The organism is Kribbella sp. NPDC003505 (genome assembly GCF_040610875.1).
In the GTDB taxonomy this organism is placed as follows: Bacteria; Actinomycetota; Actinomycetes; order Propionibacteriales; family Kribbellaceae; genus Kribbella.
The window spans coordinates 114,500-169,617 of sequence record NZ_JBEXNA010000011.1 but is presented as its reverse complement, the minus strand read 5'-3'; the positions used below and the strand labels follow the sequence as shown (position 1 = coordinate 169,617).

Genomic DNA, 55,118 nt, shown 5'->3' with positions numbered 1-55,118 from the left:
CGGACAGGCTCGCGAGCAGCTCCAAGGCGAACGACGACAGGAACGCGATCCGCAGGCTGCCCATCGACGCGGCACGATGCCGGTCGGTCACCCGTCGTACGGCCTGCTCCTGAGCCTTCGCGCGACCGAACAGCTTCAGCGTGGTCAGCCCGCCGACCACGTCCGCGAAGTGATGCGCCAGGACGGCCAGCGCGTGCTGACGCTGCCGGCTGCGCGCCTGGGTCACCCAGCCGATCAACGCCATGAAGATCGGGATCAACGGCAACGTGATCAGCACTGTCCCGGCGGCGATCAGGTCCCCGGTCGCCATCCACCCGATCACTCCGGCCGGCACCGTGGACGCGAGAACCAGCTGCGGCAGGTAGCGAGCGAAGTACGGGTCCAGATCGTCCAGGCCCTTTGTCAGCAGGGTCGTCAGCGCACTGCTGCGTTCACCGCTCAGCCACACCGGCCCGAGCTTCAGCGAGTGCTCCAGCACCTGCCGTCGCAGCGTCGACTTCACCGCAGCTGCAGCCCGCTGCGCGACCACTTCCTGCGCCCACACCAGCAACGCCCGCCCGGCCATGACAGCAGCAAGGCCCCAGGCGACTGCGACCACTCCACTGCCCCGCAGTACGACGCCTGCGATGCCGTGAGCCAGCAGCACCGCCTGAACGATGATCAGCACGCCGCTGAGAACACCGATCACGACTGACGCCGCCAGGAAGACCCGGGCGCCGCGAGCCCTCCTCAGCAGCCGCGGGTCGAGCGGCTTCACGCGACCACGACCCGCTGACGGAACACCCAGTAGGTCCAGCCCTGGTACAGCAGCACCAGCGGCATGAAGATCGCCGTGATGATCGTCATCACCTTCAACGTGTACGCCGACGACGCCGCCTCGACCGCGGTCAGCGTCGACCCCGGATCGAGCGTCGACGGCATCACGTCCGGGAACAGCGCGACGAACAGCGACACGACGGCCAGCCCGATCGCGAACGTCGTACCGGCGAACGCCCAGCCTTCGCGGCGCAGCACATTCGCGACCAGGCCGGCGGCGAAGGCGACCACGGCGGCGATCGCGACGCCCACCGAGACGGTGTCGCCGCGCAACGCCTGCGCCCAGGCGAGGAAGGCGATCGCGAGGACGGCGGCGAGCGCACCGGTCCGGGTGGCGAGCCGGTTGGCGCGGACCCGCAGCTCGTCGGTGGTGCGCAGCGCGAGGAAGATCGCGCCGTGGGTGACGAAGACCGCGACGAACGTCAGCCCGCCGAGCAGGGCGAACGGGTTGAGCAGCGTCCCGAAGCTCCCGACGTACTCGTGATCGGCGTCCAGCGGCACGCCGCGCACGATGTTGCCGAAGGCAACACCCCAGAGCAGGGCCGGCAGCAGCGAGCCGACAACGATCATCGCGTCCATCCGCGACCGCCAGACCGGCTCGTCGCGCTTGCCGCGGTACTCCAGCGCGACACCGCGCAGGATCAGCCCGACCAGGATCGCGAACAACGGCAGGTAGAACCCGCTGAACAGCGTCGCGTACCACTCCGGGAAGGCCGCGAAGGTGGCCGCGCCGGCCATGATCAGCCACACCTCGTTGCCGTCCCAGACCGGCCCGATGGTGCTGATCGCGGCCCGGCGCTCGGGCTCGTTCCGGCCGAGCACGCGATACAGCATCCCGACGCCGAAGTCGAAGCCCTCAAGGACGAAGTACCCGGTCCACAGTGTCGCGATCGCGACGAACCACACAGTCGTCAGTTCCATCTCGAACCCCTCAGTACGCGAACGACAGCGGCTTGTCGGGCTGTTCCGGCTCCGTGTCCGGCGGTGGCGCGTCCGTCCCGGCCAGGCCGCCCCGGATCGTCCGCAGCAGCAGCTTGGTCTCGACCACCGCGAGTACGCCGTACAGCGCGGTGAACCCGACCAGCGACGTGATCACCTCACCGCTGGTCGTCCCGGGTGAGACGCCCGAGGCGGTCGGCAACAGACCGAACACCAGCCAGGGCTGCCGTCCGGTCTCGGTGAAGATCCAGCCGAAGGTGTTCGCGACCAGGGGCAGCAGCGGCAGCGGGGCCGCGAGCCAGATCAGCCACGGAGCCGGAGCCCGGCCGCGCCGCGTGGTCCACAGCAGCCACAGCGCGACCGCGGCCGACGCCATCCCGACCCCGATCATCAGCCGGAAGGTCCAGTAGGTCAGCGGGATGTTCGGCTTGTACGACCCCGGCCCGTACAACTGCTCGTACGCGTCCTGCAGCGAGTTGATCCCCTTCACCTCGCCGTCGAAGTGCCCGGTGGCCAGGAACGACAGCAGGTACGGCACCTTGATCGAGAAGATCTCCTTCGACCCGTCCAGCGTCCCGATCGTGAACGCCGAGAACGACGCCGGCTTCTCGGTCTCGTACAGCGCCTCGGCCGCGGCCATCTTCATCGGCTGCACCTCGGTCATCACCTTGCCCTGCAGGTCACCGCTGATCGCCACACCCGCACTGGCGACCAGGACGATCGACGCGCCGATCTTCAACGCCGACCGGAACACGGCCCGGTCCGTGTCCGGCCGCCGGATCAGGTGCCACAACGCGACCCCGGCGACGAAGGCGCCGCCGACCATGAACGCGGCGAAGATCGTGTGCGGATAGGTGACCAGCACGACCTTGTTGGTCAGCACCGCCCACAGGTCGGTCAGCTCGGCCCTGCCGCGCTCGGGATTCACGCGGAAGCCGACCGGGTTCTGCATCCAGGAGTTCGCTGCGAGGATGAAGTACGCCGACAGCTGCGTGCCGAGCACCACCATCCAGATGCAGCCCAGGTGCACGAGCTTCGGCAGCCGGTCCCAGCCGAACATCCACAAGCCGATGAACGTCGACTCGAGGAAGAACGCGAGCAGCCCCTCCAGCGCCAGCGGGGCGCCGAACACGTCCCCGACGAACCGCGAGTAGTCGCTCCAGTTCATCCCGAACTGGAACTCCTGCACGAGCCCGGTGACGACTCCCATCGCGATGTTGATCAGGAACAGCTTCCCGTAGAACTTCGTCAGCCGGAGGTACTTCTCCTTCCCGGTCCGGTACCAGGCGGTCTGCAGTCCGGCGGTGATCGCGACCAGCGAGATCGTCACCGGTACGAAGAAGAAGTGGTACACGGTGGTGATCGCGAACTGCCAGCGGGCCAGATCCAGGGTGTCCACAAAGCCCTCCCCGGGGCATCTACGACGTTTCGTAGTAGATGCTAGCGCGGATCTACTACGACGCGTAGTTATACTGGTCACGTGGCGAGTGAGGAGAGAGCACCGCGGCCGCTGGGCGACCTGGAACGGCTGGTCATGGAACAGCTGTGGGCGGCGCCGGAGGCACTGACCGTGCGCGAGGTGCACGAGCACCTGGCGGGGACCCGTGAGCTCGCCTACACGACCGTGATGACTGTCCTGGACCGACTGGCGAAGAAGAAGCTGACCGAGCGCGAGCGCGACGGCAAGGCCTGGCGCTACCGCGCAGCCGCACCCCGCGAGGAGATGGCCGCCGGCCTGATGCGGGACGCGCTCGACCGCGCGGGCAACCGCCGGGAGGCGCTGGTCCGTTTCGTCGGTCAGGTGTCCGACGAGGAGGCAGCGCTGCTCCGCGAGGCCCTGGCCCAGCTGGACGGCAAGGAGCCGGCCGGGTGACCGCCGCGGTCCTGCTGGCCGTTCTGGCGCTGGTGCTCACCGGCCCGGCACCGGCCCTGCTGGCTCGTGCCGACTGGCCGTACCGGGTCCCGCGCGCCGCGGTGATCCTGTGGCAGGCGATTGCACTGGCCGCCGTACTGGCCGCGCTCGGTTCCGGTATCGCCCTGTCGTACTCGATCGCCGGCAGGCCTGGTGAGCCGCGGTTCGACCCGTCGTCGCCACGGGACCTGCTGGCCGCGGTGATCCTCGCCATGGTCGCCCTGGTCGTCGTGCGACTGCTGTGGGCGATCGGCCGCGTGGCCGTCGGTACTCGGGCTCGACGCAGGCGGCACCGCGATCTGGTCGACGTACTGGCAACGCCTGACGGCCTGATCCCCGGACTCCGGGTGCTGGCCGAGGAGACACCGCTGGCGTACTGCCTGCCGGCGCTGCGGGGCGCCCGGGTCGTCGTCTCGGTCGGTGCGCTGGATCGACTCGACGACGGTGAGCTGAAGGCCGTGCTCGCGCATGAGCAGGCTCACCTGCGGGCGCGTCATGACCTGGTGCTGGAGGAGTTCACCGCGCTGCACCATGCCTTCCCACGCTGGGTGCGTAGTGACATCGCGCTGGAGCAGGCGCGCACGCTGGTGGAGCTGCTCGCCGACGACGACGCACGCCGCCGCAACGGCCCTCGCCCGCTGGCGCGTGCCCTGGTCGCACTTGCCGGTGCACCCGCTCCGGAAGCAGCCCTGGCCGCAGCCAAGTCCGCCACTGTCCTCAGAGTGCAACGACTCGCCGGACCGCCGGCCAACGAGCCCACGCTCTCCGCCATCACGTACGCCGGGGCAGCCGCGCTGCTGGTGGTGCCGACGATCACCGTCGCCGCACCGATCGTGAAGGCGATCGTCGACGCGGTCAGCTAGCTGGGTCAGTCAGCGGGGCTGGTACCGCACGAGCACGCCGCCCACGCCCCACGGACGCGCCTCGACCAGCTCCAGCGCCACCGGCGAGCCGCCGCTCGGGAACGCGCTCTTGCCGGCGCCCAGCAGCACCGGACAGATCCGCAGCTGCACCTCGTCGACGAGCCCGGCCCGCAGCAACGACTGAAACAGCGTGATGCTGCCCCAGAGGATGATGTCCTTGCCGGTCTGCTCCGCCTTGAGCGCACGCACCGCGTCCAGGTCCCGGACCACCAGGCCGGGCTCGTAATCGCCCCACGGCGCACTCGTCAGGGTCGTCGAGACCACCACCAGCCGGAGCGCGTTGAGTTTCTCGGCGATCGGCTCGCCGGCCGACGCCTCGGTCGGCCAGAATCCCGCGAACAACCGGTACGTCTCCGCGCCGAGCAGCATCGTGTCGACACTGTCGAGCAGCTCGAGGTTGTCGGTGTCGGGAGCTGCACCGATCGCGTCGAAGAACTCCAGCCCGCCGTCCGGCCCGGCGGCGTACCCGTCGAGCGTCACGTACTCCTGGAAGATCAGCCGCCTCATGACCGGAGGCTACCCGAAATGTTTCCCCTCACCGCGTGCCACGGCGAGCAGCACGAGGCCCGACAGAACCAGCAGAACGACCATGGTGACGACGAATGTCAGCACTTCTCTCCCCGAATCCCCACTACCAACACCTTGCCTGACGCGCTCAGCGCACCAGAAGTTCCCGGAACGCCTTGGCGATCTCGCCGACCTGCCAGTCCAGCGTGGCCGGCGTCATCACCAGCTCGACCCACGACCACCCGGGGACGTCGGCCGGCTGCCAAGCACCGCACAACGCCTCGCGGGTGCGCTCCATCCGCTCGACGGCCGCCTGCTCGATCGACTCGGCCGGGCGCGGCGCGTAGACGCGGAACGAATTCGTGTGCGGCGGCTCGGGAAAGACGCGAAAACCCTCGCTCTGCAAGGCCATTGCGACCTCGACGGCACGCTGGTACAGGTCGTCCATCAGCGGCAGCACCGTCCGCAGTCCGTGGCGCGCGGAGACGGCGTACGGGAACAGCGAGTACAGATTGCCGCCCAGCCGGCGTTGCCACCGCCGTACCTCGGCGATCACGTCCTCGGGGCCGGCGAGCGCTGCCCCGCTGATACCGCCCAGCACCTTGTAGAACGACACGTACACCGTCGACGCCAGCGCGGCGATGTCTGCGAGGCTGTGCTCGAGGTACGGCGTGCTCTCCCACAACCGTGCCCCGTCCAGGTGCAGTGGGACGCCGCGCTCCGCACAGGACTCGGAGAACACGACCAGCTCGTCCCAGGTCGGCAGCACGAACCCGGCGTCCCGTAGCGGCAGCTCCAGCGTGACCGCAGCCAGCTCGCCGGGAATCGCAGCCAGCTCGTCCGGTCGCGGCTGGCGTGGCTCCGACGTCAGCCGCTCGATGCGCAGGTGGTGCACCTCTTCCAGCGCGTTCAGTTCATGCACGAGTAGGTGGGCGAGGCCGTGCACGGCGACCCGGCTGGTGCCCGCACGGTCGGCGTACACGCGCAGGACGCTCTGCTGCGCCATGATGCCGGTCGGCATGAACACGGCCGCCGGCTTGCCGAACAGCTCCGCGACCTCTCGCTCCAGCGTGGCGACCTCACCGCCGTTGCCGTAGCCATCAACCTCGTCGTCTGTGGCGACCTCAGCGAGCTGCCGTAACCGGTCCGGTGCCGGCACGCGCCGATGCGACAGCCAGCGCTCACAGCTGTCCGCTGCGTTCTTCCGGCGCTCTCGCAGGTCCTCGGAGGTAGTAGCCACAGCCCCATCCTCTCGTGTCCTGCAACCGGGTTAGATGTGGGTTAGATGTGGGTTAGATGGTGGCTGTGATGATGTGCCTTCCTTGCACCGTCCTGATCTCGACCGAGCGCACCTGATCCGGTGGAACCAGCACACCGCCGCCGAACGCGCTCCCGCTCTTCGCAGCCTTCTCCGAAACCAGCCAGCTGCCCGCGATCCAGGCCTCGCCGTCCTTGTCGGTGACGACCATCTCGCACTCGTCTCCGGCTTTCAGGCCAGTCACCTGCACCCGAATCCAGCTCCAGCCCACACGGGGCTCCACCGTGGCAGCCATGGTGGCGCCAGAGGTCGTGTCCGAGGTCGTGACCTGCCGGGCACCCGCAACAGGCTGATCGCCGTCCGGTGCGGTCGACCGGCCGAGGACGACGCCTCCGCCGAGCGCACCGGCCACCACGACCACGGCCGCCGCGATCAGCAGCCAGCGGGAACGGCGCTTCGGCGGCGCCTGCACCTGAGGCTCCCGGACCTCCCGTAGCGTGCGCTGCAGCAGCAGGTCGCCGCCTTCGGGCGGTCCATCCAGGAACGCCTCCGGCGGCACCTCGCCGAGGAAGTCCTTCACCTCGGTCAGCTCGGCCAGCTCCGCGCGGCACTCCGCACAGGTGGCCAGGTGCTCGTCGACGGCCTCGGCCTCGGCCGGGTCCAGCGCGCCGAGGGCGTAGGCGCCCAGCTGCGTACGGTCGTGCTCACTCATGGGACACCTCCGCTGCTTTCCCTGCCATCACCGCGCGCAGAGCTCGGAGGGCGTAGTACGAACGCGATTTCACCGTACCCGGCGGAATCCCCAGTTCCTTGGCGGCCTCGGCGACGGACCGGCCGCGGTAGTACAGCTGGACGAGTACGTCGCGGTGCTCGGGCGACAGCGTGTCCAGCGCGTCCATCACCACCATGGTGTTCACGACGGACTCGGAGTGGTCCCCTTCGACCGGTGGCCGGTCCATGACGTCCGCCACCTCGGCCGGCCGCACCGCACGCGCCCGAGCCCGGTCGGTGACCAGGTTGCGCGCGACAGTCAGCAGCCAGCCCCGCACCGACCCTCTGCCGCCGGTCAGGTCGTCCGCGTGCTTCCACGCCCGCAGCAGCGTCTCCTGTACGACGTCCTCGGCCGCGGCGCGGTCTCCGGTGAGACGGGTCGCATACGCGAGCAGGCTGCGGCCGTGCTCGGCGTACAGCGCCCGGATCAGCGTCTCGGCGTCGTGCGGCGCTGGGTTGTCACCCACCGACCGCACGATACCGGGATCGGTCGGCGCCCACACCACAACGGCACCAGTCGGATCAGTAACCGTAGCCATTGCCGGAAGCGCCCGGCTTGGTGCTGATCTTCTGGCCGTCCGCGCCGACCACCCACCAGACACCGCCGACAGCCTGCCCTTTGACCTCACCGGGCTGGCTGTCGCCGGCGAACAGGTAGAGCGGCATGCCCTTGATGGCCAGCTGCTTGGTGCCGTCGGAGCGGGTCACCGTGCTGACCAGCGACGCGTCGATGCCGTCGAGCTGCGGCGTCCCCGCACCGGCCGCGACCGCCGGCCACTTCGCGAGGCAGTCGCCCGAGCAGTTCGACGTACCTGAGGTGTCCTTGTCGAACACGTACACCGTCCGCCCCTTGCCATCGACAACGATCTTGCCGTAGTCGCCGACCTCCGCGACGGTCAGCTTCACCGCGGCCGGCGCCGAGGACGCGGCGGGCGCCGAGCCGGAACCCGAGCCGTATCCCGAGTCGCCACTTCCACAGGCCGCCAGCCCGGCCAGTCCGAGCACGGACGCTGCGATCACACTGCCCAGTCGCTTCATCGGAACCCTCCTCGGTCGCCCGATCCGTCACCCGCCATACGTGCGGATCCCGCAACCGGTTCAACCGCGAGGGTTATCGTCACCGGCATGAGCCCAGACAAGCCCGCAGAGACCCCCGCAGAGATCCCCGCAGCCGTCCGGCGCGCGCTCGACGCGATCGACGCCCTGGACAACGACGCGTTCGTCGCGGCGTTCGCCGAGGACGGCTACGTCGACGACTGGGGCCGCGAGTTCCGCGGCCACGAGCGCATCCGCTCCTGGAGCGACAACGAGCTGATCGGCAAACGCGCCACCTTCACCGACACCCAGGTCACCACCCCGGGCAACCCCCTCACCGTCCTGACGCAGGTCGGCGGCGACGGCTTCAACGGCCCGTCCCACTTCACCTTCGACGTCCAGAACGACGAACTCGCCTCGATGACGATCACGGCCTGAGATCCTTAGACCGCGTGGACCGTCAGCAGGTCGTCCAAACCCTTGAAGTCGGCGGGATTCCGCGTGTACAGCGGCAGATTCCGGCTGGACGCGATCGCCGCGATCATCAGGTCCCTGCGCCGCGGCCTGGGGTCACGCCCAGCCGCGACAGTCAGCGCGACCAAGGTTCCGTACCGCGTTGCCGCGGTCCCGTCGAAGGGCAGGGGGTCGACCGTCTTCACCGCCGAGCTCAGCACCTCCGCCCTCGCTGCGCGAGTGAACGGATCCTTGGCCATTCCGACCCCCTGCTGAAGCTCGGCCATCGAGATCGCCGTCAGCTCCCAACGGTCGGGGAGGCCGGTCGTGTCCAGGTCCAGCAAGTCGATATACGTGCAGGTGTCGAGGACACCTACGAGCGGTCGCTCACTCACGCGCGCGTCAACGGATCGTCGTCTTCGCCGATCCGGTCCTCGGAACCGAAGAACTCGTCAGCCTCTCGCCGCATCGCGGCCGCATCGATCCGAGGCAGCAGCCGAGCCTCTGCGAGCAGCTCCTCGGTGGTGGGCTGGCGCCGGGGGGTCAACGGCCGCAGCTCGGTGACCTCGGTGCCGTTCCGAGTGATGTGATAGGTCTCGCCCGCCTCGACACCGGCCAGGGCATTCGCCCGCGAGTCGCAGCTCGCAACCCGCCGGCGGCAGCCGGAAGCACATGCACCGCACCTAGCGGGGGCGGGTGGGGAGCGCGCGTGGGCTGACCTCGGGCTACACCGGTTCGGGTTCGCGGATTCGCTGGGAGATGACCGCGGAGACGCCGTCGCCGCGCATGGTGACGCCGTACAGGGCGTCGGCGACCTCCATGGTGCGCTTCTGGTGGGTGATGACCAGGAGCTGGCTGTTCTCGCGGAGTTCCTCGTAGATCTCCAAGAGGCGGCCGAGGTTGGTGTCGTCCAGGGCGGCCTCGACCTCGTCGAGGATGTAGAACGGCGACGGGCGGGCCTTGAACAGGGCGACCAGGAACGCGACCGCGACCAGCGACCGCTCGCCGCCGGACAGCAGCGACAGTCGCTTGACCTTCTTGCCCGGCGGGCGGGCCTCGACGTCGATGCCGGTGGCGAGCATGTCGTCGGGGTCGGTCAGCACGAGCCGGCCCTCACCGCCCGGGAACAGCCGGCTGAAGACGTGCTCGAACGCGGCCTCGACGTCCCGGTACGCCTCGGTGAAGACCTGCTCGACCCGCTCGTCGACCTCCTTGACGATGTCCATCAGGTCCCGCCGGGACTTCTTCAGGTCCTCGAGCTGCTCGGAGAGGAACCGGTGCCGCTCCTCCATCGCCTCGAACTCCTCGAGCGCGAGCGGGTTGATCTTGCCGAGCTGGTTCAGCGCCCGCTCGGCCTGCTTGAGCCGCTTCTCGACCTTGGTCCGGTCGAACGGCTCCCCCTCCAACTCGAGCGTCTCCTCTTCGCCGGCCTTGGGCAGCGGCGGAACCAACTGGTCCGGGCCGTACTCCGCGACCAGGGCGTCCACCTCGATGCCGAGCTCGCCGAGCGCCTTCTCGTACAGCGCCTCGAGCCGCATCTTCTGCTCGGCCCGCGCGAGCGCGTCGCGGTGCACGGTGTTGGTCAGCTGCTCCAGCTCGGAGCTCAGGTTCCGGGTCGCGGACCGCGCCTGTGCGAGGGCCTGCTCCCGGTCGGAGCGCTGCGCCTGGATCGTGGCCCGCTCGGAGGCGGCCAGCTGCAGGGACTGCTCAAGCCGCGCCAGCACGTGACCGGCCGCCAGGTGCACGGCCTGCGCCGCCTCCGCCTGCCGGGCCCGCCGCGCCGCGCGGGCGATCGCCCGGGCGCGTGCCTCGCGCTCCTGCCGGGCCGCGCGCTCCAGCGAGTCCGCACGCCCGGACAGCGCCCGGGCCCGCTCCTCGGTGGTCCGCAGCGCCAGCCGCGCCTCCATCTCGGCCGCGCGCCCGGCCTTGGCCTCCTCGGCCAGCCGGTCGCGCTGCGACGTGTCGGGCTCGTCGCCCTCCTCGTCGAACGCCTCGGCGTCCATCAGCCGCTCTTCGAGCTCGGCCAGGCCGGACAGGTTCTTGTCGCGCTCCTCCTCGGCCGCCGCGATCGCCTCGGCCATCCGCTGCGCCTCGCCGCGGGACGCCTTGGCCAGCGACCCGAAGTGCGCCAGCTGCTCGGCCACCGCGGCCATCGCCGCGTCCGACTCGTGCAGCCGCGCCAGCGTGATCTCGACGGACTCCTTCTGCCGGGCCCGCTCGTCCTCCAGGGCCTGCAGCTCGAACCGCAGCCGCTCGCTGCGCGCCGTCGCCTCGGTCAGCTTCTCTGCCGCCTCGTCGACCGCGGACTGCACCTCGATCAGGCTGGGCGCCGCATCCGACCCGCCGTACGCGAAATGCGCGCCGAGGACGTCGCCCGCACGCGTCGTACACGTGACGTCGGGGAGGTTCCGGACCAGGGACCGGGCCGCGTTCACGTCGTCGACGACCGCGACCTTGCGCAGCAGCCGCCGCAGCGCGGGCCGCAGCGGCTCCGGGCAGTCGACGACGTCCACCGCGTACGACGCGCCGTACGGGAGCGCCGGCCACAGCGTGTAGTCGTCGGCCGGGGCGTCGCCGAGGAGCAGCCCGGCGCGGCCGAGGTCGTGCTCCTTGAGGTGCCCGACAGCGTGCAGCGCCGCGTCGGTGTGGGTGACGGCGACCGCGTCCGCGGCCTCGCCGAGCGCCGCCGCGATCGCGGTCTCGTACCCGGACCGGACGCTCAGCAGCGCGGCGACCGATCCCATCAGGCCGTTCACCTGCTCGGAAGCGGCCAGCAGCGCGCCGGCCCCGTCCTTGCGATTCAGGCCGAGCTCGAGGGCTTCCTTGCGCGCCGCCAGACCGGTGCGCTCACGCTCGGCGTCGCGTTCCTCGGCCCGCAGCTTGGCCAGCCGCTCGTCCATCTCGTCGAGAACGGCCTGGGCGGCCTCGTACTGGTCGTCGAGGCCCTTCTCGCCCGCGTCCAGCCCGGCGACCTGGGTCTCCAGCGCGGTGAAGTCGTGCTGGGCCTTCGCGGCCCGGGCCTCGGCCTCACGCATGTTGGTGGCCAGCCGGCCGATCTCGGACTCGGCGGCCGCCGCGCGGCTCTTCAGGGCGTTCACCTGGCCGGTCAGCCGGGCCAGGCCCTCGCGGCGGTCGGCGGCGGCCCGGATCAGCGCCGAGATCCGGCGCTCCTCCTCGGCCTCCTGAGCCTCCAGCTGCTGGCGGCGCTCGACGGACTCGGCGAGCAACTCGGAGTGCGCCTCGACCTCGGCCTCGATCTGGGCCTCGGTCTCGCGGACCCTGGCGGCTTCCAGTTCGAGCTCCTCGGGGTCACGTCCCGAGCGCGGCCCGTCCTCGGCCTCGTCGTTCAGCGAGCGGATCCGGTCCGCCGCGATCCGCGCCGTGCCCTTGATCTTCTCGCTGAAGCCGGACAGCTGGTACCAGGTGTCCTGGGCGGCCTGCAGCGCCGGCGCGTCCTCGCGGAGCGCGTCCTCGAGCTCCGCCTCCAGCTCCCGGGCCTCGCGCAGCTTCGCCTCGGTCTCGGTACGGCGCTCCGTCAGGCGGGCCTCGTCCCGCAGCTCGGCCTCGAGCGCGGACTGGGCCTGGACGATGTCGTCGGCGAGCAGCCGGGCGCGGCCGTCGCGGACCTCGGCCTGGATCGTCACCGCGCGGCGCGCCACCTCCGCCTGGCGCCCGAGCGGCTTGAGCTGACGGCGGATCTCGGTGATCAGGTCCCCGAGCCGGTGCAGGTTGCCCTCGGTGGCCTCCAGCTTCCGGATCGCCTTTTCCTTGCGCTTGCGATGCTTCAGGACGCCGGCGGCCTCCTCGACGAACCCGCGGCGGCCTTCCGGCGTGGCGCGCAGGATCGAGTCCAGCTGACCCTGGCCGACGATGACGTGCATCTCGCGGCCGATACCGGAGTCGCTGAGCAGCTCCTGGACGTCGAGCAGGCGGCAGTTCTGGCCGTTGATCTGGTAGTCGGACCCGCCGTTGCGGAACATCGTCCGGCTGATCGTCACCTCGGCGTACTCGATCGGCAGCGCGCCGTCGGTGTTGTCGATGGTGAGCACCACCTCGGCGCGGCCGAGCGGGGCGCGGCCGGAGGTGCCGGCGAAGATGACGTCCTCCATCTTGCCGCCGCGCAGCGACTTGGCGCCCTGCTCCCCCATCACCCAGGCCAGTGCGTCGACGACGTTGGACTTTCCGGAACCGTTCGGTCCGACGATGCAGGTGATGCCTGGTTCGAAGTTCATCGTCGTCGCGGACGCGAACGACTTGAAGCCCCGGAGCGTCATGCTCTTCAGGTACAAGGCGAAGGTCTCCAACCCGTGAAAGGACAGACGGTACCGAAGGAACCGCCGTAGCTGTTCGTCACGCTGCCGCTACCCGGGGGAAGTTGTTCCGCTTCGCAGTCTACAAAGAGATCCGCGGAATCCGGCGGAGGCCAGGCCGTCGGGAGACGGCCGGCGGAAGATCTGGGAGCACAACATTCGGTGAACACACAACCGGCGGAGGCCCGGACGGGGGCCACCGCCGTACAGAGTGTAGTGACGGTGAAGAAAGTACCTCTGCCGCGTCAGACCGAGGCGGGAGTGCGCAGCGCCTCGTCGACGGTGAGCAGCCGACCCTCGTGGATCTGGGCCACCAAGTGGTCGTTCTCTGCCTGCAGACGCATCACGTGCGCCTCCAGATCTGCGACACGCCGGTTGAGCAGACGAACCTGCTCGAGCATGCGCGGGTCAGTGCCTCCAAGATGCCCTAGAAGAGCCTTGGCCATTGTGCTGTCCTCCGGAAGGGTTCTGGCCGATGCGCTCCAGGTCGAGGTCCAAGACGGAGCGCTGAAAAGTTGTGCCGTCTTTCAGGGTGACACCGCCGACGCCGACCGGTCAACCTGGGCCACGTTTATTAACGATACCTCGCTCACCAGCGAACATGGCGCGGGACGGGCTGACATTTCGGGCACCGGTACGACGAACGGTTCATGAACGGTTCGCGACGGATCGGCCGGCCGTCCCGCGGGCACGGCGATCCCTCCTGCCCGTAGACATTGAGGCCGCGCTCGAAGTATCCGGACTCCCCGTTCACGTTGACGTACAGCGCGTCGAAGCTGGTGCCACCAACGGTCAGCGCCTCGGCCATCACCGCATGCGCCTGGCCGAGAATCCCCTGTGCCTGCGAGGGTTTGAGCGTTTCGGTGGCCCGCGCGTAGTGCAGCTTGGCGCGCCACAACGCCTCGTCGGCGTAGATGTTGCCGATCCCGCTGACCGCGGTCTGGTCGAGCAGCGCTCGTTTCAGCCCGGTACGCCGCCGGCGAATCCTGGCGGCCGCCGCGTCCGGATCGAACAGAGGATCGAACGGGTCGCGGGCGATGTGGGCGATCTCGGCGGGCAACTCGGCGCCGCCCTCGGAGTAGGACAGACCACCGAACATCCGCTGGTCCACAAAACGGACCTCTCCGCCGTCGTCGGCGAACCGGAACCGGACCCGCAGATGGGGTTCGTCGGGCGCGCCGACCGGCTGGACCCGGAACTGGCCGCTCATTCCGAGATGGGTGAGTACCGCATCGCCGGACGTCAACGGCAGCCACAGGTACTTGCCGCGGCGGGCGGGTTCGGCGAACACCTGACCCTTGAGCCGGGACACGAAATCCTCCGGCCCTGCGGCGTGCCGCCGGACCGGGCGCGGGTGCAGCACCTCGACGGACTCGATGGTCCGGCCGGTGGTGAACTCGGCCAGACCCCGCCGTACGACTTCTACTTCCGGCAGCTCGGGCAACTCAGGACTGCGAGGGGTCGACGCTGTCGGGATGCGCGGCGCGCAAAGCCTTCCAGGCAGTCTCGGCGGCCTGCTGCTCGGCTTCCTTCTTGCTCCGGCCGATGCCGTGACCGTACGTGTCGGAGCCGATCCGGACCCGGGCCTCGAACGTCTTCGCGTGGTCCGGCCCGGACTCCGAGATCACGTACTCCGGCACGCCGACGCCGAGCTGGGCGACCAGCTCCTGCAGCGAGGTCTTCCAGTCCAGGCCGGCGCCGAGCCGGGCCGACGACTCCATCAGGTCGTCGAACAGCCGGTGCACCACCCCGCCCGCGACCTCGAAGCCGCGGTCCAGGTAGACGGCGCCGATCAGCGCCTCGACGCAGTCGGCGAGGATCGACGACTTGTCCCGGCCGCCGGTGGCCTCTTCCCCGCGGCCGAGCCGCAGGTACTTGCCCAGCTTGAGCTCGCGGGCGACACCCGCGAGCGCACGCATGTTGACCACGGCGGCCCGGAGCTTGGCCAGCCGGCCTTCGCTCAGGTCCGGGTGGTTCCGGAACAGCGACTCCGTGACGATGACGCCGAGCACGGAGTCCCCGAGGAACTCCAGCCGCTCGTTCGTCGGCAGCCCGCCGTTCTCGTACGCGTACGAGCGGTGGGTGAAGGCGTGCTCCAGTAGTTCGTCAGCCAGCGATACGCCGAGCCGCTGGTTCAGCTCGGCGTAGAGCCCCGTTTCGTTGGCAGAGTTCACTGGGTTGGTGCCGTTTAGCTCTCGACGACCTGGCGACGCTCGCCCTTGGCGCCGTACTGGCCGCAGTTCGGGCAGACGGTGTGCTGCAGGTGCTTCGCGCGGCAGGCGGGGTTCACGCAGGTGACCAGCGAGGGGGCAGTGGTCTTCCACTGGGCCCGGCGGCTGCGGGTGTTGCTGCGCGACATCTTCCGCTTCGGAACGGCCACGGTTATGACTCCTCGGTTCGGCCGGAGGCCTTGGTGGACCCGGCCGGCTCAGTCTGACGTTTTCGGTACTGCTGGTGGAGCTGTCTTCAGTTGTCCTGCTCTTTGTCGTCGAGCAGTCCGCCGAGGGCGGCCCAGCGCGGGTCGCTCCGCTCCTCGTGTTTGTGGCCGGGCTCGTCCGCCAGGCGAACCCCGCACTCGGGGCACAGACCCGGACAGTCGTCCGTACACAACGGCTGGAACGGCAGTGCGAGCACCACCTGGTCCCTCAGCACCGGCTCGAGGTCGATCAGATCGCCCTCCATCCGGCTGGCCTCGTCCGGCTCGGCGTCGCTCTCCGGATAGACGTACAGCTCCTGGACGTCAGCGAGGAACTCGTCCTCGATATCGACCAGGCACCGCGCGCACTCCCCGACCAGGCGGCCGCGGGCCGTTCCGGTGACGAGCACCCCTTCGACCACCGATTCCAGTCGTAGATCGAACTGGATCGGATCGCCTTCGGGGACGCCGATCACGTCGATTCCGAGATCTGCCGGCGCCGGCGCCGTGAAGGTGACTTCGCGTTGGGACCCGGCGCGGCGTGTCAGCTCGTGCGTGTCGATCACGAGAGGGGACCGCGGGTCCAAGACGCTCAGAGCAAACCTTTCAGGCGTGGGCAGGCATGAACTCGGTCTCGTCGAGACCGGTTGTCAAGACTACCAACTCCGCGGCTTCGCGCCCAATCCGGGGGATGCTAGAGCGTGTCCAGTAACCGAGCGTGAACAGCCGGCGTCACGAACGTGCTGACGTCGCCGCCGAGGCGGGCGATCTCCTTCACCCAGCTCGAGGAGATGAAAGCGTTCTCCGGCGCGGTCGGCAGGAAGAACGTGTCGACGCCGGTCATCCGCCGGTTCAGCTGCGCCATCTGCAACTCGTAGTCGTAGTCGGCGGCCGAGCGCAGGCCCTTCACGATCACGCCGGCGCCCTCGGCCCGGCAGTAGTCGACGAGGAGCCCCTCGAAGCCGCCGACCCGGACGTTCGGGAACGGGGCGACGAGTTCGGTGAGCATCTCGATCCGCTCCTGCGGGCCGAACATCCGGTTCTTCGACTGGTTCACGCCGGTCGCGACGATCAGCTCGTCGAAGGCGGCCGCCGCCCGGGTGACGATGTCCAGGTGCCCGACGGTCGGCGGATCGAAGGTCCCCGGGAAGACGGCTCTAGCCATGGCGGTGACCGTACCAAAGCCGGGCCTCGCCGTACTTGCGGTCGCGCAGCGCGGCGAACCCCTCGGGCCACTCCCACGGCTCCCGCTTCCCGCGCTCGACGACCGCGACCGCGTCGTCGGCGAGCCACCCGTTCGCGGCCAGGTCGGTGAGCACGTCCTGCAGCTCCACGGTCTCGAGCTTGTACGGCGGGTCCGCGAACACCAGGTCGAACGCCGCCGGCGGCTCACCGGCGGTCACCTTCTCCACGGGCCGGGTCAGCAGCACCGCACCGGGCAGGCCGACCACCTTGATGTTGGCGGCGATCACGTCGGCGGCTCGCCGGTCCGACTCGACCAGCACGGCCTTCGCGGCCCCTCGGGACAGCGCCTCCAGCCCGATCGCGCCCGATCCGGCGTACAGGTCGAGCACGGCGAGCCCGTGGAAGCTGCCGAACTCCGACTCCAGCGACGAGAACAGCGCCTCCCGGACCCGGTCCGCGGTCGGCCGCGTCCCGCTCCCGGCCGGTACGCCGATCCGCCGCCCACCAGCCGCTCCGCCGACAATGCGCGTCACGTTTTCTCCAGGTATTCGGTGGTCTCCGACTCCAGGGCGCTGCGGACGACGGATCGTAGCGCCGGGTACTCGGCCAGCTCGGCGTCGACCGAGACGATGGAGTTCGCGACGTGCCGGGCCGCGAGGATGATGTCCTCGTCGCGGAGCACGCTGAGCAGCTTCAGGCTCGAACGGCGGCCGGACTGCGCGACCCCGAGGACGTCGCCCTCGCGGCGGGTCTCCAGGTCGATCCTCGACAGCTCGAACCCGTCGGTCGTCGACGCCACCGCGTCGAGCCGCCCGTACGACTTGGAGCCTGCCCACAGATCGGTGACCAGCAGGCACAGCCCGGGCACCTTGCCGCGGCCGACCCGGCCGCGCAGCTGGTGCAGCTGCGAGATGCCGAACCGGTCGGCGTCCATGATCACCATCGTCGAGGCGTTCGGGACGTCGACCCCGACCTCGATCACCGTGGTCGCGATCAGGACGTCGATCTCACCGGCCGCGAACCGGGACATGACGGCGTCCTTCTCGTCGGCCGGCAGCCGCCCGTGCAGAATCTCGACGCGCAGGTCGTGCAGGATCTCGGCGAGCGCCTCGGACACCTGCAGCACCGAGATCGGCGGCCGGGCCTGCTTCTTGCCTTCTTCGTCGTCGGCGACCAGCTCGCCTTCCTCGTCGGTCGCGTTCTTCACGTCGTCCCCGATCCGCGGGCACACGACGTACGCCTGGTGGCCCTTGGCGACCTCCTCGCGGACGCGCGCCCAGGCCCGCTGGAGCCAGTCGGGCCGCTCCTTGGCCGGGACCACGGACGACTGGATCGGCGACCGGCCGGCCGGGAGCTGGGTCAGGGTGGAGACCGCGAGGTCGCCGAACACGGTCATCGCGACCGTCCGCGGGATCGGCGTCGCGGTCATCACCAGCACGTGCGGGGTGTTGTCGCCGGACTTCGCGCTCAGCGCGGCCCGCTGCTCGACGCCGAACCGGTGCTGCTCGTCGACCACGACGAGCCCGAGGTCGGCGAACTGGACCTTGTCCTCGAGCAGCGCGTGCGTCCCGACGACGATCCCGGCGGCGCCACTGGCCGCGTCGAGCATCGCCGTACGGCGGCCCGCGGCGTTCAGCGAGCCGGTCAGGAGGCCGACCTTGGTGGCGTTCTCCGCGCCGCCGAGCATGCCCTGCTCGGCCAGGTCGCCGAGCATCTTGGTGAGCGTCTTGTGATGCTGGACGGCGAGCACCTCGGTCGGCGCGAGCAGGACGGCCTGGCCGCCGTTGTCGACCACGGACAGCATCGCCCGCAGCGCGACGACGGTCTTGCCGGAGCCGACCTCACCCTGCAGCAGGCGGTGCATCGGGTGCGGCCGGGCGAGGTCCGCGAAGATCTCCTCCCCCACCTCGGCCTGGCCCTCGGTCAACGCGAACGGCAGCCGCTGGTCGAACTCGTCCAGCAGCCGGCCCCGGACACGCGGCCGCGGTACGGCGTTCAGCTTGTCCGTCACCGCGCGGCGCTGGGCGAGGATCGTCTGCATCACGAGCGCTTCCTCGAACCGGAACCGCCGCTGCGCGTCGTGGATGTCCTTCTCGGTGTCCGGCAGATGCACCTTCTGCAGGGCCTCGCGGAGCCCCATCAGCTTCTCGTTGCGCAGGATCAGGTCCGGCACCGGGTCGTCGACGCGGTCGTCGAGGCTGTCCAGGACGATCTTGACCGACCGCTCGATCGTTGCGGTCGGCAACTTCGCGGTCGCCGGGTAGAGCGGCCGGAACGGCCGGGCCCGGCGCTCGATCTCGGCTTCGGTGAGGTCGTCCTCGTCGAGGATCTCGGTGCCCGGGTTCTTCAGCTGCATGGTGGTGCGGAACATCGTCACCTCGCCCCAGAACAGGGCGGCGGTGCCCGGCTTCAGCTTCTCCAGCAGCCAGGGCTGGTTGAAGAACGCCAGCTCGATGTCGTTGCGGCCGTCGGTGACCACGACCTTGGTGATCGTCCGCTTCTTGCGAAACTTGTAGGCATCCTCGGCCTTGATCTCGAGCTTGGTGTCCAGCGTCCGGGCGGTGACCTTCTTGACCCGGCCGTTGACGGTGGCCTGGTCGCCGACCTCCAGCTCGTCGAACGGGGTCAGCTCGCCCTTCTTCAGGTACCGCCTCGGGTAATGCCGCAGCAGTTCGCCGACGGTCTCGATCTCGAGCACCTCCGCGAACGTCTTCGCCGTCTTCGCCCCGAGGAAGTCCCGGAGCTTGCGGTCCATGTCGCCACTCATTCCCACATCACTCATTCGACCCCGATCAGGAGCGGATACCTGTCCTGTCCTCCGTCGTACACCATGACGTCGACATCTTTGCGGTGCCGCCGGACGTGGCGCTCCACGGCGTCGGCCAGTGCCGGGTCGGCGTCCCGGCCGGTGACGACGGTGAGCAGTTCGCCGCCGCCGCCGAGCAGCCGGTCGACGACGCCGAGCGCGGCCGCCTCGAGGTCGTCGGTGATCAGCGCGAAGTCGCCGTCGACGACGCCGAGCGCGTCGCCGATCCGGCACCGGCCGGCCATCGTCCAGGCGTCCTTGACCGCGATCGTGACGGCGCCGTGCCGGGTCTGCCCGGCGGCGGCCGACAGGTGTACGACGTCGTCGTCGAAGCTGCGCTCGGGGTCGTGCACGGCGATCGCGGCGAGGCCCTGGACCTGCGCGCGGGTCGGGATCACGGCGACCCGGAGGCCATCCTGGCGGGCCGCGGTGGCGGCGGCCTCGGCGACCGCGATCGAGTCCTGGTCGTTGGGCAGGATCACGATCTCGGGCGCCTGCGACTGCTCGATCGCCTGCAGCAGTTCGCCGGTGGAGCAGCGCCGGCCGGGGCCGCCGCGGATGATCCGGGCGCCGGCCTCGGCGAACAGACCGGCCAGTCCGTCGCCGGCGACGACCGCGATCACCGCCCGGCCCGGAGCCGGCTCGTGGTGGTGGGTCTGGTCGTCGAAGTGGGTGACGCGGATCCGGTGCGGGCGGCCGATGTCGATGCCGTGCTCGATCGCGGCGCCGACGTCGTCGGTGTGCACGTGGACGTTCCAGAGCCCGTCGCCGCCGACCACGACGACCGAGTCGCCGAGCGCGGCCAGGCTCTGCCGGAAGTCGCCGACCTTGTCGTCGGCCGCGTCGAGCAGGTACATCACCTCGTAGGCCGGCCCGTCCTGGCTCTCGGCGCTGTCGCCCTGCGGCTCGACCCGGGCGGGGACGTCGACCCGGACGTGCCGGCCGGTGAGCACCGATTCCATCGCGCCCAGGATCACCACCAGACCTGCTCCCCCGGCGTCGACGACGCCCGCGCGCCGCAGTACGTCGAGTTGCTCGGTCGTCCTGCTCAGCGCCTGGCGGGCGGCGGCGACCGCGGCGAGGCAGACGTCGGCGAGGGTCTTGCCGGCGTTGGCGGCGGTCATCGCGCCGGTGGCGGCGGCGCGGGCCACGGTGAGCATGGTGCCTTCGACGGGCTGCGCGACGGCCCCGTAGGCGGCGTCGGCGGCGTACGTGAGCGCGTCGGCGAACGCGGCGGCCTCGCTCATCCGGGGGTCGGCCAGGACGCCGCTCTCGCGGTCGTGCGGGAGGTTCTCGTCGAGGCGGAGGCCGCAGGCGCGGATCAGCTGGGAGGTGATCACGCCGGAGTTCCCGCGAGCGCCGAGGAGTGCGCCGCGGCCGAAGGCCTGGATCGCCTCGGTGAAGCTGAGCTTGCCCTTGGGCAGCGCGTCGCAGGCGGCTTCCCAGGTCAGGTAGAGGTTGGTGCCGGTGTCGCCGTCCGGCACCGGGTACACGTTCAGCTCGTCGATCCCGGTCCGCGCCAGCGCCAGATCGGCCAGCGCGGTCCGGGCCCAGGCTCGCAGCACCTCAACGGTCAGTTCCTCCACGCCCGGAAGGCTAACGCGTAGGGTTCCCGGGTGAGCGGTGGCAGGAGTGTGTTGTTCTCGGCGGCGGCCGACAGTTACGAGTTGGCCGTGCGCGAGATCCGGGGCGAGTTCGGGCGTGACGTGCGGATTCAGCGGGTCGGCGCGGAGCTCGGGCGGGTGGACGGGCCGTCGGTGCGCGACCTGGCCGCGGCGTGCGACGCGGGGCGGATCATGTTCGTCCGGCATCTGACCGAGGAGATCGCGAGCTTCGCGGAGCTGCCGCCGTCGTACGAGCTCGCCGAGGTGATCCTGGGTGAGCTTCCGCAGTACCCCGAGGCGCTCGGCGTCCAGGCCTGGACCGACGACGCCGGGACCGGCGGGTCGTACTACCACCGCATCGAGGAGGCCCTGACCGGCCGCGGCGTGGCCGTCACGCGCTCCGGGCAGGAGTACGTCGTCTCGTGTTTCGTCGGCCGGAAGGCGATCCTGGTCGGGCTGAACCGGCGCGCGGACAGCCTGTCGGACTGGCCGGGTGGGCGGATGCGGCTGGCTCGGGGTGAGGAGCGGGTGTCGCGGTCGGAGTTCAAGCTGGAGGAGGCGATCGCGACCTTCGGACTGGAGCTGCCGAGCCACGGGAAGGCCGTCGATCTCGGCGCCTCGCCGGGCGGCTGGACGCGGATCCTGCGGCAGCACGGACAGGAGGTGTGGTCGGTCGACCCGGGCGCGCTCGATCCGCGGCTGCGCGGCGACCGCCGGATCCACCACGAGCCGACGACGGCGGGCCGGTTCTTCGCCGCGAACCGGGTGCGTTTCGACGTGGTCGTCAACGACATGCGGATGGACCAGGTGACCAGCGCCCGGATGATGCTGGACGCGGCCGATCACCTGCGCCGTGGCGGTCTGGCGATCGTCACGCTCAAGGGCGGCGGCCGGAACCCGCTGGACGGCGCCCGCCGCGGCCTCGACGTCCTCCGCGAGCGGTACGACGTACGGCACGCCCGCCAGCTCCACCACAACCGCAACGAGATCACCGTCATCGCCCACCACCGCTGACCTGCCCAAGCAGCCACCCACCAGCCCCCACCAGCCAGGCCCAGCCCAGCCATGCCCAGCCCAGCCCGGCGAGGGCGGCCCGGCAGGCGGCCATTTCAGGGGTGAACCACTCACCCGGCCCCTTCACTCCCTGCACACCGACGGCGAACGGCCTCCCGCAGGGGTTAACCACTGAAATGCACCTCCGCCGGAGACCCCGGCGGCGCGAATGCACGGGCGGCGCGGCGGGACGTCGGTCGGCGGGTCGTCGGCTCCCATGCGAGGGGACATCCGCTCCTGTTGTGGGTTCTCCGCTCGCATACCACCGGAGAACCCGCAACCCGAGGGGATAACCCTCCGCGTGTACTGCGCCGGGAGCGGGCAGGCTGAAGCGCCGGGAACACGAATAGGCGCCCGGGCTGTTGCCCGGGCGCCTGTTCGAAAGGCCCTACACGGAGTGAGAGCTGAGATCAGCCGACGACGCGCTGGACCTTGCCGGCCTTGATGCAGGACGTGCAAACCTTCATGCGGGTCGGGGTGCCCTTGATGAGCGCCTTGACCGGCTGGATGTTGGGGTTGAACCGCCGGGGCGTGCGTGCCTTGACCCGGCGGATCATCGCGCCCTTACCCAAGCGGGCAACGCTGTTGCCGAACGTCGGCTGCTTGCCGCAGACATCGCACTTCTTAGACATGATTCTCCGTGTTCAGGGTCGTGACTCCGACAGATCATGTTACATGGGTGTCAGCCGCCCACCAATTCGGCCGTCAGGCAGTGAGGTAGGCCACTTCGTCCTCGGTGAGCGTGACCAACAGCCCCGGCGTGGAGGTCCGGGTCTCGCTCACGTGCCGCGGCCCGATCAGCGGGAACACCGGGTACGGCTGGTGCAGCAACCAGGCCAGCGCGATCGCTGTCGGCTCGACGCCCTTGGCCGCCGCGAGCTCCCGCGCCCGGTCCAGCCTACGGAAGTTCTCGTCGGAGTAGAAACAGCGCACCAGTTCGGCGTCCGAGGTGTCCTCCGGCTTGGCCCGCCCGGTGAAGAACCCGCGCGCCTGGCTCGACCACGGGAACAGCGCCACCTGCCGCTCCCGCAGCCACTTCTGCGACGCGTCGTCGCTGACGTGCCGGCAGCCGGCCCACGGTACGTCGTACGCCCGCGCGAGGCTGAGGTGGTTGCTCAGCAGGGTGAACGGCTGCTTGCCGTTCGCCTCGGCGTACGCGTTCGCCTCGTCGAAGCGCTCGGTGGACCAGTTCGAGCCGCCGAAGGCCTTGATCCGGCCCGCCTTGAAGTGTTCGTCGAGAACGTCGACGAACTCCGAGACCGGGACCTCCTCGTTGTCGCGGTGCATGAAGTACAGGTCGACGTGGTCGGTCTGCAGCCGCTCGAGGCTCTCGTGCAACTGCCGGGTGATCGACTCGGGGTCGCAGTGCGGCGTGTGCGCGCCCTTGCCGATCACCACGACGTCGTCGCGGTTGCCGCGCGACGTCATCCACTGCCCGAGCAGCTTCTCGCCGCGCCCGCCGCCGTAGATGTACGCCGTGTCGAAGGTGGTCCCGCCGCGCTCGACGAAGTCGTCGAAGATCACCGCGGCGTGCGGCAGCGTCTGCTGGTTGTCGACGCCCATGACGAGCCGCGAGACCTGCTTGTCGACGCCCGGCACCGCGCCGTACGTCATCGGGGCGTCGGCGCGCCGGCCGAGCGGCCGGCCGGTCGCGGTCGGGATGATCGCGTCGTCCCGCTCGCTCGCGTACTGCTGCCCGATCGCGGCCCGCCACTGGTCCTGGACGGTGAGGTTGCCGAGCGTGTCCGCCCAGCTCATCTCCGGCGCCTCCTGCGCGCCGGAGGCGATCGCCGCCTGCACCGCCTCGGCCTCGGCCGCGTAGATCAGGGCCGGCTCCGCGGACAGCTCCCGCGGCTCCTCCCCCACCTTGTGCAGGACGACCTTGTTCGGCTTGCCGTCGCCGCCGAACCACGGGTCGTCGACCTGGAGGTAGCCCTTGCTGCCGTAGATCCGGACCTGGTTCCGGTCGGCGAGCCGGACGCCGGTGCTGACCTGGGCGGTGACGCCGCCGTCGAAGAACAGTGTCGCCACGGTCCATTCGTCGGCGCCGGTCTCGCCGACCTGGCCCACCGCGTTCACGGCGGCCGGTTCGGCGTACGGCCGGCCGATCGCGGCGCCGGCGATCAGCCGGGCCATCGACACCGGGTACCCGCCGACGTCGAGGATGCCGCCGCCGGCCAGGTCGTCGGCGAAGATCCGGCTCTCCGGCCGGTACCCGGCGGCGAACGCGAACGTGGCCTGGATCTGGTGGACGGCGCCGATCTCGCCGTCGCGGACCAACTGGGTGATCAGCTTGGTCTGCGGCAGGCACCGGTACATGTACGCCTCCATCAGGAAGACGTCGTTGCGTACGGCGGCCTCGATCATGGCCTCGGCCCACGCCCGGTTGACGGCGAGCGGCTTCTCGCACAGCACGTGCTTGCCGGCCTCGGCCGCCTTGATCGCCCACTCGACGTGCATCGGGTGCGGGGTGGCGATGTACACCGCCTCGACCGCCTCGTCGGCGAGCAGGTCGTCGTACGAGCCGTGCCGGTTGGCGATGTCCCACTTGTCGGCGAACGAGTTCGCCGACTCCAGCGACCGGCTGCCGACGGCGACGACCTCGTTGGTCGCCGACGTCGGCACCTGACTGGCGAACCGGGACGCGATGTTGCCGGTGCCGATGATGCCCCAGCGGAGCTTGTGGTCAGTCAAAGGAGATCCCGTTGTTGGTTGTGGATTCGGGTCAGAACTTCATGGCGCCTGCTGCGAGGTCCGCGATGAACGAGCGGGCACCGATCAGGAAGACGCCGATCAGGGGGATGACGCTCATCAGCGCACCGGCCATCACCATCGAGTAGTCGGTGCCGTAGATGCCGTTGAGCTGGTCGAGGGCGACCTGGAGGGTGAGGCGGTTCGGGTCCGTCATCACGATCAGCGGCCAGAGGTAATCGTTCCAGACGTTGATGAAGGTGAAGATCCCGAGGAAGGCCAGACCGGGCCGGAGCACCGGCAGGCCGACGGTGAGGTACTGCCGGAAGAACCCGGCGCCGTCGACCTTGGCGGCCGAGATGAGCTCGTCGGGGATGGCGCCCTTGGCGTACTGGCGCATCCAGAAGATCCCGAACGCGTTCGCCGCGCCCGGAACGATGAGGGCCTTCAGCGACCCGATCCAGCCGAACTCGGCGAGCGTCACGAACTGCGGCACCAGCGCCAGCTGGGACGGGATCATGAAGGTCGCGAGCAGGATCCCGAACAGCAGGTTCCGGCCGGGGAACTGGTACTTCGCGAACGCGAACGCGGCGAGTGAGTCGAAGAACAGCACGAGCACGGTCACGCCGAGCGACGCGACGAGCGTGAGCAGCATCGAGCCGAAGAAGTCGATGTTGTCGAGCACCTTGCCCATGTTCTCGAACAGGTGCGAGCCGATCACGAGTTTCGGCGGATAGCTGAAGATGTCCGGGGTGGTGTTGGAGGCCATCACCACCATCCAGTAGAACGGGAAGAGGGAGACGAGCACGCCGAGCATCAGCACGACGTGACCGACGGCGGTGCGCATGCGTTCAACGGACATCTGCGGCCTCCCTCTCTGCTGCCGTCTTCTTGGCATTCTGGGCTGCGATCCTGCGTTCCACCCGCCGAGCGGCGCGTCGGGTCAGGCGTTCGTCGTCGGTGCCGCCGATCAGCCGCCAGTTGATGATGCTGAACAGCACGATCAGGATGAACAGCGCCCAGCCGATCGCGGCGCCGTACCCGAACTGGTTGTTGATGAACGCGCTCTGGTACAGGTACGACACGATCGTCAGGCCGGCGTCGCCCGGGCCGCCGATGTTGTTGGTGTCGCCGAACAGCACCCGGGACTCGGTGAAGATCTGCAGGCCGCCGATCGTCGAGGTGACCGCGGTGAACAGGATGACCGGCCGCATCATCGGCACCGTGATCCGCCAGAACGTCTGCCGCGGGCTCGCGCCGTCCACCTTGGCGGCCTCGTACACGTCGGCGGAGATCGCCTGCAGACCGGCCAGGTAGATGATCGCGTTGTAGCCGACCCAGCGCCAGGTGACGATGGTGGCGATCGCGATCTTGATGCCCCACGGCTGGGTCAGCCACTCGACCTGGCCGACTCCGATCGACTGCAGGAACGCGTTCAGCAGGCCGAAGTTGTTGCTGAAGATCGAGCCGAACACCAGGGTGATCGCGACCACCGAGGTGACGTTGGGAATGAAGTACGCGATCCGGTAGAAGGTGCGCAGCCGGGTCGCGTTGTGCAGCGCGTTGGCGATCACCAGCGCGAGCAGCAGCATCGGCACGGTCGACAGCACCCAGATGATCAGCGTGTTGCCGATCGTCTTCCAGAACGTGGCGTCGCTGAGCAGGTAGTGGTACTGCTCCAGGCCGACCCACTTCATGTCGCCGATGCCGTCCCAGGAGTGGAACGAGATCCAGATCGAGAACAGCACCGGGAACGCGCCGAAGATCGCGAACAGGATGAAGAACGGCGCGACGGCGGCGTACTGCGGGAGGGCCTGGCGGTACTTGTTCGGCGGCTTCTCGGCAGCGGTCGCGGTGGCCAGGCTGACGTCGGCGGGGAGGGTTTTGCTCGTCACGGCCATCTCAGATCGCCCCCGCCCGGGTGAGTTCCCGCTCGACCTGGCGCTGGGCGTCCGCCCAGGCGACGTCCGGGTCCTTGCCGGAGGCCTCGACGTTGACCAACTCCTTGCCGATCGGCGTACCGACGATGCTGTCGTACGGCGAGAAGTACGCGCCCGGGTACTTCTTCGCGGACTCGGCGAACACATCGACGATCTTCTGGCCGCCGAAGAACGGGTCGGGCGCCGAGAGTTTGGGGTCGGTGTAGCTGGCCGGTGTCGACGGGAAGAGGACCGGGTCGAGGAATGCCTGGGCCTGGTTCTTCGCCGACTCCAGCCAGCTGATGAACGCGAACGCGGCCTCGGGGTTCTTGCAGTACTTCGTGATCGCCAGGAAGGAGCCGCCGCGGTTGCCGGCGCCACCAGGAGCCGCCGTCACCCGCCAGAGTCCCTTGGTCTTCGGCGCCGCGTTCTTCGGCCCGAGCTGCGCCCACCAGACGGCGCCGTTGTAGGCGACGAGCTTGCCGTTGGTGACGACGGCGTTCTTGTCGCTCGAGTTCTGCGCGTTCGCCGACAGCCCTTCCTTCACTACGCGTACGGCCAGGTCGAACGCCTCCCGGACGTGGTCCTGGTCGCCGATGTACTGCCCGTCGCGTGTCATGTACTTCTTGGGCAGCTGGCCCATCCGGGAGTCGTAGATGCCCTGGATGTTGTCGGTGATCGACGAGCCCGGCACGGCCTGCTTGAGCTTCTTGCCGAGCGCGATGAAGGCGTCCCAGTCCGGGGCGAATCCGGCGACCGCGGCCGGGTCGATGTCGATCCCGGCCTTGGTGAAGACGTCGCTGCGGTAGAAGAGCGCGGTCGGCCCCGTGTCCATCGGGTAGGCCATCATCTTGCCCTGCGGCGTGACGCCCCACTTCCATTTCCAGGGCAGGAAGTCCTTCTCCAGCTCCTTCGCGCCGAGGTCGTACAGGTCGTGGAACTGGTCCGCGTTCGGGAAGTAGGTCGCGACGTCGTCGTTGATCGCGACGATGTCCGGGACGAGGGACTTGCCGGCCAGCGCGGTCAGCACCTTGGTCTTGTAGTTGGAGCCGATCCGGGTCATCGCCAGCTTCATGGCGTCGAAGCCGGGGATCGCCTGCTCCGCCTGGCCGATCAGGTCGTCGTTGACGGAGCCGACCCACGTCCACATGCTGAGCTCGTGCGATCCGCCCAGTGAGCTGCGGGAGCCGCAGCCGGTGAGCCCGGCAGTTACTGCGGCAGTGCCGGCCGCCAGAAACTTCCTTCTACTCAAGGTCATAGCCTCACCTGGCGCTTTCTGTTGGTTTTCGCCGGAAGGTGTCCAGATATGTTTACGTAGCCATTAGGTAAGCGCATACCGACTGAACCGGTCAAGGTCCGGTGACAAGATGACAGCATGAGCTCACCCGCCGTCTCCGCCGTCCTTTTCGATGCCGATGGGGTCGTCCAGCGCCCGTCCCGGGACTGGTGGTCGCGCCTCACCGCGCTCGTGCCCACCGGCGGCGAGGCGTTCGTCGCGGACCTGATGCGGGCCGAGAAGCCGGCGCTCGTCGGCAAGGGCGATTTCCGCGACGCGGTGGCCGACGTCCTGCGGCGCTGGAACTCGCCGGCGTCCCTCGCCGACGCCCTCGAGCCGTGGAGCTGGTTCGACACCGAGCCCGCGGTGATCTCGCTGATCCAGTCGCTGCGCACGGCCGGCATCGGATGCCACCTCGCGACCAACCAGCAGGCGTACCGGCGGGCGATCATGCAGGACGAGCGCGGGTACGGCGCGTGGTTCGACCAGACGTTCTACTCGTGCGACCTCGGGCTGGCCAAGCCGGATCCGGCGTACTTCCGCGCGATCCTCGGCGCCCTGCGCGTGCCTGCGCCGGCCGTGCTGTTCATCGACGACAACGAAGACAACGTGGCCGGTGCGCTGAGCGTCGGGCTGCGTGCGGAGTACTACGACCTGTCCGCCGGCATACCGGCTCTGGCGGACCTTCTTCGTCGGCATGGCCTGCCGATTCCGGCCTGAGGTCTTGTGAGGGCGCGAGGGCTGTGGCATCGTCGCCCCCTGTTGACAACGTAGGACAGTCCACCAGCCGCTCCCTGGAGGCATCCCATGTCCGATCGCCGACTCTCCCGCCGCCACGCCCTCGGTCTCACCGCCGGCCTCGGGCTCGCCGCCGCCGTCTCGCCGTCCCTCGCCTTCGGTGCCGCACCCGCTCCGTCGGCGTACCCCAAGGGGCAACGGCCGCAGGTGCTGAACGTCTTCGACGAGTCCTCGCTGAGCCTGCCCGAGCGGACCCTGGCGACGACGCTGCAAGGCCTGCTGGCCCGGCGCGGCGGCGAATCGCTGTACCTCAACCTGCCCGGGCTCGGGTACCAGCACTGGCTCGACGACCTCGTGGCACGGTACGGCGTCCGGGCGCGCACCGGTGACCTGTGGAACACCGTCAACCGGTCCGGCGTCCGCGGATACGTTCTGTTTCGTGCCGGGACCCCGTCGGTCAACGTCGCGACCACGCTCGCCGGCGTGACGGGTGCCGTGGCGATCGAGGAAGGCCTGGAGGCACTCGCGATCCGTAACGGCTTGCGCAAGGTCCTGGACGTGCGGGACAAGGACGACCGCTGGGTGTTCGAGACCTACTGGCCACAGTTGCGGCACGACGTCGTGGTGGAGCAGCGCGCGGACATCCCGGAGCGGCTCCGGGACTACGTCACGATGGCGGGGGCGCTCGCCTTCTTCGACGGCAACTCGGAGTTCCGCGCCGGCGTGGTCGAGGCGCTGGACGACGACGGCACGGTCATCGGCTGGGGCGACGCCTCGGCGGGCGAGGACGCTTTCATCGGCGTCAACTCCGCCACCGGCGTGAAAGCCCTGCCCGCCGACCACGCCCGCAACCTGTCGGTCCTGTCGGGCATCCGCGAGGACCGCCTGACGCAGCACGTCTCCGCCAAGCTCCCGGAGCCGGATCCGGACGCGCACTATGTGAGTTTCCTGATCACCGACGGGGACAACATCCAGTGGGCGCTCGGCGACTTCCCGACCGATCCGCGCTGGTTCGGCAGTCCGCGCCGGGGTGAGGTCGATCTGGGCTGGGGCATCTCGCCGTCGCTGATCGATCTGGCGCCGTCGGTGATGCGCTGGTTCTACGACCGGTCGGTCAAGGATCGCTGGGTCGTCGGCCCGTCGGGCGGCGGGTACATGTATCCGAGCCGCTACCCCGCCGCCGCGCTGGACAAGCACACCGCGTCCCTGGCTCAGGCGATGGGCCGCTCCGACCTGTCCGTTGCCCAGATCATCGATTTCGACTCGTTCGGGAACACCCGGCTGTGGTCGTCGTACCTCAAGCGGCCGGAGATCGACGGCCTGATCTACCTCGAGTACTCGCGGTACGACGGCCTCAAGGGCGAGGTGGTCTGGTCCGAGGGCAAGCCGGTGATCTCCGCGCGCACCATGCTCTGGGAAGGGCTCGACGGCGCCGACGAGGCATCGGTCACCGCCGAGCTGAACGCCGCGACCCGCAACCCGTTCTCGACCGCGGGCTACTCGATCGTCGTATGGCATGCCTGGAGCAAGTCCGTCGACGACGTCCTCACGGTCGTCGACGGCCTCGCACCGCACGTCAAGGTCATCCCACCAGACACGCTGGTGCGCATGGTCGCCGAACACGCGAAGCCGTAGCGCCGCTCGGCAGAGGATCTCCAGGCCATCACAATCGCCCGCCGGGACGGAGGCTCAGCATGCTGCGGCTCGCCGAGCGCCAATTGTGATGGCCTGGAGATCCGGGCATCTCTGATACAGCTTGGGGAAGTACACCGCGAGTGGGAGCTTCACACAGCCGACCCCGGCGGCGAAGCACTCCATGACCGCGATGCTAGCGAGCAACCGGCGGTACGGCGACCGGGATCGTGTGCACCTGCCCGGTTCGCCGGCCATCGGTGAGGCGGCCGAAGTTGTCGGCGAGGCTGTCGTCCATCCGCCACTCCGCGGTCAGCACGCACAGCGCCGGTCCGTCGAAGTCCACCAGCGTGAGCGAGAACGGCGCCCGGTTCGCGGGGATGTCGACGCGCTCCAGGATCTCGCCGCCCGCAGCCACCCGGACCACGCCTTCGCCCCAGGTCTGTGACCAGATCGCGCCCTCGGCGTCGAGCACGATGCCGTCCGGGCCGAGGTTCTCGGCGTACACGCGGCGGTTCGACAACCCGCCGTCCGGCTCGACGTCGAACGCCGTGAGCCGGCCGGCGAACGACTCCGCGATCACCAGCGTCCGCCCGTCCGGGGTCAGCACCATGCCGTTCGGGAACTGGATGTCGTCGGCAACCTGCCGAACCCGGCCGTCCGGTGTGACCAGCCGGATCCAGCCCGGCACCGGCTCCTCGCCGCCGACGAAGTCGAAGTCCGCGCCGTTCAGGTAGATGTTGCCCCGGGCATCCACGACGAGCTCGTTCGCGCCCTGGTCGGCGAGCACCGTGATCGATCCGTCCGGCTCGTAGCGGCGCAGCTTGTCGCCGGTGACGAGCAACCGGCCGTCCGGCAGCCAGTCGATCGACCAGCCCATCAGGCGCTCGACCGGCGCGTCGAGGATCTCGGTCTTCCCGGCCGCGTCGACCGCGACGATCTGCTGCTCGATCCAGTTGCAGAACCACAGCCGGCCGTCGTGCCAGCGCGCGGACTCGGGGAAGGCCAGGCCGTCCAGCAGGAGCTTCAGTTCGGACATCACGCCACCTCGTTCGTCGTTTCGGGGCTCGTTCATCCCCTACACGATCGCGGCCCGGTCAGATCGACGGCTCAGCAGAAAAAGTACGCCGATGAGCGGCAGCGTGACCAGGTACGCCGTCCGCAGGTCGACGACCCGGGCGAGGACGGCGAGCAGCGCCGGAGCGACCAGGATCGCCGCACCGGAGGCCATCGCGCCGACCGCCGCGAGGCGGGCCGAACTGAGACCGGGAGTCGCGACGAGGGCCGCGAGCGTGACCGGATACAGCGGAGCGACGCCGAGGCCCGCGACGACCAGTCCGAGGGCGACCACGGCCGGTACGTCGACCAGGCTCACCAGCAAGGTCCCGCACGCGGCGAGCAGGCCGGACGGGAACACCGGCGACCAGCCGCGCCACCGGATCGGGCCGATCGCCCGACCGACCGCCATACCGATCGGAAACGCACTGCCGAGCAGCGCGGCCGGCGCCGTCGGCAGCCCGGCAGCCACCAGCCGAGCCACCGCCCACACCACGAAGCAGAACTCCACGGCCACGGCGAGCACGACGCGCAGCCAACCGACCCCCACGTCGACTACGACGCGCCGGCCCACTCGGCGCCACTTCCGGCTCAACCCGACGGCCGGGGCGGAGTCGATCAGGACGGGCACGGGCGGCTCGGCGTCTTTCGTTTGCTGCCCTGCCGTGGAGCGGCGGGTCAGAAGCGCGAGCGCGAGCAGCGGTGGGGCTGCGGCGAGCATGGCCAGTCGTCCGCTGGGGCCCAGACCGTCCAGCGTGCCGATCGCCAGCGGCGCCAGGATTCCGGTCCCGCTGGCAACCGCGTTGACGCGGCTCAGCCGGGCGGCGGCTGCCGGGCCGTTGAGCATCAGTGGGGCGACCAGGACGAGCAGGGCGCCACCGAGACCGACCAGGAGGCCGCCGGCGATCGCGACGCCGTACGCCGGGGCGACAGCGATCAGGACCGCGCCCAGCGCGCAGACGACCGAGCCGAGCCCGAGAACCGTCGGCATCTGCCACCGCCGGAGCATCCGCGGGCCGACCACCGCCACCAGCAGCAGCCCGACCGCGAACCCGGACGACAGCAGCGCCAGCCGGCTGGTCGGCTCGTCGAGATCCCGTGCGAGGATCGCCACGCACGCCCCGAGCCCGGCCAGCACGAACCCCATCGCCGACAGCGCGACACCGATCCGCACCTCGTCGGCACGGGCCCCAGCCTGTACCGGAGCCTGCGCGGTCATTCCAGACCTTTGAACAGCGCGTCGAGGCGGTGCAGGTCAGGCAACTCGATGTCCGCCGGGATGCCCTTCAGCCCGGCCGTCAGCGCACCCGACGCCTGCCCGGCCGACAGACCAACCACCGTGTCCTCGACGACCAGGCAGCGCGTCACCGGTACGCCGAGCAGCTCGGCCGCGCGCAGGTACCCCTCGGGGTCCGGCTTGCCGCGAGTAACGTCGTCGACCGTGACAAGGACCGACGGCGCGATCCCGGCTGCGCTCAGCCGTACCTTCGCGAGCTGGTCCGGCGCACTGGTGTAGACCGCCCACGGCAGGCCGATCCGCTCGAGCGTGCCGAGGAGCTCGAGCGCACCCGGCTTCGCCACCACGCCGTCGACGTCGTTGACCTCGAGATCGAACACCCGGGCCCACGCCGCGGTCCGCTCCGCGGTCGACGCGTCGGGCAGGAAGTGCGCCACGGTCGCCATCGCCGGGTTGCCGTGCGCGACCGCGAGCACCTCTGCCGGCACCAGGCCGAACTCGGTCGCCCAACGGCTCCAGCTCCGGTCGACGACCGCGTCCGAATCGACCAGAGTGCCGTCCATGTCGAACAGCACGGCGCGGATGTCCCGGATCTCCATGACCCCTCCATTAAACTCGTCCTCCGAGCATAAGGGGAAGGACACCGATGACTCCAGTGCGCCGGGGGCAATGGCAGACGGCTGCGGACGTCCTGACCCAGCTCACCCGCCGGCCCGGCATCACCCGGGCCGCGGTCGCGCGGGCGTTGCGGCTGAGCACCGGGTCGGCGACAGAGGTGACCGCCCGGCTACGCGACGTACACCTGCTGACAGAGGTACCTGCCCCCAGTCAGGGACGCGGTCGGCCGACGACAGTGCTGCAGCCGCATCCGCAAGGCCCTGTGGTGCTGGCACTGGATCTGCGGCAGAGCAGTTGGCGCAGTGCGGTCGTAGCACTCGACGGTTCGCTGCAGGACCCGCAGTACAAGCGGCACCGGAGTCGGCGCGCGCAAGTCGTGCTGAAGAACCTGCGGCGCGAGGTGGAGCTGGCCAAGCAGCGGTACGGCGCTCGGCTCCAGATGGTCAGCCTCGCCGTACCGGGCACTGTCCGCGACAACCACCTGATGCAGGCTCCCACTCTCGAGTGGGTGGAACTGGACCTCGCGCAGGTCACTGAAGGCACGGGCGTGCCGCTGCTCGCCGGCAACGACGCGACGCTGAGCGGCGTGGCCGAAGCTCGTACAGGCGCAGCCGCCGGAGCTGGTACGGCGGTGCACCTCATCATCGAGGTCGGTATCGGCGGGACGCTGCTGATCGACGGCGTACCGGCACAGGGCGCGTCAGGAGCCGGCGGTGAGTACGGCCACATGCCCTTCGGCGACCGCTCTCGCCCCTGTCCGTGCGGTGCACGCGGCTGTTGGGACCTGGAGATCGACGGACGCGCCCTGGCACGCCACCTGAAGCAGCCGACGCCGGACGACCCCGTTGCCTACACCGAAGAGGTACTCCGGCGCACGGACCGCGCTGCCCGAGCAGCCGTGACCAAGGTGGTCACGGCGCTCGGCTACGGCATCGCAGGTCTGGTGAACGCGCACGACCCGGACGTAGTGACCGTCGGAGGTCTGGCGATACCCCTCCGCGCCGCGGCCGAGGACACGTTCACCGAGGCCTACCTGAGCGGTCTCATGACGTTCCACCGCGGCGCTCCCCCGCCAGTACTCCCGGCCACTCACCAGCCGGACGGCCCGCTCCGCGGCGCGGCCGCACTCGCGCTGGACCACCTCACCAGCGAACCGGCGATCGCAGCCTGGGTCGCCAATCGGTCCTGAGAGCGGGCTGGAGCCTTCAGGCCCAGTCGTGCGGGAGCTCGCGGCTCACGCCTCCTGAGACGGCTCGAGGTCCGGCGTGCGGACCTCCTCCTCGGCGTCCTCGTCCACGGTCGGCTTGGGGACGATCGGAGGCTCCACCTGGGCCAGGATCTCGATGATGTCGTGACGGTGGTGCTGGATCTCGTGGGCGGTGTGGCGGATGATCCAGCCGAGCGTGCGGGGTGCGCGGACCGGGTAGTTGTAAAGGCCGAGCTTGCCCAGCTCGTGCGGCCGCAGGACCCGCGCCGCGGCGCCGAACTCCTTGGCGAAGCGGACCAGCTCGGCGGCGACCTCCATCGGGTCCTGGTCCTCGTACTTGCGCTGCTTCACCCGGCCCGTGCGGTCCATCGGTGCGTACACCGGCCGGTCCTCGGCCAGGCACTGCGCGATCCGGTGCCGCTGCACCTCGAGGACGTCGCGGACATGGCACGCATACTCGATCGCGGACCACACCTCCGGCTCAGGGCGCAGCCGCACCACGTCCGGGTCCGGACCGGCCGCCGCCTTGGTCAGCGCCATGCTGCAGTCCGCCGACTGCCGGATGAGCAGGGTCACCGTGCCCTGCAGGTCGCCGGTGTCGTAGTTGAAACCGCACTGCTCGCAGTACCCGTCGACAGGGGGCTGCTGCTTGCTCAAGTGGCACTCCCTCGGAATCTCCACGCGTGATCGACCGGACCGATACCGTCGCCGAGCGCGAACCCGGCCCCGATTGCACCGGTCACGTACTCCTTCGCCGCACCCACGGCACTCGGTACGTCGTACCCACGAGCAAGGTACGACGCGATGGTGCTCGCCAGTGTGCAACCCGTGCCGTGCGTGTGCCTGTTGTCGGCCCGGACCGCGCTGTACGCACGCCGTACGCCGGGACCGTGCAGCACGTCGACCGACGCCGTGCCGACGTCGTGACCGCCCTTCACCAGCACCCAGTCCGCTCCTGCATCCAGCAGCGCCTGCGCGGCGAACTCCCGGTCCTCGACCGTCTCCAGGTCGATGCCGGAGACCGGTCCGAGCTCGGTCAGGTTCGGTGTGAGGACCGTGGCGAGCGGGACGATCTCCGTGCGCACGGCCTCCATCGCGTCGGCCGCGAGGAGCGCGTCGCCGTGCTTGGACACCGACACCGGATCGACGACGACCGGTACCTCCGGCGGCAGCGTCCGCAGCAGCGAGGCGACCACACGGACCATCGACTCGGACGCCAGCATGCCGGTCTTCACAGCGTCGACGCCGATGTCGTCGACCACACTGCGGAACTGCGCGCGCACCTGCTCCTCCGGCAGCTCCCAGGCGCCCTGGACGCCGAGGCTGTTCTGCGCGGTGATCGCGGTCAGCACACTCATGCCGTGCACGCCGTTGGCGAGCATCGCCTTCAGGTCCGCCTGGATGCCGGCTCCGCCACCTGAGTCGGAGCCGGCGATCGTCAGCACTCTGGGGGGCCGCATCTCAACTCCTGAAGTGGGCGTGGCCGGTCTCGGCAGCATACGGCGAGCCGTCGACGGTCACGGTCCCGGGCGGGCGTTCATCGTTGCCCTCAGCAACCGAGCCGATCACGGTCCAGCCCTCGGGCACGTCGGCCGGCTCGAAGGTGCCGACCAGGGCGTGGTCCTCGCCGCCGGTCAGCACGAACCGCAGCGCGTCCACACCGGTCGCGGCGGCCACCGCCTGCAGCGGCTCGGGCACCGTGAGCGCCTTCGTGTGGACGTCGATGATCACCTCGCTCGCCGTCGCGATGTGGCCGAGGTCGGCCAGCAGGCCGTCGCTCACGTCGCACAGCGAGGATGCTCCGGCGAGCGCGGCCCGCGGCCCCTCGCCGTACGGCGGTTGCGGGCGCCGGTGCGCCTCGACCACGGCCCGCGGTGAGCGGAACCCGCGCGCCAGCACCGTCCAGCCCGCCTCCGCCCAGCCCAGCCGCCCGACGTACGCGACCTCGTCGCCCGGGCGGGCACCGGACCGCAGGAGCGGCGCACGGCCGTCCAGCGAGCCGAACGCGGTCACCGAGACGACGATCTTGTCGGACTGGACCGTGTCGCCGCCGATGATGCTCGCCCCGACCAGGTCGCACTCGTCGACCAGGCCTTGGTTCAGCTCCAGGGCCCAGGCAGTCGGCAGGTCGGCGGGGCCGCCGAAACCGACCACCAGCGCCGTCGGGCGGGCGCCCATCGCCGCCACGTCAGCGAGGTTCTGCGCGGCGGCCTTGCGGCCCACGTCGTACGCCGACGACCAGTCCTGGCGGAAGTGCCGGCCCTCGACCAGCAGATCCGTCGTGATCACCATGCGGCCGTCCGGCACCGCCATCACGGCAGCGTCGTCGCCAGGACCGACCAGGACGTCCTCACTCTTGGACAGCCCCTTGGTGACGGCCGCGATCAGGCCGAACTCACCCGTGCTCCCCAACGTCTCTGTCACGTCAGCAGACCTCCCATATCGCTGACCGGAGTCTAGGCGGTACCGTGACCGGGCAACGAGTACGCCCAGCCACCTGGCAGTACTGTGGCTGGAGCCCAGCTGAGGACGACTGAGTGGAGAACGACGTGGTGGTCCAGGCCTACATCCTGATCCAGACCGAGGTCGGCCGGGCGGCCGACGTCGCCGCACAGATCGCCGAGGTCCAGGGAGTCACCCTGGCCGAGGACGTCACCGGTCCCTACGACGTGATCGTCCGCGCGGAAGCCCGCAACGTCGACGAACTGGGCAAGCTGGTGGTTGCCCGGGTCCAGAACGTCCCCGGCATCACCCGCACGCTGACCTGCCCCGTCGTCCACATCTGACCCTCCGCCACCCAGGGGACCCGCCACCGTCTCAGCATGCCCACCCACCAGCCCACGTACCCGCACCTGTTCCCGGCCCGGACAGCACGCGCGCGGACAGCACGAACACGGACAGCACGCGCGCGGGCCGCGCGGTTGATCGGTCTTGGGCTCGGTCTGTTGCTGGTCGCGGGGTGCAGTCCCGGGCCGACGCCCGTGCCGGTCCCCTCCCCCGCGCCGGAGGTCGCCGCCGCCTGCGCCGACCTGGTCAAGGCCCTGCCCGCCAAGGTCCTGGACGCCGAGCGTCGCGAGACCTCCCCGAACAGCCCGCTGACCGCTGCCTACGGCGACCCGCCGATCGAAATGACCTGCGGCGTCAGCCCGCCGGCCGGCATGGCCGAGGCCCAGTCGCAGTGCTTCGAAGTGAACGGCGTCGGGTGGTTCGCCAAACAGGTCCAGAACGGCACCATCTTCACCACCATCGGCCGCTCCCTCTACTTCGAGGTCGCCGTCCCCGACAAGTACTCCCCCGAGGCCAACGCACTCACCGACGTGTCGGACGCTGTCCACAAGTTCGACAAACTCGTCACGCCCTGCACCTGACAACGGCATACTCCCTGGCGAGATCGAAATCGTCTGCTGGTTCGTGTCCGGTTGCGGCGCGCGGGGGCGACGTCTCGGGTGGAAGTGCCCGGTGGTGGGTGCTCGGACGACGGGAGAAGCTGATGAAGTACATGATCCTGACGTATGCGTCGCAGCAGGACTACGACGGGATGGCGGGGAAGGACACCGGGAAGCCGGCCTGGACGCCGGAGGACTTCGCCGCGATGGGGGCGTTCATGGAGAAGTTCAACAACGACCTGGTCGAGTCCGGAGAGCTCATCGAGACGCGTGGGCTGGCGGCGCCGGTGCTCACCCGGCGGCTGGGGTCGAAGGACGGGCAGTCCGTGGTGACCGACGGGCCGTACGCCGAGACGCAGGAGGTGCTCGCGGGGTACTGGATCGTCGAGTGCGAGTCGTTCGACCGGGCCACGGAGATCGCGGCGCGGCTCGGGGACACACCGGCGCCGGAGTTCGCCCGCGCGACCGCGTATGCGGACATCCGGCCGATCGTCGAGGGCCGCGACGAGCTGGTGGAGTGACCGGACATGAGTGGCGCTCTCGACGACCTGCTGCGGGAGCTGGCACCGCAGGTTCTCGGGGCGCTCGTCCGGCGGTTCGGGCATTTCGACACGGCTGAGGACGCGGTACAGGAGGCGCTGCTCGCGGCGGCGCAGCAGTGGCCGGTCGACGGCGTGCCGGACAGTCCGCGGGGATGGTTGATCACGGTCGCCTCGCGCCGCCTGACGGATCTGCTCCGGCGGGAGCAGGCTCGTCAGCGGCGGGAGGACCGGGTCGCTGCCTGGGCGCCGCAGGGCGAGTCCGTCGGGGACACCGACGACACGCTGGTGCTGTTGTTCCTGTGCTGTCATCCGTCGTTGTCGCCGGCGTCGCAGATCGCGTTGACGTTGCGGGCGGTCGGTGGTCTGACGACGGCTGAGATCGCGCGGGCGTTCCTGGTGCCGGAGGCAACCATGACGCGGCGGATCACCCGGGCCAAGACGACGGTGCAGGACAGCGGCGCGCGGTTCACGATGCCGACCGACCGCGATGAGCGGCTGGGCGCGGTGCTGAAGGTCGTGTACCTGATCTTCAACGAGGGCTACACGAGCACGACAGGGCCGAGCCTGCAGCGGGTCGAGCTGGCGGCCGAAGGGATCCGGCTGGCGCGGATGCTGCACCGGCTGCTGCCGGCCGACGCCGAGGTCGCCGGGTTGCTGGCGTTGCTGTTGCTCACCGACGCCCGTCGGCCGGCGCGGACCGGGCCGCTCGGCGAGCTGGTGCCGATGGCGGAGCAGGACCGGTCGCTGTGGATCCCGGAGCTGATGCGCGAGGGCGTCGAGCTGATCACGGCAACGCTGCCCCGGGGACCAGTCGGGCCGTACCAGCTGCAGGCGGCGATCGCGGCCGTGCACGACGAGTCGCCGACGGCCGAGGAGACGGACTGGCCGCAGATCGTCGCGTTGTACGAGGTGCTGCTGCAGCTCACCGACAATCCGATGGTCGCGCTCAACCACGTGGTCGCGGTCGCGATGGCGCGCGGACCTGCCGACGGACTGGCGCTGCTCGGTTCGATCGAGCACGACCAGCGGATCGCGGACGACCACCGGCTGCCGGCGGTCCGGGCGCATCTCCTGGAGATGTCCGGTGACGCGCCGGGCGCGCGAGCGGCGTACGAGCAGGCGGCGGCGCGGACGACGAGTGTCCCGCAACAGCGCTACCTGCGTGCCCGGGCAGACAGGCTGTGACTGCTCAGCGGCGAGGCCAAGCGAGGCGTTCGTCGACGCGGTCGTTCGTGGTGGTGCCGGAAGCGGTGTTGAAGTGACGGCTGACGCGGTGCTCGCGGCTGTACGGCGGCCAGCCGGGGTCGCCGGTGCGGGCGAAGTCGATCCAGGTCCGGTGCATGAGGTCCGCGAGGTGCTGGGGTGGTGCGGTGCCGAGCATCGGCGTCGCCGCAGGATCGTCCAGGTTGTCGAAGACGAAGCCGAGCTCGAGGCCGTGGCAGGCCCCGAGCGTCCCGTGGCAGGCAGGCGACCTCCAGCCGAACTCGTACACATAAGCGCCGGGCCGGGCCTCGGCCAGCCGGATCGCGGGGATGCGGTAGTACGAGTCGGTCATGATCGCGGCCAGGACGTCACCTGGCCCGGAGCCGGGACGATTCGCCCGGTAGCGACGGACGCCGCGGGCCGGCAGCCCGAAGCGAAGCGCGGCCGCGGCGTACAGCGCCGGGGTGTTGAGACGCGAGGTGAGGCCGGTGGGGACCAGGAAGAGCCGGGCTTCCTCACTGTTCGTGCCGATCATCAGGTCGACGTCCGGCCGGATGCCGTCGATGGGAGCGGCAGGCAGGAGTTCACCGTCGACCACCGGGCTGAACGGCAGCAGCGTCCGGGCAACATCGCCCCACACCTTGGCACGCGGCCTGGCCATCACCTGCTGACCGAGGCTGTCCTGCGCGGCGAGCAGCTTCGGCACCGGCACGGCCGCGATCGCCTCGCGCGTCGGCGCTGTGCCGAGCATCGCCGCCAGCCGGTTGCCGACCGTCCGAGCGCTCGCGGCGCTGATCGTGTTGTGCCCGGCGCCCGACTGCGCGATCGCCCGCCGGAACAGCCCGTCGGCGGCCGGCATCGCGAGCAGTGTGCACACGCTCATCGCCCCGGCGGATTCGCCGAAGATCGTCACGTTCCCCGGGTCGCCGCCGAACGCGGCGATGTTGTCGCGGACCCAGGTCAGCGCGGCGATCTGGTCGAGCAGCCCGAGGTTCGGCGTCCCGTCGCCGAACCACAGGAAACCGTCGGCGCCCAGCCGGTAGTTGATCGTCACCAGGACCACGCCGTCACGCGCGAACCGCGTGCCGTCGTACACCGACAACGCTCCGGACCCGCTCGTGAACGAGCCGCCGTGGACGAACACCATCACCGGCGCCTGCCCGTCGAGCGCCGGCGTCCACACGTTGAGGTTGAGGTAGTCGTCGCCCGGGACGATCATCCGCGGAACGAGCGCGCCGATCGCGCCCTCGGGCCTGGTCTGCGGCGCCGTCGGGCCGTAGCCGCGGCAGTCCCGGGGCGCGGTCCACGGCTCCGGCGCGACCGGCGGCCGGAAGCGGTTCGGCCCGACCGGCGGCGCGGCGTACGGGATGCCTTTGAACGCGAGCGCGTCGGTCCCGGCGACAGGGCCGTGCTGCGTGTCGACCAGGACCACGGTGCGACTCAGCGCAGGCCGGTCGGGCGGGTCATCGCCAGGGTGAGAAGGTGTTCGACGAGCGTCGCGTAGTCCTTGCCGGACGCCGCCCACAGCCGCGGGAACATGCTGGTCGGCGTGAAGCCGGGCATCGTGTTGATCTCGTTGATCACGACCCGGTCGTCGGCGTCCAGGAAGAAGTCGACGCGCGCCAGCCCCTCGGCCTCGATGGCGTCGAAGGCGATCAGCGCCTTCGCGCGAATCTCGTCCGCGATCTCCGACGGCAGGTCGGCCGGCACCGAGAGCGCCGTGTACTCCTCGCCCTCCGGCAGGTACTTGGTCTCGAAGTCGTAGAAGGCGTGCCCGCCGCCGGACACCGCGATCTCACCGCAGACGCTGGCCTCCGGGTCGCGGCCGGACGGCCCGCCGAGCACCCCGACCTCGATCTCCCGCGGGCTCTTCGCCGACGCCTCGACGATCACCTTCGGGTCGTGCGCCCGCGCCACCGCGACTGCCTCGTCGAGCTCGTCGCGGCTGTTCACCTTGCTGATCCCGAGGCTCGACCCGCCCCGGCACGGCTTCACGAACACCGGGTAGCCGAGCGCGTCGACCGCGGCGCGGCACGCCTCCGGGTCCCGGATCCAGTCCCGGTCGCGGATCACGACGTACGGCGTGACCTCGAGGCCGGCGCCCTGGAAGACGACCTTCATGTAGTGCTTGTCCATGCCGACGGCGCTGGCCAGGACGCCGGAACCGACGTACCGGATGTCCGACATCTCGAGCAGGCCCTGGATGGTGCCGTCCTCGCCCCACGGGCCGTGCAGCAGCGGGAAGACCACGTCGACCGCGCCGAGCGTGCTCGGCACCTGGCCCGGCTCGCTGACCACGAGTTCGCGGTTCGCGCCGAACAGCACCGGCATCGCGGTCACGTCGACCTCGGGGAGCTTGCCGTCGGTGATCGACAGCCGCTCCGGGTCGCCGCTCTCCAGCACCCAGTGCCCGCTGGTACTGATGCCGACCGGGACCACGTCGTACTTGTCCCGGTCGATGACCTGCAGGACGTTCGCGGCGGTCACGCACGAGATGGCGTGCTCGCTCGACCGGCCGCCGAAGACGACGGCGACCCGGGGCTTGCGCTGACCTTCTGAGTACTCACTCACCGGCTCGACTGTAGCGGCCCGGAGAGGTCGCGCGGACAGGTGGTGCCGTCGCGAGCGGCGCGCAGCAGGCGCCACCTGTCCGCGGGACCTCTTCATCTGGTTCCGACCGGGGTTCGGTTAAGAGATGTTCAGATCGGGCCGTCCCAGGTGACTGGCAATGCTGTCACTCCGTACACGAGCGTGTTGTTTCTGTAGTCGATCTCCTCGAACGGTACGGCGAGCCGCAGCGTCGGGATGCGCGTGAACAGCCGGGTGAAGACCTCCTGCAACTCGACCCGCGCCAACTGCTGGCCGAGGCACTGGTGCGGTCCGAACCCGAAGGCGACGTGCGCCGCGGCCTCGCGCTCCACGTCGAGCCGGTCGGGGTCCGGGAACACCGTCTCGTCGCGGTTCGCCGAGGACAGCGCCGCGATCAGGAACCCGCCGGCCTCGATCGTCGAGGAGCCGACCGGCAACTCGTCGGTCACCTGCCGGAACAGCCCGAAGTGCACGACGGACAGGTAGCGCAGCAGCTCCTCGACCGCAGCCGGCGCCAGCGCCGGGTCGGACCGCAGCTTGGCGAGCTCGTCGGGGTTGCGCAGCAGCGCAAGCGTGCTGAGCGCGATCATGTTCGCGGTCGTCTCGTGTCCGGCGATCAGCAAGGTGACGCCGACCGTGACAAGCTCCTCCAGGCTCAGCGGCGTACCGGACTCTTCGCCGCGGGTGATCAGCCGGGACAGCAGGTCGTCCTCGCGCTCGGCCTGCTTGGCCAGCACCAGCCCGACGATGTACTGGTTCAGCTCGTCACTGGCCCGGCCGATCTCGTCGGTCCAGCCGTCGACGCGGACGAGCAACGCACTCCGCTCCTGGAACTCGTCGCGGTCCGCGTACGGGACGCCGAGGAGTTCGCAGATCACCAGCGACGGGATCGGCAGCGCGAACTCCTTCACCAGGTCGACGGGTCCGCCGGCGGCGAGCATCGCGTCGATCCGCTCGTCGATCATCGCGGCGATCCGCGGCCGCATCGCCTCCATCCGCCGCGCCGCGAACTCGGTCGCAAGCAGCCTGCGGAGACGTTTGTGCGCCGCGCCGTCGACCTGCAGGATCGAGCCCGACTCCACCTCCCGCTCCAGATCCGCGTCCGGGACGACGTGATCGGACGGCGCCAGTCGCGAGCTCAGCCGGCTGTCCCGGAGCAGCGTGCGGACGTCGTCGTACCGGCTGATCACGTAGGCGTCGACACCGGCCGGCGTCGCCACCTTCGCGAGCTCCCCGGTCCGGCGGTACGCGGCGTACTCGCGCGCCGGGTCGAACGGGCAGCCGGACGGTCTGCCGACGGGAAAGCTCTCGGTCATCGCCACCCCCAACGGAAATTTGGTAGTGACTACCATATGGCTGACGCTCCCGATAAGGAACACCCTGCGGCGCGTCGCAGGCGGTACCCTGCCCGCCATGGGACTGCGCGAGGTGAAGCGGGAGCGGACCCGCCGGCTGATCGCGGACAAGGCGTTCGAGCTGTTCAGCGACAACGGGTTCGGCCGCACCACGGTCGAGCAGATCGCCGCGGCCGCCGAGGTCGGGCCGAGCACCCTGTACCGGTACTTCCCGACCAAGGAAGGGCTGGTCCTGGAGTTCGTCGACGAGTGCCTCGCGGACGCGGTCAGCTGGTTCCACGACCAGCCCGCGATGAACCTGCCGGACGGCCTGTCCGCGGTGATCGAGCGGGTCCTCGAGCAGCTGGAACGCAACCCGGACCGGATCCGCGCGGTGTTCGACCTGGCCGAACAGACCGCGTCCGTGAGCGCGCACCTCAACGAGCTGATCTGGCGCTTCCGCAACGACCTCGCCGACGTGCTGGTCCGCCGGTTGCCCGGCGACGATCTGCGCAGCATCGAGTTCGTCGCGGCGTTGTCCGCCGGAATCACGATGAACATCATCGAGAACGTGGTCCGCGTCTGGGTCGACAGCCCCGGCACGGTCGACGCGAAGACACTCGCCCGGCGGGCGATGCGGCTGTTGCGCGCCGGCGGCGTCCCGCTGCCCGGCGTACCGGACTCCCCGCGCTCTGACCCCGCCGAGCGCCAGGGACAATTCGGGCATGACTCCTGACCTCGATCCGTCCACCGTCGTCGTCCACGCGGGCCGGCCCGAGCGGGTGCCGAACGCGCCGCTCGGCGAGTCCCCGGTGTTCAGCTCGACGTACGTCGCCGGCGGGGATCGCGGCTACGGGCGGTTCGGGAACGACGCGTGGACCGCGCTCGAGGAGACCCTCGGGCAGCTCGAGGGCGGGCGCGGGCTGACGTTCGCGTCCGGGATGGCGGCCGCCGCGGCGGTCATCGACCTGGTCCCGGTCGGCGGTCGGGTGGTTGCGCCGCAGCATGCGTACTCCGGCGTCCTCGCGCTGCTCGATCAGCAGGCAGCCACCGGCCGGCTGACGGTCGACCGGGTCGGCATCGCCGACACGGACGCAGCCGTCCGGGCGGTCGACGGCGCCGACCTGCTGTGGATCGAGTCGCCGACCAATCCCGCGATGGAGGTCGCCGACATCCCGGCGCTCGCCGCGGCCGGTCGTGCCGCAGGCGCGACCGTGGTCGTCGACAACACGTTCGCCACTCCCCTGCTCCAGCAGCCGCTGCGGCTCGGCGCGGACGTCGTGATGCACTCGGCCACCAAGTTCATCGCCGGGCATTCCGACGTCGTCCTGGGCGCCGTCGTCACCGCGGACGAGGACCTGTGGTCGGCGATCGAGCTCCGTCGCCGCAGTCTCGGCGCGATCCCGGGACCGATGGAGGCCTGGCTGGCGCTCCGCGGCCTGCGGACGCTCGCGCTCCGCCTGGAGCGGGCCCAGTCGAACGCCCTGTTCCTGGCCGAGCGGCTGCGCGCGCACCCGCGGGTCAGCCGGGTCCGCTACCCCGGTCTGCCGGACGACCCGGGACACGACCGCGCCGCCGCGCAGATGTCCGGCTTCGGCGCGATCCTCGCCTTCGAGCTCGGCGGCGACGCGGCCGGCGCCCAGAAGCTCTGCGAGTGCACGCAGCTGTGGGTGCACGCGACCAGCCTCGGCGGCGTCGAGTCGCTGCTCGAACGCCGCCGCCGCTGGCCGATCGAGGTGCCGACCATCCCCGAGGACCTGATCCGGCTGTCCGTCGGTATCGAGCACCCCGACGACCTGTGGGCCGACCTGGAGCAGGCGCTCAGCGCTTCGAGTTGAGTACCGGCCCGCCGAAGAACGTCAGCACGCACAGCACCACGGGCAGGATGAACGCGATGTTCAGCGGCATCCAGTGCGCGAGGCCGCCGATCAGCGCCGGGCCGGCGAGCAGGCCGACGTACCCGAGACCGACGACGCGGGCCATCAGGGCGCCGGACGAGCGCGGGTCGAGGTTGCCCGCGGCGGTGAACAGCTGCGGTACGCCGCCCGCGAGGCCGAGGCCGAACACCGCCCAGCCGACGAGCGCGACGGGCACCCACGGCACGACGATCACCAGGGTCAGACCGGCCGCGGCCATCGCGGCTCCCCAGCGCACGATCGCGGCCGGGCCGACGACGGCGGCCACCCGGTCGGTGAGGAAGCGCCCGACGGTCATCGCGACCGCGAAGGCGCCGTACGCGTAGGCCGCTGTGCTGACCGAGGTGTCGAGGATGTCGCGGAAGTGCAGCGCGGCCCAGTCGTTGGCCACGCCCTCGGACAGCATCAGGCCGAACGCGAGCCCGCCGAGCGCCCAGACCAGCTTGGCCGGCGGCTTCTCCCGGGGCACCTCGTCGGCCGCGTCCTCGTCGGAGACGGTTGCCTCCAGCAAGAACCTGCTGGCGGCCAGCGAGATCGCGATGCAGACCAGACCGGACAGGCCGAGCGTGACCTCGGTCGGTACGCCGGCGCGCAACGTGGCCGCGCCGATGACGGCCGCGAGCGCGCCGCCGATCGACCACATGGCATGGAAGGCCGCCATGATCGGTCGCGGGTAGCCGCGTTCGACGACGACAGCCTGTGCGTTCATGCCGACGTCGATCGAGCCGTTGCCGAAGCCGACGAGGATCAGCGTGAGCCCCAGCGTCCACCAGTTGGTGGCCAGGCCGGGACCGGCGAGCGCGATCCCGAGCAGGATGCCCGCGGCCGGGACGAGCCGGCGCTGGCCGAGCTTGTCGACGAGCGGGCCGGCGACCTGCATGCCGATGAACGCGGCGCCGCCGAGGACGAGCAGGAGCAGCCCGAGCGTGCTGTGGGTGATCCCGGTCGCCTGCTCGATGCTCGGGATGTGCACCACCCACATCCCGACGGCGAACCCGTTCAGGCCGAAGTACAGCCAGGTGGCGACACGGGCGGCTCGGGGCGGTGCAGTCTGGAGCTGGACGTCAGTGGCGCTCAAGAGGCCACCTCTACGAGGGTGCCGCGTTGGGTCAGCAAGGTTCGTTGGTCCTCGGGTGCGGAGTCGTCGGTGATGATGAGGTCGGGGCGGTCGGCGGCGCAGACGTAGGCGAGCGCGGCCCGGTCCCACTTGGCGCCGTCGGCGAGCACGATGGATCGGTTGGCGACCTTCAGGGCTTCCTGTTTGACCTCGGCGTCGCCCAGGTCGAAGGCCGTCATCCCCGCGTCGAGGCTGAAGGCGCACGGGCTCAGGACGGCGGCGTCGAACCGGAGCGCGCGGAGCGAGGCGACCGTCAGCGGACCGACGAGCGACAGCTCACCCTTGCGGGCCTCGCCGCCCGGCATCAGCAGCCGGATCCGCGGCGCGTCGGCCAGCTCGTGCGCGACGTGCAGCGAGAGCGGCATCACCGTCAGCGCGCGGTCGTGCAGCAGTTTCGCGGTCTCCAGCGCCGTCGTACCGCTGTCGAGCACGATCGTCTCGCCGTCGCGAAGGTGCTCGACGGCGGCGCGGGCGATCGCCTGCTTGGCGGCGACGGCGGCCTGGGCGCGCAGCGAGTGCGGCGGCTCGAGACCGGACGGCATCGCGGACACCGCGCCACCGTGGACCCGCTTCAGGACGCCTTGCGCGGCCAGGAAGTCGAGATCGCGGCGTACCGTCATGTCGGAGGCCTCGGTCGCCTCGACCAGCTCCTGGACCGACACTCGGTCGACGGCCCGCAGTCGCTCTACGATCATTTGGTGCCGTTCCGCACTTCTCATGCGCAAAAAACTACCATCCGGCTGATCGTTCAAACAGATAGCGTGTTTGCTTGTGACTGATGACACCACCCTCGTCCGGCGATCGCGGTACGCCGTGGCCGCCGTCTTCTGCGTGCACGGAGCGGTGACCGGGTCGTTCGCGACCCGGGTGCCGTGGATCCAGGAGCACGCGGGGGTGTCCGCGGGCCAGCTCGGCCTGGCGCTCGCGTTCCCGGCCCTCGGCGCGGCGCTGATGATGCCGCTGGCCGCCCGGGTCAGCCATCGGTTCGGCACCCGGACCGCGCTCCGTGGGCTGCTCGCGCTCTGGACGCTGTCGCTGATCCTGCCGTCGTTCGCACCGGGTCTGCTGACGCTCTGCGCCGCCCTGCTGATCTACGGCGGCGCGGCGGGGATGGCCGACGTCGCGATGAACGCACTCGGCGTCGAGGTCGAGCACCGGCTGAAGAAGTCGATCATGTCCGGGCTGCACGGTCTGTGGAGCGCGGGCGCCCTGCTCGGCTCCGCGGTCGGGACGGTCGCGGCGCACCAGAACCTCAGCGCCCAGGTCCATCACGTGGTCGCGGCCGTCGCCCTCACGCTCGTCGGCGCGGTGGTGTGCCAGTTCGTGCTGAACATCCACCCCGAGGACGACGAGGAGCCGCCGGCGCGGTTCGCGCTGCCGCCGAAGTCGGCGTTGCTGATCGGAGCGGTCGGGTTCTGCGCGGTGTTCGCCGAGGGCGCGAGCCTGGACTGGTCGGCGGTGTACCTGCGCGACATCCTGGACAGCTCGGCCGGTGTCGCGGCCGGAGCGACGACCGGCTTCGCGTTGACGATGGCGATCGCGCGGCTCACCGGCGACGCGGTGGTCGACCGGTTCGGCGCGGTCCGTACGGTGCGTTGGAGCGGCGTGATCGCGACGCTCGGCGGCCTGCTCGTGGTCGTCGCGCCGAACGCGGTCGTGGCGATGGCCGGCTTCGGCCTGATCGGCGTCGGGATCGCGGTCGTCGTACCGCTCGCCTTCGCGGCGGCCGGCCGCACCGGCGACAACGCGAGCCAGGCGATCGCGGGCGTCGCCACCATCACGTACGCCTCGGGCCTGGTCGCGCCGTCGATCATCGGCGGTATCGCGCAGGCCAGCAGCCTGACCGTCTCGTTCGTCGTGGTCACCGCGCTGGCGGCGTGCCTGGCCGTCTTCGCCCGGGTGCTGTCGACCAGCACCCGGACAGCCCCCGGTGACGTCCTTCCCCGGTGATACGAATCGTGGGATGACGACCTTCCGGGTAGCTGGAGCAGAGGACGCGGCGGCGGTCGCGGAGTTGCACGGCGACAGTTGGCGGCGGCACTACCGCGGTGCGTACGCCGATGCGTTCCTCGACGACGAGTCGCCCGAGTACCTCGGCGCGATGTGGGCGCAGCGGCTCGCGGCGCGCGAGGGGACGCGGACGACCGTCGCGGAGGACGACGGACGGCTGATCGGGCTCGCGCACGTGATCTTCGACGCGGACCCGAAGTACGGCGCGCTGGTCGACAACCTGCACGTCCGGGCACCGCTCAAGCGGCAAGGGATCGGCACCCGGCTGCTCGCACTCACGGCGCGGCATGTCCGGGACACCGGGATCTTCCTCTGGGTGCTCGAGCAGAACACCGCCGCGCAGGCGTTCTACGAGGCCCGCGGCGGCATCCGCGTCGACCGCAAGCACGTCCCGCCGCCGGGCGGCGAACCGCGCCGGCTCAACGGGCAGCCTGCCTGCTTCCGGTACTACTGGCCGGATCCCGCGGCCTTGACGGACTCGATCAGCGCGTACGACGCCTGACTCGCCGCCTCCGGATCACCGGCGCGGATCGCCTCCAGGACGTCGAGGTGCGCGTCGAGGATCCGGTGGTCCTCGGGGATCGTCGCGGTCTGCTGGATCGACGCGGCGAGCACCTCGGCGAGCGCGTCGTACAGCCTCAGCAGCAGCGGGTTCCGGCTCGCGGCGACGACACCGCGGTGGAAATCGGTGTCGGCGATCACGAATGCGTCCAGGTCGTCCGCCGCGAGCGCCGCGGCGCGAGCCTCCAGCGCGTCGGCGAGCGGCGTCAGGTCGGCCGATCCCGCGTGCTGGGCGGCGAGCCGGGCGGCGGCCGCCTCGATGCCGGCACGCGCGTCGAGGACGTCGGTGAGTGACGCCGAGAGCTCGTCCCGGACCAGGACGCCGGTGATCTCGTTGGTGGCGCGCACATAGGTGCCGTCGCCGACGCGCGGCTCGAGCAGACCGGTCAGGCTGAGCGAACGCAGGGCCTCCCGCACCGTACCGCGGCTGACGCCGAGCTCGCTCGCGAGCTGATTCTCGCCGGGGATCCGCGTGCCCCGCGGCCAGGCGCCGGACTCGATCTGCGCCCGGAACTGCTCCGAGACCTGCAGCACCAGCGGCACCTGGCGCACCGGACCGTTCATCGTCATGCCCTAGAGTATATAAATGTAGGACATCTACACGAGAGCTCAGGAGAGGTGTGTCGTGGCAGTGCTGACCGAACCGATGACTCGAGGACGGTCGACACTGATCACCGCGACCGCTTTCGTGGTCGCGCTGAGCCTGCGGCCGGCGCTGACCGCGGTCGGTCCGGTGCTGCCCCGGATCGGACTCGACCTGCAGCTCGGCGAGGCCGCGCAGGGCCTGCTGGGCACGCTGCCGCTGCTCGCGTTCGCGGCGGCCTCTCCCCTGGTCCACCTCGCGTCCCGGCGGTTCGGCATGGAGCGGGCGGTGTTCGTCTCGCTGCTGGTGCTCGCGGCCGGCAGCGCGCTCCGCCCGTACACAGGCCAGGCCGGGCTGTGGATCGGCACGGCCGTCGTCGGCGGCGCGATCGCGGTCGGCAACGTCCTGGTGCCCGTCATCCTCAAGCGGGACTACGCCGCCCACGTCTCGCGCGCGACCGGCATCTACACGGCCTTCATCACCGGCGGCGCGGCGATCGCCTCGATCCTCGCCGTACCGATCGCCGACGCGGTCGACTGGCGACTGTCCCTGGCGGTCTGGGGCGGGCTTGCCGTCCTGGTCGCCGTGATCTGGCTGCCGCGGACGCTGTCACCGGCGCCGATGCCGCCCGCCGGAGCAGCCGACGAGGCCCCGCCGGTGAGCGTCTGGCGGCAGCCGATGGCCTGGCTGGTGACCGGCTTCATGGGACTGCAGTCGACGAGCTTCTACCTGTTCGTGAACTGGCTGCCCACCATCGAGATCACCACCGGCGGCGTCTCCGAGCGGTCCACCGGTGTGCACCTGTTCGTCTTCCAGGTGTTCGGGCTGATCGGCGGACTCAGCGTCCCGCTGCTGCTGAAGCATCCGACGAACCAGCGGGCCGGCCTGATGACCGCGAGTACGCCGATCCTCGTCGCCCTGCTCGGTCTGCTGCTGGCGCCGCACCTGGCGATCGTCTGGGCGATCGTCGGCGGGCTGGGTCAGGGCGCCGGGCTGGTGGCCGCCCTCTCGCTGATCAGCCTTCGCGGCCGCGGGCACCACGAGACCACACAGTTGTCCGGTATGGCACAAGCGGTCGGCTACACGCTCGCCGCGGCTGGTCCGGTCGTCGCCGGTTACCTGGTCCAGGTGACCGGCGGCTGGAGTACGACGCTCGTCGTGTTCGCCGTACTCGCAGCCATTCAGGTCACGCTGGGCTTCGTCGCCGGGCGCGACAACCGCTAGGTCCTGCCTGGTTACTTGTCCGTCGCGAAAGCCGCGTCGAAGGCGGCTTCCGGCTTGTCGAAGGCCAGGGCGCGGATCACGTTGACCGCCTCCGCAGCGCCGACCTTGCGCTCCATACCGGCGTCCTCCCACTCGACCGAGATCGGGCCGTCGTAGCCGATCGAGTTCAGCACGCGGAAGCAGTCCTCCCACTGCACGTCGCCGTGACCGGTGGAGTAGAAGTCCCAGCCGCGCCGCGGGTCGCCCCAGGGCAGGTGCGAGCCGAGCCGGCCGTTCCGGCCGCCGCCGACGCGCATCCGGGTGTCCTTGCAGTCCACGTGGTAGATCCGGTCCTTGAAGTCCCAGAGGAACGCGACCGGGTCGACGTCCTGCCACACCATGTGCGACGGGTCCCAGTTCAGGCCGAAGGCCTCCCGGTGCCCGATCGCCTCCAGCGTGAGCGTGGTCGTCCAGTAGTCGTACGCGATCTCCGACGGGTGCACCTCGTGCGCGAACCGGACGCCCTCGGCGTCGAACACGTCGAGGATCGGGTTCCAGCGGTCGGCGAAGTCCTGGTAGCCGGCCGCGATCCGCTCCGCGGGCACCGGCGGGAACATCGCGACGTACTGCCAGATCGACGAGCCGGTGAAGCCGATGACGGTGTTCACGCCGAGCTTCGCGGCCGCCCGCGCGGTGTTCTTCAGGTCCTCGGCGGCGCGCTGCCGGACGCCTTCGGCGTCGCCGTCGCCCCAGATCCGGGACGGCACGATCGCCTGGTGCCGGAAGTCGATCGGGTCGTCGCAGACCGCCTGACCCACCAGGTGGTTGGAGATCGCGAAGACCTGCAGGTTGTACTTCTCCAGGATGTCTTTGCGGCCCTGGACGTAGGAGTCGTCGTCGACGGCCTGCTGGACGTCGAAGTGGTCACCGGAGCAGGCGATCTCGACGCCGTCGTACCCGGCCTCGGACGCGAACTGGCAGACCTCCTCGAACGGCAGGTCGGCCCACTGACCGGTGAAGAGAGTGATCGGACGAGGCATCTCAAAGGCTCCTAGGAGTTGTCGACGGTGATCCAGGCGCTGCCGTCCGCGGCGGACCGCAGTACGGCGTCGACCACGTGGGCGGACCGCGCTCCGGCGGCGAAATCGGGCAGGCCGTCCGGGCGGTCGCCCAGGACGGCGGCATAGCTGTCGGCGACGAACGAGTCGAACGCGTCCTGGTACCCCTGCGCGTGACCGGCCGGCAGCCGGTTCACCCGGGCGGCCGGCGGGCTGAGCGTCTCGGGATCCCGCGTGAGCAGCTGCGAGGCTTCGCGGCGGCCGACCCAGAGCCGGTCCGGGTCCTCCTGGTCGAAGCCGAAGCTCGACTCGGTACCGGACACCTCCAGGTACAGCCGGTTCTTCCGGCCGGCCGCGACCTGGCTGACCACGATCGTTCCGACCACACCGGCCTCGGTCCGGAACTGGGCGGTCGCGAGATCCTCGGTCCGGACCTCGACGCCGCCGCGCTGCGCCCGAACCGTCCGCAGCTGGGCGCTGATCGCCGCAATCCGGTCGCCGGTGACGAATTCGGTGAGGTCGCACCAGTGCGAGCCGATGTCGGCGAACGTCCGCGACGGTCCGCCGGTGGTGTCGTCCACGCGCCAGTTCTGGTCGTCGGCACCGGCGAGCCAGTCCTGCAGGTACGAGCCGTGCAGGCTGGTGATCACACCTGCGTCGCCGGCGGCGATCCGGGTGCGCAGCTCGCGGACCATCGGGTGGTAGCGATAGACGAACGGCACGGCGCCGACCAGGCCCGTCTCGTGCGCTGCGGCGGCCAGTCCGGTGGCGTCCTTGGCCGAGGTGGCCAGCGGCTTCTCGCAGACCACGTGCTTGCCCGCCTCGAAGGCCTTCAGCGCGACATCGCGATGGGTGTTGTTCGGCGTACAGATGTGCACGACGTCGATATCGGCGGCCAGCAGCTCGTCGAGGCTCGCGAATCCGCGCTCGGCGCCGGTCGCCTCGGCCGCAGCCTCGGCTCGCGCGGGCGACGAGCCGACGGCACCGACCACGGTCGCTCCCGAGACCAGCGCGGACCGGCCGTGAACCCGGCCCATGAAGCCGCCACCGACGATCCCGACCCTGAGCTTTCGCGCATTGGTGGACACGTCGAAGGACGCTATGGGACCCTTTTGAACCCTGTCAAGCAAAAGTCCACGGCCAGTACGACGAAAGTCCGGGTGATGAGCGCTATCGGTACGGCGGACGCGGTGCTGCGACTGCTCCTCGACGGGCAGCCGCGGACACGGGCCGAGCTGATCGAACGCAGCGGCCTCGCGCGGTCCACGGTGACCGGGCGGATCGAGGCCCTGCTCGCGGAGGGACTCGTGGTGCCCTCGGGCGAAGCGGCCTCGACCGGCGGACGCCCACCGGCGCGGTTCCGGTTCAACCCGACGGCTCGGCTCGTGCTCGCCGCGGACGTCGGCGCGACCCACCTGTCGGTCGCGCTCACCGATCTGACCGGTGCGATCCTGCATCGCACGACGAGCCGCCTGGCGATCGCCGACGGGCCGGAGGTCGTGCTCGACGCCGTGGCCGCGGCCGGCCAGGCCTTGCTCCAGCAGGCCGGGCGGCCCCCCACAGATCTGGCCGGAACGGGCGTCGGGCTACCGGGACCGGTCGAGCACAGCACCGGTCGGCCGAACCATCCGCCGATCATGCCCGGCTGGGATTCGTACGACGTCGTCGGCCGGCTGCGCCGGCAGCTGCCCGGGCCGGTGCTGGTCGACAACGACGTGAACATCATGGCGCTCGGCGAGCACGCGACGGCGTACCCGGACGTCGAGCACCTGCTGTTCGTGAAGGTTGCCACCGGCATCGGAGCGGGGGTGATCAGCGGCGGCCGGTTGCACCGTGGCGCGCAGGGCGCGGCCGGGGACATCGGCCACATCCAGGCGCCGGGCCACACCGAGCTGTGCCGCTGCGGCAACACCGGCTGTCTGGAAGCGATCGCCTCGGCGGCCGCGCTCGCGGCCAAGCTCGGAAGGAAGACCAGCCAGGACATCGTGGACCTGGTCCGGGCCGGCGACACCGAGGCGACCACCGCGATCCGCCAGGCCGGCCGCGAGATCGGCACCGTCCTGGCCGCCGCGGTCAGCCTGCTCAACCCGTCGGTCATCGTCGTCGGCGGCTCCCTCGCCCAAGCCGGCGACAGTCTGCTGGCCGGCCTCCGCGAAACCGTCTACGCCCGGTCGTTGCCCCTGGCCACGACCGATCTGCGGGTGGTCCCGTCCCGCACCGGCCGGGACGCCGCCCTGCTCGGTGCGGCCGCGCTCGTCGTCGCGCACACGCTCAGCTGACCCGCGGACCACGCAGCGGCGGTCAGCTGACCCAGGTGGTGGCGATCGCGTCGATGAGCGTGATGACTTCGTCGAGGTGGTCGCCGCTCCGGGCGCGGCCGAAGCCGTGCCGGCGGGTCCAGAACGCCGACTGGACGATGACCAGGTGCGTCCAGCGGCGGATGTGCTCGGCGTCGATCCCCGACGCCTCGGCGAACCGCTCCAGCTCCTCGTCCAGGTACGGCATCAGCTCGTCGAGGGCCAGGCCGCCGACGAACAAGTAGTACGCCCGGGTGCGCAGGAAGAACGCCGCGTCGTACGCCGGATCGCCGACGTACCCCTTCGGGTCGACGACCAGCCAGGGCTCGCGGTCCGCCCGCAGGATGTTGCGCGCATGGAAGTCGCCGTGGATCAGAGTCTCCGGCTGCTCGCGGCAATGCTCCTCGACGACCGACAGCGCCTGATCCACGACCGCGGACGGCAACCGATGGTCGAGTTCGGCCGCGTCCTGGTGCAGCTGCTCGGCCCACGCGTCGGCCTGCTCGGACATGCGCGGCAGTCCGGCCGGCGCCGGGATCGTCAACTGACGGAGCAGATCCCCGGCAATCGCCGCAGCGTCAACGGTGTCGGCGGGGACGGGCATCTCACTCATGTGCTCGGCGAGTGTGCTGGTGTTCGCACGCTCGAGCAGCATCGCGTACCGGGCGTCGTCGCGCCGGTACAGCCGCACCGCGCCACGCCCACCCCAGGCCTCGAAAGCATCCGGCTCGTGCACGTTGCCCGGATGCGGGAAGGACACCTTGAGCACCGCGTTTCCCTCGACGGGCACCACCACGCCGACCTGGCCGTGCAGTACGTCGCCGTCCCGCTGGAGCTCCCAGCGATCCAGCAGGTCCTCGACGATCCCGGGCAGCTCGTCGAGCCACGCCTGGCCGGTGGCGCCTTCGCGCTCGACGGTGACCTTGGCGAACGCCTCCGGGATCATCCCCAGCGTTC

58 protein-coding genes (2 of these 58 running past the window's edge) are annotated in these 55,118 nt (G+C 70.3%); 17 read left to right on the top strand and 41 right to left on the bottom strand.

Going from position 1 to position 55,118, the window contains the following annotated elements; all coding sequences use genetic code 11:
• The 3 genes in view from cydD to ABZX12_RS32235 are tightly spaced (at most 10 nt apart) and all read right to left on the bottom strand, a layout consistent with a single transcriptional unit that may run on beyond the window.
• Window positions 1-757: the beginning of a thiol reductant ABC exporter subunit CydD gene (cydD, locus tag ABZX12_RS32245; protein WP_355699223.1), read on the bottom strand. The gene continues 869 nt to the left of window position 1, outside the view; 757 of the gene's 1,626 nt are visible here — the first part of the coding sequence; the start codon lies at window positions 755-757; the stop codon falls past the left edge of the window.
• Complete coding sequence (gene cydB, locus ABZX12_RS32240; protein WP_355699222.1) at window positions 754-1,737, bottom strand: cytochrome d ubiquinol oxidase subunit II; 984 nt, start codon at window positions 1,735-1,737, stop codon at window positions 754-756. Before cydB ends, cydD begins: the two co-directional genes overlap by 4 nt.
• Window positions 1,738-1,747: 10 nt before the next feature.
• Entirely contained in the window at window positions 1,748-3,154 is a 1,407-nt protein-coding gene (locus ABZX12_RS32235; protein WP_355699221.1) for a cytochrome ubiquinol oxidase subunit I, read from the bottom strand.
• Between the two features lie 81 nt (window positions 3,155-3,235).
• Between ABZX12_RS32235 and ABZX12_RS32230 the strand changes: the two genes are divergently transcribed.
• Window positions 3,236-3,628, top strand: coding sequence for a BlaI/MecI/CopY family transcriptional regulator (locus tag ABZX12_RS32230; RefSeq protein ID WP_355699220.1), 393 nt, complete (start codon window positions 3,236-3,238; stop codon window positions 3,626-3,628).
• Window positions 3,625-4,530 (top strand): M56 family metallopeptidase, encoded by a 906-nt coding sequence (locus ABZX12_RS32225; RefSeq protein WP_355699219.1) that lies wholly within the window; start codon window positions 3,625-3,627, stop codon window positions 4,528-4,530. Before ABZX12_RS32230 ends, ABZX12_RS32225 begins: the two co-directional genes overlap by 4 nt.
• Window positions 4,531-4,539: 9 nt before the next feature.
• Here ABZX12_RS32225 and ABZX12_RS32220 read toward each other — a convergent pair whose 3' ends face one another.
• The 5 genes from ABZX12_RS32220 to ABZX12_RS32200 all read right to left on the bottom strand — a co-directional run bounded on the left by ABZX12_RS32220 (window position 4,540) and on the right by ABZX12_RS32200 (window position 8,164).
• On the bottom strand, window positions 4,540-5,097 hold the full coding sequence (locus ABZX12_RS32220) for a dihydrofolate reductase family protein (protein WP_355699218.1): 558 nt from the start codon (window positions 5,095-5,097) through the stop codon (window positions 4,540-4,542).
• 148 nt (window positions 5,098-5,245) lie between these two features.
• The gene (locus tag ABZX12_RS32215) at window positions 5,246-6,337 is read right to left on the bottom strand and encodes a beta-eliminating lyase-related protein (protein ID WP_355699217.1); all 1,092 of its coding nucleotides are present in this window, start codon (window positions 6,335-6,337) and stop codon (window positions 5,246-5,248) included.
• Window positions 6,338-6,389: 52 nt separating this feature from the next.
• Window positions 6,390-7,067: a zf-HC2 domain-containing protein gene (locus ABZX12_RS32210; RefSeq protein ID WP_355699216.1), complete on the bottom strand. Its 678-nt coding sequence runs from the start codon at window positions 7,065-7,067 to the stop codon at window positions 6,390-6,392.
• Window positions 7,060-7,593: a sigma-70 family RNA polymerase sigma factor gene (locus tag ABZX12_RS32205; protein ID WP_355699215.1), complete on the bottom strand. Its 534-nt coding sequence runs from the start codon at window positions 7,591-7,593 to the stop codon at window positions 7,060-7,062. The genes ABZX12_RS32210 and ABZX12_RS32205 overlap by 8 nt, the downstream gene beginning before the upstream one ends.
• Window positions 7,594-7,648: 55 nt before the next feature.
• Entirely contained in the window at window positions 7,649-8,164 is a 516-nt protein-coding gene (locus ABZX12_RS32200; protein WP_355699214.1) for a hypothetical protein, read from the bottom strand.
• Between the two features lie 87 nt (window positions 8,165-8,251).
• Between ABZX12_RS32200 and ABZX12_RS32195 the strand changes: the two genes are divergently transcribed.
• Window positions 8,252-8,599: a nuclear transport factor 2 family protein gene (locus ABZX12_RS32195; RefSeq protein ID WP_355699213.1), complete on the top strand. Its 348-nt coding sequence runs from the start codon at window positions 8,252-8,254 to the stop codon at window positions 8,597-8,599.
• A 5-nt stretch (window positions 8,600-8,604) separates the two neighbouring features.
• Here the strand turns inward: ABZX12_RS32195 and ABZX12_RS32190 are convergent, their stop codons facing one another.
• The 12 genes from ABZX12_RS32190 to ABZX12_RS32135 form a co-directional block, all read right to left on the bottom strand.
• Window positions 8,605-9,009 (bottom strand): VapC toxin family PIN domain ribonuclease, encoded by a 405-nt coding sequence (locus ABZX12_RS32190; protein ID WP_355699212.1) that lies wholly within the window; start codon window positions 9,007-9,009, stop codon window positions 8,605-8,607.
• Complete coding sequence (locus ABZX12_RS32185) at window positions 9,006-9,161, bottom strand: hypothetical protein (RefSeq protein WP_355699211.1); 156 nt, start codon at window positions 9,159-9,161, stop codon at window positions 9,006-9,008. Before ABZX12_RS32185 ends, ABZX12_RS32190 begins: the two co-directional genes overlap by 4 nt.
• 178 nt (window positions 9,162-9,339) lie before the next feature.
• Window positions 9,340-12,903 (bottom strand): chromosome segregation protein SMC, encoded by a 3,564-nt coding sequence (gene smc / locus ABZX12_RS32180; protein WP_355699358.1) that lies wholly within the window; start codon window positions 12,901-12,903, stop codon window positions 9,340-9,342.
• 266 nt (window positions 12,904-13,169) lie between these two features.
• Window positions 13,170-13,325: a hypothetical protein gene (locus tag ABZX12_RS32175; RefSeq protein WP_238151152.1), complete on the bottom strand. Its 156-nt coding sequence runs from the start codon at window positions 13,323-13,325 to the stop codon at window positions 13,170-13,172.
• 188 nt (window positions 13,326-13,513) lie between these two features.
• A complete protein-coding gene (gene mutM, locus ABZX12_RS32170; protein WP_355699210.1) occupies window positions 13,514-14,368 on the bottom strand; it encodes a bifunctional DNA-formamidopyrimidine glycosylase/DNA-(apurinic or apyrimidinic site) lyase in 855 nt (284 codons plus the stop codon).
• 1 nt (window position 14,369) lies between these two features.
• Window positions 14,370-15,098 (bottom strand): ribonuclease III, encoded by a 729-nt coding sequence (gene rnc, locus ABZX12_RS32165; protein ID WP_355699209.1) that lies wholly within the window; start codon window positions 15,096-15,098, stop codon window positions 14,370-14,372.
• A 14-nt stretch (window positions 15,099-15,112) separates the two neighbouring features.
• Entirely contained in the window at window positions 15,113-15,304 is a 192-nt protein-coding gene (gene rpmF, locus ABZX12_RS32160) for a 50S ribosomal protein L32 (protein WP_130387616.1), read from the bottom strand.
• 86 nt (window positions 15,305-15,390) lie between these two features.
• The gene (locus ABZX12_RS32155) at window positions 15,391-15,906 is read right to left on the bottom strand and encodes a DUF177 domain-containing protein (RefSeq protein WP_355699208.1); all 516 of its coding nucleotides are present in this window, start codon (window positions 15,904-15,906) and stop codon (window positions 15,391-15,393) included.
• Between the two features lie 128 nt (window positions 15,907-16,034).
• Entirely contained in the window at window positions 16,035-16,505 is a 471-nt protein-coding gene (coaD, locus tag ABZX12_RS32150) for a pantetheine-phosphate adenylyltransferase (RefSeq protein WP_355699207.1), read from the bottom strand.
• Window positions 16,498-17,058 (bottom strand): 16S rRNA (guanine(966)-N(2))-methyltransferase RsmD, encoded by a 561-nt coding sequence (gene rsmD, locus ABZX12_RS32145; RefSeq protein ID WP_355699206.1) that lies wholly within the window; start codon window positions 17,056-17,058, stop codon window positions 16,498-16,500. The genes coaD and rsmD overlap by 8 nt, the downstream gene beginning before the upstream one ends.
• Window positions 17,055-19,280, bottom strand: coding sequence for an ATP-dependent DNA helicase RecG (gene recG, locus ABZX12_RS32140; protein ID WP_355699205.1), 2,226 nt, complete (start codon window positions 19,278-19,280; stop codon window positions 17,055-17,057). Before recG ends, rsmD begins: the two co-directional genes overlap by 4 nt.
• A gap of 23 nt (window positions 19,281-19,303) precedes the next feature.
• Window positions 19,304-20,917, bottom strand: a complete 1,614-nt coding sequence (locus tag ABZX12_RS32135) for a DAK2 domain-containing protein (protein WP_355699204.1) — start codon at window positions 20,915-20,917, stop codon at window positions 19,304-19,306.
• Window positions 20,918-20,947: 30 nt separating this feature from the next.
• On the opposite strand from ABZX12_RS32135, the gene ABZX12_RS32130 reads away from it, so the two are divergent.
• Window positions 20,948-21,949, top strand: a complete 1,002-nt coding sequence (locus ABZX12_RS32130) for an SAM-dependent methyltransferase (RefSeq protein WP_355699203.1) — start codon at window positions 20,948-20,950, stop codon at window positions 21,947-21,949.
• A 449-nt stretch (window positions 21,950-22,398) separates the two neighbouring features.
• Here ABZX12_RS32130 and rpmB read toward each other — a convergent pair whose 3' ends face one another.
• The 5 genes from rpmB to ABZX12_RS32105 form a co-directional block, all read right to left on the bottom strand.
• Window positions 22,399-22,620, bottom strand: coding sequence for a 50S ribosomal protein L28 (rpmB, locus tag ABZX12_RS32125; RefSeq protein WP_131463921.1), 222 nt, complete (start codon window positions 22,618-22,620; stop codon window positions 22,399-22,401).
• A gap of 73 nt (window positions 22,621-22,693) precedes the next feature.
• On the bottom strand, window positions 22,694-24,682 hold the full coding sequence (locus ABZX12_RS32120) for an aldo/keto reductase (protein ID WP_355699202.1): 1,989 nt from the start codon (window positions 24,680-24,682) through the stop codon (window positions 22,694-22,696).
• Window positions 24,683-24,713: 31 nt separating this feature from the next.
• Window positions 24,714-25,541, bottom strand: coding sequence for a carbohydrate ABC transporter permease (locus ABZX12_RS32115; protein WP_355699201.1), 828 nt, complete (start codon window positions 25,539-25,541; stop codon window positions 24,714-24,716).
• Window positions 25,531-26,574 (bottom strand): sugar ABC transporter permease, encoded by a 1,044-nt coding sequence (locus tag ABZX12_RS32110; RefSeq protein ID WP_355699200.1) that lies wholly within the window; start codon window positions 26,572-26,574, stop codon window positions 25,531-25,533. Before ABZX12_RS32110 ends, ABZX12_RS32115 begins: the two co-directional genes overlap by 11 nt.
• A gap of 7 nt (window positions 26,575-26,581) precedes the next feature.
• Window positions 26,582-27,856 (bottom strand): extracellular solute-binding protein, encoded by a 1,275-nt coding sequence (locus tag ABZX12_RS32105; protein ID WP_355699199.1) that lies wholly within the window; start codon window positions 27,854-27,856, stop codon window positions 26,582-26,584.
• Window positions 27,857-27,973: 117 nt separating this feature from the next.
• Here ABZX12_RS32105 and ABZX12_RS32100 point away from each other — a divergent pair, with 117 nt between their 5' ends.
• Window positions 27,974-28,594, top strand: coding sequence for an HAD-IA family hydrolase (locus tag ABZX12_RS32100; protein ID WP_355699198.1), 621 nt, complete (start codon window positions 27,974-27,976; stop codon window positions 28,592-28,594).
• An 87-nt stretch (window positions 28,595-28,681) separates the two neighbouring features.
• Window positions 28,682-30,247, top strand: a complete 1,566-nt coding sequence (locus tag ABZX12_RS32095) for a GxGYxYP domain-containing protein (protein ID WP_355699197.1) — start codon at window positions 28,682-28,684, stop codon at window positions 30,245-30,247.
• 193 nt (window positions 30,248-30,440) lie between these two features.
• Here ABZX12_RS32095 and ABZX12_RS32090 read toward each other — a convergent pair whose 3' ends face one another.
• Genes ABZX12_RS32090 through ABZX12_RS32080 form a run of 3 tightly spaced genes read right to left on the bottom strand, consistent with a single transcriptional unit; the run spans window position 30,441 to window position 33,136 of the window.
• Window positions 30,441-31,283: an SMP-30/gluconolactonase/LRE family protein gene (locus ABZX12_RS32090; protein ID WP_355699196.1), complete on the bottom strand. Its 843-nt coding sequence runs from the start codon at window positions 31,281-31,283 to the stop codon at window positions 30,441-30,443.
• A gap of 39 nt (window positions 31,284-31,322) precedes the next feature.
• Window positions 31,323-32,519, bottom strand: a complete 1,197-nt coding sequence (locus tag ABZX12_RS32085) for an MFS transporter (protein ID WP_355699195.1) — start codon at window positions 32,517-32,519, stop codon at window positions 31,323-31,325.
• Window positions 32,516-33,136 (bottom strand): HAD-IA family hydrolase, encoded by a 621-nt coding sequence (locus ABZX12_RS32080; RefSeq protein ID WP_355699194.1) that lies wholly within the window; start codon window positions 33,134-33,136, stop codon window positions 32,516-32,518. The genes ABZX12_RS32085 and ABZX12_RS32080 overlap by 4 nt, the downstream gene beginning before the upstream one ends.
• Before the next feature lie 47 nt (window positions 33,137-33,183).
• Between ABZX12_RS32080 and ABZX12_RS32075 the strand changes: the two genes are divergently transcribed.
• Entirely contained in the window at window positions 33,184-34,344 is a 1,161-nt protein-coding gene (locus ABZX12_RS32075; RefSeq protein ID WP_355699193.1) for an ROK family transcriptional regulator, read from the top strand.
• Window positions 34,345-34,389: 45 nt separating this feature from the next.
• On the opposite strand, the gene ABZX12_RS32070 is transcribed toward ABZX12_RS32075, so the two are convergent.
• Genes ABZX12_RS32070 through ABZX12_RS32060 form a run of 3 tightly spaced genes read right to left on the bottom strand, consistent with a single transcriptional unit; the run spans window position 34,390 to window position 36,786 of the window.
• Window positions 34,390-35,019: a DinB family protein gene (locus ABZX12_RS32070; RefSeq protein WP_355699192.1), complete on the bottom strand. Its 630-nt coding sequence runs from the start codon at window positions 35,017-35,019 to the stop codon at window positions 34,390-34,392.
• Entirely contained in the window at window positions 35,016-35,822 is an 807-nt protein-coding gene (gene thiD / locus ABZX12_RS32065; RefSeq protein ID WP_355699191.1) for a bifunctional hydroxymethylpyrimidine kinase/phosphomethylpyrimidine kinase, read from the bottom strand. The genes ABZX12_RS32070 and thiD overlap by 4 nt, the downstream gene beginning before the upstream one ends.
• A gap of 1 nt (window position 35,823) precedes the next feature.
• Complete coding sequence (locus ABZX12_RS32060; protein WP_355699190.1) at window positions 35,824-36,786, bottom strand: thiamine-phosphate kinase; 963 nt, start codon at window positions 36,784-36,786, stop codon at window positions 35,824-35,826.
• A gap of 128 nt (window positions 36,787-36,914) precedes the next feature.
• Between ABZX12_RS32060 and ABZX12_RS32055 the strand changes: the two genes are divergently transcribed.
• The 4 genes from ABZX12_RS32055 to ABZX12_RS32040 all read left to right on the top strand — a co-directional run bounded on the left by ABZX12_RS32055 (window position 36,915) and on the right by ABZX12_RS32040 (window position 39,475).
• Complete coding sequence (locus ABZX12_RS32055) at window positions 36,915-37,148, top strand: Lrp/AsnC ligand binding domain-containing protein (protein WP_198682133.1); 234 nt, start codon at window positions 36,915-36,917, stop codon at window positions 37,146-37,148.
• 36 nt (window positions 37,149-37,184) lie between these two features.
• Window positions 37,185-37,730, top strand: a complete 546-nt coding sequence (locus ABZX12_RS32050; RefSeq protein ID WP_355699189.1) for a DUF3515 domain-containing protein — start codon at window positions 37,185-37,187, stop codon at window positions 37,728-37,730.
• Window positions 37,731-37,852: 122 nt separating this feature from the next.
• Window positions 37,853-38,269 carry a YciI family protein gene (locus ABZX12_RS32045; protein ID WP_355699188.1) on the top strand — a complete coding sequence of 139 codons (417 nt, stop codon included), beginning with the start codon at window positions 37,853-37,855 and terminating at the stop codon, window positions 38,267-38,269.
• 6 nt (window positions 38,270-38,275) lie between these two features.
• A complete protein-coding gene (locus ABZX12_RS32040) occupies window positions 38,276-39,475 on the top strand; it encodes a sigma-70 family RNA polymerase sigma factor (protein WP_355699187.1) in 1,200 nt (399 codons plus the stop codon).
• 4 nt (window positions 39,476-39,479) lie between these two features.
• Here the strand turns inward: ABZX12_RS32040 and ABZX12_RS32035 are convergent, their stop codons facing one another.
• The 3 genes from ABZX12_RS32035 to ABZX12_RS32025 all read right to left on the bottom strand — a co-directional run bounded on the left by ABZX12_RS32035 (window position 39,480) and on the right by ABZX12_RS32025 (window position 43,398).
• Window positions 39,480-40,925, bottom strand: a complete 1,446-nt coding sequence (locus tag ABZX12_RS32035) for a carboxylesterase family protein (protein ID WP_355699186.1) — start codon at window positions 40,923-40,925, stop codon at window positions 39,480-39,482.
• A gap of 8 nt (window positions 40,926-40,933) precedes the next feature.
• Complete coding sequence (locus ABZX12_RS32030; protein ID WP_355699185.1) at window positions 40,934-42,064, bottom strand: D-alanine--D-alanine ligase family protein; 1,131 nt, start codon at window positions 42,062-42,064, stop codon at window positions 40,934-40,936.
• A 128-nt stretch (window positions 42,065-42,192) separates the two neighbouring features.
• Window positions 42,193-43,398: a cytochrome P450 gene (locus ABZX12_RS32025; RefSeq protein ID WP_355699184.1), complete on the bottom strand. Its 1,206-nt coding sequence runs from the start codon at window positions 43,396-43,398 to the stop codon at window positions 42,193-42,195.
• Between the two features lie 97 nt (window positions 43,399-43,495).
• Here ABZX12_RS32025 and ABZX12_RS32020 point away from each other — a divergent pair, with 97 nt between their 5' ends.
• Both ABZX12_RS32020 and ABZX12_RS32015 read left to right on the top strand, forming a co-directional pair.
• Window positions 43,496-44,152, top strand: a complete 657-nt coding sequence (locus ABZX12_RS32020; protein ID WP_355699183.1) for a TetR/AcrR family transcriptional regulator — start codon at window positions 43,496-43,498, stop codon at window positions 44,150-44,152.
• The gene (locus ABZX12_RS32015; RefSeq protein WP_355699182.1) at window positions 44,142-45,254 is read left to right on the top strand and encodes an aminotransferase class I/II-fold pyridoxal phosphate-dependent enzyme; all 1,113 of its coding nucleotides are present in this window, start codon (window positions 44,142-44,144) and stop codon (window positions 45,252-45,254) included. The genes ABZX12_RS32020 and ABZX12_RS32015 overlap by 11 nt, the downstream gene beginning before the upstream one ends.
• Here ABZX12_RS32015 and ABZX12_RS32010 read toward each other — a convergent pair.
• Both ABZX12_RS32010 and ABZX12_RS32005 read right to left on the bottom strand, forming a co-directional pair.
• On the bottom strand, window positions 45,238-46,410 hold the full coding sequence (locus ABZX12_RS32010) for an MFS transporter (RefSeq protein ID WP_355699181.1): 1,173 nt from the start codon (window positions 46,408-46,410) through the stop codon (window positions 45,238-45,240). The two genes, ABZX12_RS32015 and ABZX12_RS32010, sit on opposite strands and share 17 nt — an antisense overlap.
• On the bottom strand, window positions 46,407-47,144 hold the full coding sequence (locus ABZX12_RS32005; RefSeq protein WP_355699180.1) for a DeoR/GlpR family DNA-binding transcription regulator: 738 nt from the start codon (window positions 47,142-47,144) through the stop codon (window positions 46,407-46,409). The genes ABZX12_RS32010 and ABZX12_RS32005 overlap by 4 nt, the downstream gene beginning before the upstream one ends.
• Window positions 47,145-47,220: 76 nt before the next feature.
• Between ABZX12_RS32005 and ABZX12_RS32000 the strand changes: the two genes are divergently transcribed.
• Together ABZX12_RS32000 and ABZX12_RS31995 are read left to right on the top strand one after the other, a co-directional pair.
• Window positions 47,221-48,399 (top strand): MFS transporter, encoded by a 1,179-nt coding sequence (locus ABZX12_RS32000; RefSeq protein ID WP_355699179.1) that lies wholly within the window; start codon window positions 47,221-47,223, stop codon window positions 48,397-48,399.
• Window positions 48,400-48,412: 13 nt separating this feature from the next.
• Window positions 48,413-48,961, top strand: coding sequence for a GNAT family N-acetyltransferase (locus ABZX12_RS31995; protein ID WP_355699178.1), 549 nt, complete (start codon window positions 48,413-48,415; stop codon window positions 48,959-48,961).
• Here ABZX12_RS31995 and ABZX12_RS31990 read toward each other — a convergent pair.
• Complete coding sequence (locus tag ABZX12_RS31990; protein ID WP_355699177.1) at window positions 48,907-49,590, bottom strand: FCD domain-containing protein; 684 nt, start codon at window positions 49,588-49,590, stop codon at window positions 48,907-48,909. The two genes, ABZX12_RS31995 and ABZX12_RS31990, sit on opposite strands and share 55 nt — an antisense overlap.
• 55 nt (window positions 49,591-49,645) lie before the next feature.
• Between ABZX12_RS31990 and ABZX12_RS31985 the strand changes: the two genes are divergently transcribed.
• Window positions 49,646-50,827 (top strand): MFS transporter, encoded by a 1,182-nt coding sequence (locus tag ABZX12_RS31985; RefSeq protein WP_355699176.1) that lies wholly within the window; start codon window positions 49,646-49,648, stop codon window positions 50,825-50,827.
• Between the two features lie 11 nt (window positions 50,828-50,838).
• Here the strand turns inward: ABZX12_RS31985 and ABZX12_RS31980 are convergent, their stop codons facing one another.
• Together ABZX12_RS31980 and ABZX12_RS31975 are read right to left on the bottom strand one after the other, a co-directional pair.
• A complete protein-coding gene (locus ABZX12_RS31980; RefSeq protein WP_355699175.1) occupies window positions 50,839-51,846 on the bottom strand; it encodes a sugar phosphate isomerase/epimerase family protein in 1,008 nt (335 codons plus the stop codon).
• 11 nt (window positions 51,847-51,857) lie between these two features.
• On the bottom strand, window positions 51,858-52,952 hold the full coding sequence (locus ABZX12_RS31975; RefSeq protein WP_355699174.1) for a Gfo/Idh/MocA family oxidoreductase: 1,095 nt from the start codon (window positions 52,950-52,952) through the stop codon (window positions 51,858-51,860).
• 75 nt (window positions 52,953-53,027) lie between these two features.
• Here ABZX12_RS31975 and ABZX12_RS31970 point away from each other — a divergent pair, with 75 nt between their 5' ends.
• A complete protein-coding gene (locus ABZX12_RS31970; RefSeq protein WP_355699173.1) occupies window positions 53,028-54,143 on the top strand; it encodes an ROK family transcriptional regulator in 1,116 nt (371 codons plus the stop codon).
• 22 nt (window positions 54,144-54,165) lie between these two features.
• Here ABZX12_RS31970 and ABZX12_RS31965 read toward each other — a convergent pair whose 3' ends face one another.
• Together ABZX12_RS31965 and ABZX12_RS31960 are read right to left on the bottom strand one after the other, a co-directional pair.
• Window positions 54,166-55,107 (bottom strand): aminoglycoside phosphotransferase family protein, encoded by a 942-nt coding sequence (locus ABZX12_RS31965; protein WP_355699172.1) that lies wholly within the window; start codon window positions 55,105-55,107, stop codon window positions 54,166-54,168.
• On the bottom strand, window positions 55,104-55,118 hold the 3' end of the coding sequence (locus ABZX12_RS31960; protein WP_355699171.1) for an NAD(P)H-dependent glycerol-3-phosphate dehydrogenase. 990 nt of this gene lie beyond the right edge of the window; only the last 15 of its 1,005 coding nucleotides appear in the window; its start codon lies off the right edge, out of view; it ends in the stop codon at window positions 55,104-55,106. Before ABZX12_RS31960 ends, ABZX12_RS31965 begins: the two co-directional genes overlap by 4 nt.

What these genes read in the sequence shown, in the direction of transcription:
- cydB (WP_355699222.1), bottom strand. Translation starts at nt 1,737, where the DNA reads ATGGAACTGACGACTGTGTGGTTCGTCGCGATCGCGACACTGTGGACC.
- ABZX12_RS32220 (WP_355699218.1), bottom strand. Translation starts at nt 5,097, where the DNA reads ATGAGGCGGCTGATCTTCCAGGAGTACGTGACGCTCGACGGGTACGCC.
- ABZX12_RS32210 (WP_355699216.1), bottom strand. Translation starts at nt 7,067, where the DNA reads ATGAGTGAGCACGACCGTACGCAGCTGGGCGCCTACGCCCTCGGCGCG.
- ABZX12_RS32200 (WP_355699214.1), bottom strand. Translation starts at nt 8,164, where the DNA reads ATGAAGCGACTGGGCAGTGTGATCGCAGCGTCCGTGCTCGGACTGGCC.
- ABZX12_RS32195 (WP_355699213.1), top strand. Translation starts at nt 8,252, where the DNA reads ATGAGCCCAGACAAGCCCGCAGAGACCCCCGCAGAGATCCCCGCAGCC.
- ABZX12_RS32175 (WP_238151152.1), bottom strand. Translation starts at nt 13,325, where the DNA reads ATGCTCGAGCAGGTTCGTCTGCTCAACCGGCGTGTCGCAGATCTGGAG.
- coaD (WP_355699207.1), bottom strand. Translation starts at nt 16,505, where the DNA reads ATGGCTAGAGCCGTCTTCCCGGGGACCTTCGATCCGCCGACCGTCGGG.
- recG (WP_355699205.1), bottom strand. Translation starts at nt 19,280, where the DNA reads ATGGACCGCAAGCTCCGGGACTTCCTCGGGGCGAAGACGGCGAAGACG.
- rpmB (WP_131463921.1), bottom strand. Translation starts at nt 22,620, where the DNA reads ATGTCTAAGAAGTGCGATGTCTGCGGCAAGCAGCCGACGTTCGGCAAC.
- ABZX12_RS32115 (WP_355699201.1), bottom strand. Translation starts at nt 25,541, where the DNA reads ATGTCCGTTGAACGCATGCGCACCGCCGTCGGTCACGTCGTGCTGATG.
- ABZX12_RS32105 (WP_355699199.1), bottom strand. Translation starts at nt 27,856, where the DNA reads ATGACCTTGAGTAGAAGGAAGTTTCTGGCGGCCGGCACTGCCGCAGTA.
- ABZX12_RS32100 (WP_355699198.1), top strand. Translation starts at nt 27,974, where the DNA reads ATGAGCTCACCCGCCGTCTCCGCCGTCCTTTTCGATGCCGATGGGGTC.
- ABZX12_RS32095 (WP_355699197.1), top strand. Translation starts at nt 28,682, where the DNA reads ATGTCCGATCGCCGACTCTCCCGCCGCCACGCCCTCGGTCTCACCGCC.
- ABZX12_RS32090 (WP_355699196.1), bottom strand. Translation starts at nt 31,283, where the DNA reads ATGTCCGAACTGAAGCTCCTGCTGGACGGCCTGGCCTTCCCCGAGTCC.
- ABZX12_RS32085 (WP_355699195.1), bottom strand. Translation starts at nt 32,519, where the DNA reads ATGACCGCGCAGGCTCCGGTACAGGCTGGGGCCCGTGCCGACGAGGTG.
- ABZX12_RS32080 (WP_355699194.1), bottom strand. Translation starts at nt 33,136, where the DNA reads ATGGAGATCCGGGACATCCGCGCCGTGCTGTTCGACATGGACGGCACT.
- ABZX12_RS32075 (WP_355699193.1), top strand. Translation starts at nt 33,184, where the DNA reads ATGACTCCAGTGCGCCGGGGGCAATGGCAGACGGCTGCGGACGTCCTG.
- thiD (WP_355699191.1), bottom strand. Translation starts at nt 35,822, where the DNA reads ATGCGGCCCCCCAGAGTGCTGACGATCGCCGGCTCCGACTCAGGTGGC.
- ABZX12_RS32050 (WP_355699189.1), top strand. Translation starts at nt 37,185, where the DNA reads ATGCCCACCCACCAGCCCACGTACCCGCACCTGTTCCCGGCCCGGACA.
- ABZX12_RS32045 (WP_355699188.1), top strand. Translation starts at nt 37,853, where the DNA reads ATGAAGTACATGATCCTGACGTATGCGTCGCAGCAGGACTACGACGGG.
- ABZX12_RS32040 (WP_355699187.1), top strand. Translation starts at nt 38,276, where the DNA reads ATGAGTGGCGCTCTCGACGACCTGCTGCGGGAGCTGGCACCGCAGGTT.
- ABZX12_RS32025 (WP_355699184.1), bottom strand. Translation starts at nt 43,398, where the DNA reads ATGACCGAGAGCTTTCCCGTCGGCAGACCGTCCGGCTGCCCGTTCGAC.
- ABZX12_RS32020 (WP_355699183.1), top strand. Translation starts at nt 43,496, where the DNA reads ATGGGACTGCGCGAGGTGAAGCGGGAGCGGACCCGCCGGCTGATCGCG.
- ABZX12_RS32015 (WP_355699182.1), top strand. Translation starts at nt 44,142, where the DNA reads ATGACTCCTGACCTCGATCCGTCCACCGTCGTCGTCCACGCGGGCCGG.
- ABZX12_RS32005 (WP_355699180.1), bottom strand. Translation starts at nt 47,144, where the DNA reads ATGATCGTAGAGCGACTGCGGGCCGTCGACCGAGTGTCGGTCCAGGAG.
- ABZX12_RS31995 (WP_355699178.1), top strand. Translation starts at nt 48,413, where the DNA reads ATGACGACCTTCCGGGTAGCTGGAGCAGAGGACGCGGCGGCGGTCGCG.
- ABZX12_RS31990 (WP_355699177.1), bottom strand. Translation starts at nt 49,590, where the DNA reads ATGACGATGAACGGTCCGGTGCGCCAGGTGCCGCTGGTGCTGCAGGTC.
- ABZX12_RS31980 (WP_355699175.1), bottom strand. Translation starts at nt 51,846, where the DNA reads ATGCCTCGTCCGATCACTCTCTTCACCGGTCAGTGGGCCGACCTGCCG.
- ABZX12_RS31970 (WP_355699173.1), top strand. Translation starts at nt 53,028, where the DNA reads ATGAGCGCTATCGGTACGGCGGACGCGGTGCTGCGACTGCTCCTCGAC.
- ABZX12_RS31965 (WP_355699172.1), bottom strand. Translation starts at nt 55,107, where the DNA reads ATGATCCCGGAGGCGTTCGCCAAGGTCACCGTCGAGCGCGAAGGCGCC.